Genomic DNA, 54,149 nt, shown 5'->3' with positions numbered 1-54,149 from the left:
GACAAGCCGGTGCGAGCAAGTGCATCATCTATGGCTGAAAGTACGGGGTCCATGAACCCTATTAGCCCAAAATGGCTAGTCCAACAATATTAGCCATTTTGGGCTTGCCTATTATAGCCCACAATGGCTAATATGAGCCATGGATACGAAACACCCCCTAGTCGCGCTTTCTGAAGCGCTCGCGGCCCACGAAGGGGTCTCACATTTCGCCATTTCGATGCGCGCGACTGGATCAATGCGAGCAAAGGGCAAGGGAGATTTCTTCAAGCGATTGATGAATCCTCGCTTTGATTGCACCACCAGAACGTCTGACATGATGACAGCTTGGTTCGACGCCAACTGGCCGCGCGACCTTGAGTGGCCGCGCGACGTTCCCCGCCCCCCCCCGTAAATCAAAAAAGGAGGCCGCATGATGGCCCGCTTGCTTCGCGCTATGGCGCGTCTGGATGCGCATTGGACAGGTGACCTGATCGGTGCCGCCTGTCTTTTTGCTCTGCTGTTTATGGGGCTCTTTATCGGCCACGGGCTGGGTCTGAAATGAGCGCCCCGAACGCATGGATTGACCTGATCGGCCAGCTGCGGCTGGCACAGGTGGCAAGGCGCGCGATGCGCGATATTTCGGTGGGTCAGCCGATCCGCGATGCCGCCACGGTGGAATACAGCCGGGCGATGGATGCGATCTTTGGTCGCCTAGATCAGATGATGGAGCTGGGCCTGACGGGCCGAATTTCTGAGCTTCTGGCAAAGCGGGGGCGGGTGTGATGGGTGAGCTGCTTCTGTCTGTCCCCCGGCCGAAAGGCCCCCGCATTGAACGCTGCGGCGGCAAGGATTTTCACGCCATAGGCATCGTAGAAACTTCGCCGTTGTTTAAGTCTCGCCCCGAGGGGGAGATTTGGCTTCGGAAACATTTGTCCGGAGTGCCAGAGGCAAAGCGCCCGCAGTCTCGCTGGTGTATGTGCTGTCACAAAGAGTTCCAAAGCGAAGGCTTCCATCATCGCATGTGCGGCGGTTGCCGCTACAGCTCTGGGGGCACCGATACCGGCGCTTACCGGCTCATTCGCCCCAGCAAGCGGGGCTGATATGCACGCCGCCGCGCTTAATTCACCCCGCCTACAGCGCGCTTTGAAAGTGCTGTCCAACGGGCGTCCTCATACGACGCGCGACCTAGTTCGCAAGGCGCGGGTGATGGCGGTAAATGCTGTCATCTCGGAGCTGCGGCACCACGGCGCGGAGATCATCTGCACTCAGCAGTTCGTCGACGGCAATCGACGGTTTTTTTACACCATGACAAAGGCTCCGATCCAGAAATGAAGACTCCTATTGAGCGTGATGCCACGCAAGTTCCAGTCGCAGATATCATCGTCAGAAGCCGCCTGCGTCCGGTGTCGGAAGCTGCCGTCGAGAGCCTGATCGCTTCGATCGGCGAGCTGGGTGTGATGAAAGACGCGGTCCATCTGCGCAAGCGGAAGGAAGGGCTATTCTTGATGGCTGGGGCGCACCGTTTGGAGGCGGCTATTCGGCTCGGCTGGGACACGATCCCGGCCAAAATCTGGACAGATGTGACTGACGACTGGGCCTTGTTGATGGAAGTCGATGACAACATCGCCGGGGCGGAATTGAACCCGCTAGATACCGCCGTCTTCCTAGCGACGCGGAAGAAAATATACGAGCGGTTGCATCCAGAAGCCAAAGCCAAGTCAGGAGCGGCTCTTGCTGCCGCCCGCTGGAATGCGGCGGACATTATGTCCGTCGCATCGTTCGCAAGGGCCACCGCCGAGAAATTCGGGATCGACGAACGCCATGTGCGGCGGCTGGTTTCGCTTGGTGGCAGTCTTGAGCCGCAAGAGGCAGTGGACCTGCGCACGGCACCGCGTCAGGTGACCCTTAAAGACCTCGGCGACATAGCGAAAATGCCTCGGCTCGGCAAAGAGCGCATGGCGGTTATCGCCGCGCTTAATCAAGGCAAAGCGAAGAACGCGGCGGAGGCTTTTCGGGCGGTCAAGGCGGCAAACAGCGGCGTTCCACTGACCGTTATAGACCCCATTGAAGTGGCGTTTAAGGCGCTCTCTGCCCTATGGTCGCGCGCACCAAAAGCCGCGAAACGGCGCTTTGTGAGCGAGCATTTCGAAGAACTAGGCTTGCTGGGCGCAGAGGAAGAAGCGGCGCGATTTGAGATGGACCGCCCCCAACTGTTGGCAGAGATCGCCGCGACCTCGGGGGCAGCTGAGGAATGAGCAGCCCAATCACGCCCTCGCAGGAATGGTGGACAGCTGAGGAGATCGCTGTCGCGGCGCTTCCCGATCTGCCCGCCTCAAAGCGGGGTGTGAACATGCATGCCGAACGGCTTTGCTGGCGCGAAAATGGCCCCAACTCGGCCCGCCGCCGCGAGGGCAAAGGCGGCGGCTGGGAGTATAACTGGCAGCTGTTTCCCGACCGCGCCAAACGCAAGATGCTGCAAGCGGCTGCCGTGAAATCCGCTGCCCCTCAAGCCCCCGCTCGACAGTCCCGCGATGAGGCTTGGGAATGGTTTGAAGCATTGCCGCAGAGCGTCAAAGATAAGGCGCTGGCACGGCTGAAGATCATTCAGCAGGTCGAAGCGCTGGAAGCGCTGCAAGGGCGCGGTCGCCATATGGCCGCAGTCGATATCGCAAAAATTTCCGGCACCGGCACCCGCACGATCTGGACATGGTTTCAGATGATCGAAGGCGTGCGGTCAGATGACCGCTTGGCCTACCTCGCCCCACGTAATCGTGCGGCGGCGACTCGGGCGCGCGCCAAAGATTTCAGCCCCGAGTTTTTTGAGGTGCTGAAGGGCGACTTCCTGCGGCTGGGGCCTGTTCCCTTCGCTGACAGCTACCGCCGTTCAATACGCATCGCCGAGAAAAAGGGCTGGGATACGCTGCCAGAGCGCACAATGCGCCGCGTGATGGATCGCCGGGTATCGAAGGTAACACAGGTGCTGGCCCGTGAGGGCGTTGAGGCTTTGCAGCGCCTGTACCCGCCCCAGATGCGGGACAAGACGGCGCTCGCCCCGATGGAGGCGGTCAACGCCGACTTTCATAAGTTCGACGTGTTCGCCAGCTGGCCCGCGCCGAAGGGTGAAAAGCCGATCATCGGTCGCCCTCAAATGGTAGCCTTTCAGGACATCTACTCTGGGCGCATTTTGTCTTGGCGCATCGACGTCAACCCCAACTCCACGGCCGTGCAGCTCTGCGCCGGTGACATGATCGAAACTTGGGGCATCCCCGAGCACATCTTGTTGGATAACGGGCGCGAATTCGCCGCCAAATCGATCACGGGCGGGGCTGCAACGCGGTATCGCTTCAAGGTCAAAGAGGACGATATTCCGGGTCTCTTTACCTCGCTCGGAACCAAAATCCACTTTGCGACACCCTACCACGGGCAGGCCAAGCCCATTGAGCGGGCCTTCCGGGACATGTGCCGCAGCATCGCGCTCGATCCGCGTTTCGCGGGTGCCTACACGGGTAACAGCCCCCTTGCCAAACCCGAAGATTACGGCAGTCGCGCAATTCCGTTGGAGGAATTCGAGCGGGTGCTTGCCGAAGGGATTGAAGAGCATAACACCCGAGTCGGGCGCAGGTCTGAAGTGGCATGGGGGCGCAGTTTCGCCCAAGTGTTTGACGAAGCTTACGCAACAGCGCCGATCCGCAAAGCCACAGAAGCGCAGCGTCGGCTTTGGCTGCTGGGCGCGGAAGGAATTCGTGCCGATAAGAGCACGGGTGCGATCTGGTTCCAGCGCAATGAGTTCTACGCCGACTGGCTGCATGAATATGCGGGCGACCGGCTGATCATCCGCTTTGACCTCGCCGCCTTCCATGACGGCCTGCACGTCTATTCCGCCGACAACGCCTATCTCGGCTTTGCGCCCTGTCGTCAGGCTGTTGGCTTCTTCGACATGGACGAGGGTAAGTCGATCACCCGGATGCGCAAGGCTTGGATGAACGCCGAAAAAGCAGCTCTCGCGGCGCATCGCACCCTGACCGCTGCCGAAGTCGGACGAATGCTGGACGATACGGCGACCGCCCCGCTGGGCCCGGTCGGAAGCAAGGTCGTCAAAGGTGCATTTGGCAAAGGCAATGGCTTGCCGCAGCGGCCCCGCTCGGCCCCCGCGAACTCTGACGCCGAAGTGCATCAGGCGCAGGCTGTCATCATCGCAGATTTGGCCGCACGGCGGGCACAAGCAGCCCCGGCAGAAGAGGAAACGGCGCGCCAGCGCTTCAAGCGGATGCTTGAGCTGGAGCGCCGGATTGAGGCGGGAGAGCCCGTCACCAAAGAACAGCGATCAGCGCTGCAAGGCTACCAGACCAGCCCCGAATACATCGCCGAACGGTCGATGTGGAGCCAGTTTGGCGAAGCTTATTCCGGATGAGGAAAGCCGCCGAGGGCGTGGGGCCCTACGGCGGCGATAACAGGACGAGGACAGGATGACACAGGCGAACCAACCTATCAAGAACGTAGCCCCGCTGGCCAATGTGGCCCGCTTGCTGACGCTCGCAACCCGTCTGGAAAACCGGGCATACGGCCTTCCGGGCATTGGCTGTTTTTTCAGCCCGGCAGGATATGGCAAAACCACCTCCGGCATCTTCGCCACCAACGCGATCAACGCCTGTCACATCACGGCATTGCCGGTCGGGGGCATTCGCAGCCTGTTTGGCATGATCGTCGCCGAGCTGGGCGGACGCCCGACCGGAGGGGTGGCGGACCTGTTCCTTCAGGCGGTGCAGCTGCAACAGAAGACCAACCGCATTCTGATCATCGACGAGGCGGATCAGCTGCTGCCGAAGGGCTCGAAAGACCCGCAAGGCAAGGTCATCGACCTGCTGCGCCACTTGCACGACACAACAGAGGTGCCGCTGATCCTGATGGGCGAGGAATTGCTACCGCAGAAGCTAAAGCAATGGGAGCGCGTCCACGGGCGTATTCTTAGCTGGGTGGCAGCCGAGCCTGCGACGATGGAAGATATAAATTTTCTCGCGCCGATTTATGCGCCGGGCATCGCCATCGACAGCGATTTGCGCGCCGCAGTGCTGCACGCCTCGTCAGGGTCGCTGCGGATTATCTCGACCAATCTGGCCAATATGTATGAGTTCGCAGCCTCGAAAGGGCTGAAGAATCTGGGCCAAGGCGAGTGGGCAAACCGAGCCTTTCACACGGGTGAAGCTCCGATAGCGCGACCGCAACTGGGCATCATTGCCGGTCGCAGCCGGAGGTCTGCGGCATGAGCGGACCTACCTATACTTCAGCTGATGCGCTGGCGAAGGCAGAGGCGGCTTGGACCGTGGCCTTGCGGCTGCAACAGTTCGTCTTTGCCAATATCAGCTTTGAGGTTTCGACAACAATTCCGCACGCCATGCACATCGTCAAAGGCTGGGAAGCCGAAGGCAAGGTGCGCCGCATATCACCGCCAAAAGGTCGCCGCGCTTCGAAGCTGAATTTTGAAGTCATTCCGGAAGGCGAGATCAGGATCGCTCCGGTGGTTGGCGATGCTTATGAGCAGATGTGGACCATCATGCGGAAAAGCCGGGGTTTTTCACCGCCTGACCTGTTGTCGATGTGTTCGGTGCCGCTGACACTTGAGGAGGCTGGCTCCTACTGCCGGTTGCTGCTCACGGCGGATTATCTGCGTGTCGTGCAAAAGGCGATCCCGCCCACCAAGCCAGCAATTTACCGGCTGATCAACGCGACCGGGATCAAAGCGCCGCGCGGGCGCAGGCTCCAGTGCATCGTTGATCCAAACCTAGGCACGGCGACTCCGCTGGCGGAGGTCGGGCAATGAAGGTGCAAAAGCCAACGTCGCTTGAGGTTGCCCGCGCTGCATGGGGTGCGGAACTGCCCGATTGGGTTGAAACGCTGGCCATCGTCTGCGGAAGAACAACGCAGGGCAGGGTCGCCATGCAACTGGATCGCTCGGGTGCCTGTATCAGCCAAGTGTTGAACATGACCTATAAGGCCGACACTGCGCGGCTGGAAGAGCGGGTGCGCGGCGTCTTTATGGACCGGGTAATGGATTGCCCCGGCTTGGGCGAGATCGGCGCGCAGACCTGCCAAGACTGGCGCGACAAGGCCCCACATTTTGTCATGGGCAACCCACTGCGCCAGCGCATGCGCCGGGCCTGCAATGCCTGCCCGCGTTATCTTGCAGAGGTGGAAAAGACATGACCGATGCAGCGCTCCTGCCCATGAATGATCTGCTAAAACGCTGCTCCCGCGCATTGGGCAAGATCGACCTGCACGGTCGGCGCGGCGTCACGCTGGTGTCCATGGATGAGATCGAAGCGATGGCCGTGGTGCTCGCCACCTTTGGCCTCGTCCCTACCATGCCGGGGGAACAGCCTCCCGAAGTCCTCCTGATCAGCCCTTTAAAGGACCATTAAATGACCGCTTTCACGCCCGCTGAAATCCCCTCCGGCCGCACTTATCTAGGTGATGTCGAATATATGCCTGACGCCAAAGGCGCGATGGTTCCAGTCAGCCTGATCAAGCCGCAGCACCTTCTGGAAGACGGTTTGGTGCGCAAAGTGATGGGCCATGCCATCGCGCTTTCCGAGCAGGTCAGCCGTTTCAAAGAGCATACCTTTGACGATCTCGGCAGTTTTGAAGCGCTGTTGGCACAGGAATATGAAAGCACCGTGGGCGGCGCGAAGGGCAATAAAACCCTGACCACGCATGACGGGCTGTTCAAGGTATCGGTGCAAGTTGCCGATAACATCGTCTTCGGCCCCGAGCTGCAGATCGCCAAGGGTCTGGTCGATGAATGCCTGAACGAATGGGCGCAAGGGGCGCGCGACGAAATCCGCGCCATCGTCACCCGCGCCTTCAACACCGACAAGGCGGGCCAGATCAATCGCTCGGAAATCTTCATGCTGCTGCGGTTGGAAATTACCGATCCGCGCTGGATGCGAGGGATGAAGGCGATCCGCGATGCCATGCGCGTCGAGGGGTCCAAAACCTATGTTCGCTGCCACCGCCGCACGTCGATTGACGGTGCGTGGCAGGCGGTCACTATCGATCTGGCGAAGGCGTAGAGCGATGAGCCGCGAAGCCTGCCAGTTTTCCGTACCCGTGTATGCGGCTGATCGCGGGTCGATTGGCCAGCACTTGGCCGAAGCCAAAGGCAAGATGGACGACATGACGCGCTTCACCGTCAGCATCACCCACGAAGAGGTGCATCTGCGAGTCGAGGGGCGCGAGGGTGCTTGTTTCGTCGTCGATATCAATGTGCTCATCCGCCAGTTCGGCGAGGCGGTCGAGCAGGTGCTAGGTAAAAAGAAGGGGACCAGATGACCGCCAACACCGTCCTGAAAACCATCCATGTTGCCTGCCGTGATCTTGGCATGGATAACGACACCCGCCGCGATCTGCAGCTGCTGGTGACGGGCAAAGAGAGCCTCGCCACCATGACGCCTGCCGAGCAACAGGCGGTGCTCGACGCGCTGAAGGCGCGCGGGTTCAAGCCCTCGGCCGGGAAGGCCAGCCGCACCTATCGTCGTCCAGCCACGCGCGGTGACATCAAGTTTTGCCATGTGCTTTGGGGCAAGCTCGCGCGGGCGGGTGCGGTAGATCTGCCGGGGGCAGCGGGTCTCAATGCCTTCATCCGCGCCCGGTTTGAGAAGGCTTGGGGTGCGGTGCCCTTCGACATCGATGGCTTACGCGACTGGAAGCAGATCGCCACGGTGATTGAGGCGCTGAAGGCGATGTGCGGGCGGGCGGGGATAAAGCTGTGATAGCAGATCGCGCTTATTCACTCACGCGGCGGCAGCCCATTCAGAACATTCCACGCTCCGCGCAGCTGGCTGCGAATTGGCAAGTTTTCGCCAAGGTCAATTTGTGCCTCAATTTTTTTGCACAGCGTTTGATAGCTAACAACTTTGCCGGTCAAGAGAAGGTCCATCACAACGTCTGCAACGGCCGCGCGCCACATGTCCCGGCCCTCGTTTTCCAAGTCGGATTCTTGCTTCTTCAGCAGTTGAGCGACGTTCTTGTGCATCGGATTCGTCCATTGGGGATGGCAATAGCCCAAGCTGGTAGGAGCCTAAGGCGTTGGCACAGCCATCGATACAGCTGGATTTGCATGAACTGTCCAATAATTTGCTTGGTCTTAGAATTTGGGCGGTTTTTGGGCGACAGAGGCAGGCTGTGAACCCGATGGCGGACATGTTTGGGCATATTGGTCCGGTTGCGGTACCGCGTCCCGTTTCAGCTGACCTGATCAGTCCATTCCGCGATCTGCGCCCGGCCGGTGGCTTTGATCTGATCATGGCGGATTTCCCGTGGCAGTACGAAATGCGCTCCGATCTCGGCTACGAGAAATCGCCTCAAGCCTATTATAAGACCATGTCGATCGATGAAGGCAAGGCAATGCCAGTCGAGTTGCTCGCGGCGCGCGACTGCTTGCTGTGGTTCTGGGCAGTCGGGCCGATGCTACCGCAGGCGTTGGAGTTGATCGACGCGTGGGGCTTCACCTTCAAGACCAGCGGTCATTGGGTCAAGCAAACGAAAAACGCCCGCCAGACCTTTGGCACCGGTTACATTCTGCGCAATGCAGGCGAGCCGTTCCTCATCGCCACACGCGGGGCCCCGAAGACAACGCGGTCTGTGCGCAACACGATCTTCGGGCTTGCCCGTCAGCATAGCCGCAAGCCCGAGGAGTGTTTCCGCGAGGCCGAAAAGCTGATGCCGAATGCGCAACGCTGCGAACTCTTCAGCCGTCAGCAGCGCGCCGGTTGGACGTGTTGGGGCAATGAAGCAGAAAAGTTCGGTGGCGATCCGTGAACATCCCGCGCCCGCCTGCCCATCTCGAGGCTTATGTTACAGCCCTTGGAGCCGAACTCGCTGTTCGGTTCTTTTTGGCATTTGGCGGGGCAGAGTTTTACGTGGCCAAGAACCCAAAAGGTAAGGCACTTGCAATCGAAACGATTGGCATGGACGGCTTGCGCGCCTTGGCGGATGTGAAAGATCGGCTGCCGGCGCGGGTGCCGACCGCCAAGCCGTGGATCGCGCAATACCTCTTCACCGTTGAGGGCTTGTCCAAAGCGGATATTTGCCGCAGGCTGCACGCGTCAATGCCGACCGTCACCCGCTGGATTGATAACGGACCGCAGCGCGGCTGGGTCGACCCACGTCAGCACTCCCTGCTCTGATCTCCCTACACACCGTTGTAGGTGAATTTGACCCCCCTTTGCATCGCATACTGACCGGGAACGCGCGAGCTTGGCTCGCCTCATTTCCCGAGGACAGTCATGCAAACCAGCGCCCAAGGTATCGCCGCCCTAGAGCTTGAAGAGGGCGTCGTGCTGCGCGCTTATCGCGATAGCGTAGGGGTTTGGACCATCGGCGCTGGTCTGACGGCAGCCTCAGGTGTCGTGAAGCCCAAGGCTGGCATGATCATCACCAAAGAACAGGCGACTGCGCTTTTGCAAGAGGCGCTGCGGTCCAGCTACGAGCCAGCCGTCCAGATCGCCATGACAGACGTCGTTGGATCGAAAGTCACCCGTCCCAATAAGTACGAATTCGATGCGGGCGTCTCGTTTCACTGGAACCTTGGCAAAATCAAAACAGCCACTTGGGTCAAGCTATGGAAGACTAACGCCGCGCGCGCTCAAATTCGCGCAAGCCTGATGCAGTGGAACAAGGCGGGCGGCAAGGTTCTGCCGGGCCTGACGGATCGACGTTCGCGCGAAGCAGATATGCTGCTCGATGGCAAATACCGCGCGGCTGCCCTGCCGACGCCCGTAGCCGGATTCGCACGCTGGGGTCTCCTGCTATCTGGGGCCGAAACTGCCGCCGCCCGCGCTGGGTTCAAGGTCTTAGGGTATGATCCGGGCGCGAACATCAACGCGATTACCGAAGCCGCCGCGCGCAAGTTCCAAGGCGATCACGGTCTGACCGTCGACGGCATCCTCGGCCGTGCGACCCTGAGTACGCTGCAGCGTCGCCTTGATGCGCGCGCCAAGACCGTCGCGCCCGCACTTGCCGCCGCAGCCACCCTGCCAGCCGCTGCAACCGGCCTCGCCGATCAGATCACCAGCCTGCCGTACTCTGGCGACGCCAGCATGGTGGGCCTCGCGCTTTGGGGCGCGTCGCTCGCGTGGCGGTACCGCGATGTCATCGCCGCCCAAATCAATCCCAGCTTGCCGCGTGTTGCGGCCATCCTTCGGAGCTTCTGATCTATGACGCCACTTATCGCTCTTGCCCTCAAATCCGGCCTGCCTTTCATCGAAAAGCTGCTGTCCGGAAAGATTGGCGATCAAAACGGTCAGCTGACATCGGCAGTTGTGCAGGCCATCGCCGACAGGATTGGGGTGCCGCCCGCAGAATTGCCTAAGGCAATGGAGGAAATGCCCGGACGGGTTATTGAGGCCATGCGTGCTGTCGAAACCGCTGCCCCCGAGATGATCGCGGCCTATGATCGCGACCTTCAGCTGCAACTGGCGACGCTTGCCGCCGAGCAGGATGAACCGACTTGGATGCGGGCTTGGCGACCGGCTGGCATGTATTTGCTCGGCTTCCTTTGGCTGTGGAATACGGTCCTGTTGCACATCGCCAACGCGATCTGGAAGACCGCTCTGCCGCCGATGCCGTTCTCCGATCTTATCCAGTTAAGTGGCCTTTACATGGCCCTTTATATGGGCGGTCACACCGTCAAAGACGTCGTTAAAACGTGGGTGGCCAAGTGACGCCTGACGACACCTCCGTACAGGTCCTGATCCTTTGGGCGCTGGCCCTCTCGACTTTTGTCAACCTTGCGACGGTCGTTTGGAACATTTTCAGCGGCCCATCGAAGAAAAACGGCGTGCGCCTCGACTCGTTGACGGTCGAAGTAACCGCCATCGGACAGCGCGTCAGCATGATGGATCAGCAGCAACAGTCCGGGCCGTCAAAGAAGGACGTGCATGAGCTGGAGCTGACCATGATGCGGCTTTCGGGCGCTCTCGACGTGATGAACGTCAAACTGAGCTCCCACGGCGAAATCATGGAGCGGGTCGAAGCCACCGTCAGCCGCCACGAAGAGCACCTCCTGCGAAAGTCTTGATGCCATGAATTACGAAAACGACGTTGTGCGCCCTGACGCACGACTGATCATCCTGAAGGCGCTGTCAAAGCAGGTGGATGAACGCCTGCATTCGGGCTTTATTGCCAAAGAGTTATACCAGCTTGGCATTGACCGGCCCCGCGAATGGGTTCACGGCGAGCTTGATTGGCTCGAGCAAATGGGGGCCGTCACCCTGTTTCGGGCGGATTCCGTTGTCATCGCCACGCTGACCGAAAAAGGCGCGCGCCATATGCGCCGCGCCATCGTCATTGAGGGCATTGATCGCCCCAGTCGTTCGGGGGAATAACCAATGGCGATCGGGCGCGGGCGGCTATCGTCATTCCAAACCATGCCGACCGAAGCCGAAGGCATCGTGTCTTGGGCAGCGAAAGAGCTGACCACGCTCGAGCGCACCCAGACCGATATTTATGCCGAGTTCGTAAGCAAGTGCGAAGCGCTGATGGCTGAGCATCGGGGCGAGCTGGAATTCACCATTCCGGCCTTCAGCAGCTTCAACCGCTATTCGATCCGGTTGGCCCGACTGTCCAAGCGCCTGAGTGAAACCAGCGAGATCGTCGCCGTTCTGGCCGATAAGTTCGACGCGAAAGCCAGCGATGATCTGACCGTGCTGACCGGGGAGACCATCAAGGCGCTGGTGTTTCAGATGCTTGGCGATGCCGACAGCATGAAGGCCAGCGATGCCATGATGCTCGCGAGCGCCTTCAAGCAGGCGGCGCAGGCCCAGCACATCAGCAGCGATCGCCGTCGCAAGCTGGAAACCGAGTTCGCCAAGAAAGTGGAGACCGCCGTCGATACCGTCGCCAAGGCAGCCGGCATGACGAAGGAAACCGCTGAGAAGATCAAATCCGAGATTTTGGGAGTGCAGGCATGAGTAACGTCACCGAAGCCTACAGCGTTACCTCCGAAGAGCTCCGCCAGTTCATCGAGCGCGCCGAGCAGCTGGCCGCTGAAAAGAAAGACGTGGCTGAACAGGAAAAAGAGCTGTTCGCCGAAGCGAAGGGCCGGGGCTACGACACCAAGGTAATGCGCCGCGTCATCGCTCTGCGCAAACGCAAGCCCGACGAGATCGCCGAGGAAGAGTCGATCATCGAAATGTATAAAGCCGCGCTTGGGATGCAGTGAGCGCCGCCTGCTGAGCCAAATCTTCACTTAAGCCCCAAAGGGATACCATCAATGCAATTCTCACCCCGCGTCCGTAACGCTGCCCTTGACGCCATGGAAGCCTTAACCGGCGCTAGTCCCACCCTTGAACTTCGTACTGGGTCGATGCCCGCGAACACCGGAGTCGCAGACAGCGGCACGGTGCTAGCCACTATGGTTTTGCCTTCTGACTGGATGGCGAATGCCTCTGCCGGGGCGAAGGGCCTATCGGGCGTCTGGCAAGACCTCAGCGCCGACGCAACTGGGATTGCGGGGTATTATCGCATCAAGGGCGGCGGCGTCGTTGACTACCAAGGCACCGTTACCGGCACCGGTGGCGGTGGTGATATGACGCTGGACAACATCAACCTCGCGATCACGCAGGCGGTCAGCATCACCTCCTTCACGTTGAACATCGGCGGTGCTTAGTGAAAACGACTGTTTGCCCATGCTGCGGATCAGTGGTCTCGGCAAACATTTTGGCCGATGAGGTCGAGTTGGCTGATGTCATCGACCATACTGGATTTCAGCGTAAGCCGGCGTTTTTGTTTCTCATGCTGTTCAGGTCAGCGGGGCGAATAGTCACCAAGACCACGTTGCTGGATATGTTGGACTTTCAAATACCCAGCAGAGACGCCAGCGAAATGGCCCTACGAAACACAGCTAAGTATTTGAAATTACAATCACGCGGCTTCCCTTTCAGAGTGGTCGCATCTTATGGCCTCGGCTACCGGCTAGAATTGACCGATGCCAACTGGCACTGGCGCGACGCAAAGAGGAATTGACATGGCCGCTGCACTTTTCGCAAGCGTCAATGGCAACGGCTGGTCAGTCACCTATCCATCGCCGCCGACTTTTGCGCCTGCCACTTCGCCCGAGCTGTTCAGCGTCACCCGCTCCGGGTTTGATGACACGGGCGCGCCGATCAGCTTTTTGGATGATTTGCTCTGCATGTCGCGGATACGCCAACCGTATTCCAATCAGGCCAGTCTAACCGCCGATCAAGTCGCGCTTTCCGAACCAATCTACATTGGCGATCTCATAGCGGGCGGCGCGGTCAACAACTCCACGCGGCTTGCGCCCTTGGCAATTCCGAAGTGGCTCAATCGAGATCGGGAAGTATGCGCCGCCAATACATTCCGCGCCCGGCTGGCGGTCGGTCATGCTCACGCTCGCGCCGGACGGGCCGTCCGCGCAGTCAAATTCATTGCCACCGATGGCACGACGACGGTCACGCAAACAGTTACCGCCATGTCGGTTGCCTTTTATTCCGCATCAGGTTTTAGCGTCCCGCACTATGCCGCCGATCTGGACTTCACCGGGTTTATCGCAGGCGCGGCAGTCACAATTGACGCGATAATTTATCCTTGGGTCGGTACTGCCTTTCAAGCCTCGGTGGATGGCAGTGTTTATCCTTCGCCGAACTTTACGACGCTTCTGGTCCTGAACAACCGGACGGGCAGCTATGGTCAGCCCTTCGCCTATGTCGATGCAACTCTGGGCAATGACAGCACGGGCGTGGCCTCTGCAACGGCGGCAACCGCTGCGGCTTTGCCATTTCTAACCTGCGCTGCGGCGTGCCTTGCGCTGCGCACCTTTAGCAATACCAACTATGCCCGCAATTTCGTAAACAACTGCATCGTGCGCCTCGTCGAAGGCACGCATGTGATGAATACGGTTTTGCGGACAAACGGGCCAACAAACGCTTGGCCCTTGATCATTGAGGCCGCCGATCCGACTAAACAGCGCACCACGATCTTGCAGGACAAGGGCTCTACTCAGACAAGCAGCCTACCAAACCAATGTGTTTTCAGGAATATCACGCTCAAGCGCGGGGCGACGGGGGCCATAGGCTTTCTCGATAACGCCGCCGCCAACCTGACATTTTCGACGATGATGGCGTTTGAAAATGTCCACTTCGACGCAAGCGGTTTTGTAGCCTATGACAGCTGGATTTACCGCACTGGGCTTTGCTTTTTCATAAACTGCACGCAAACGGCTTCGGTCGGTCAGGCGCGTCCTACGGGTGTCACCAACAAGGCCGTTATCACGATTGGGTGCGACGGCAGCTTTACCGACGCCAGCACCACGTATTGCATCCTTGGGTCTAAGATTATCGGCGGAATATTCGACTTGGCTGGCACGACGGGCATCCCGGCGAGCTTGGGAACCATGGTCGGCTGGTCGATGATGATGGCGACGACGGACGGCGGAAGGTGCATATCCACAAGTGGCGTTATTGGGGCGCGCGGCTTTGCGATCCTTGGTGTGGTTTGCGAGCAGTCTGGCGGCGTCACCAGCGCAGTGGTTACGCTCAATGCCGACGGCAACGTCAACCCTGTCGAAAACCTGCTGATCATGTGTGACACGATGGTCGGTGCTAGAACCAATATGGCCTATCAGGACACCGGTTCTGTCACCGTTCAAAAGCATGTGGTGCATAAATTTTGCAGCCATGACGAATACAACATGAAGTCGGACACCTTTGGGACCAACGCCGCTCTGGTCGGCAATTGGTCGGTGATCTACAAGGCATTGGCGCGCGGCAACGCAGCCCGGCGCGGCGACACCAACACCGCCACGGCTCCGGGGGTCGGACAGTGGATTGGCGAGATTTCCGCTCTTGGCGATATTATGGGGACCAACGCAGCGCCGCTCAATCTGCCTTGGGTCAATGACAAATCATTCTTAGGCGCGGGCGGCGGTGGTGGCGATTACACGCCAACCGCAGGAACGCAGCTGCCATTGATCCCGGCAGGTCAAGCGCCTTGGAGCCATGATTTCATGGGGCGCGCGATCCCGAACGACGGCACGGGTCTGGCAGGCGCGTTGCAGATGGTTGCGGCGACGGGATCAATCGGCACTGGCGCGGGCACGGTATCGCTCGACGGCGCTGCGGCCGGGCGCGCGCCGGTGGCAGGCGGTGCCGTTGGAACTTTGCCACTGACTGGAGCCGGTACCGGCGCGGCCCCCGCAGTTGGGGTGGGCGCGGGCGCGATACCGCTGGCTGGAGCCGGAGCGGGCGCGACTCCTGCAGCCGCTGTCGCAGCCGGCACAATACCGTTGAGCGGAGTTGGTGTCGGTGTTGCTGGGTCGCCCACGGGTGCGGTCGGGGCCGGGACGCTCCCGCTGGACGGTGGAGCAGTTGGCACCGCAAAGGTTAAGGCGGTTGCGGCCGGCGCCCTTTCCCTCGGCGGGGATGTAGTTGGCTTGGCCAAAGTCGCGGGCGTTGCGGCAGGTGACGTTTCGCTTGGCGGGATCGCAGCCGGCACGCCACCGGGTCTTTCCCCCATAGCGGGCGGTGGGATCGGCAGTCTCGACGTTGCGGGTTCTGGGCAGGGCAAAGCCCCCGTAAAAGGGGGAGCAACCGGAAGCATCGGCCTCACCGGCACATCATCGCCCGCACCGCTGATCGATTGGGATCGATTGCTCGCCACCCACACCCCTACGCGGCTCTGCGCCGATGCCCAACCCGTGGCGTTCCTAGCCGACGCCCGACCGTCAAAACTTTTGGAGACAGCCGCATGAAAGCCGCAAGTGCCGTAGAGATTTATCGCAGTGTTGGCGACGGCGATCCGATCTTGGTGGACCTCAAGGTTCTGATCCAAGCGGGGGAGGTGAGCGTCATCGATACCGCGACGGCCGCGTTGCGCGTTAAGATCGCCGATACCGTTCTGATCATCAGCGGCACGGCGCTTGGATCGGGCACCGGCATCTGGGCTTTCTCGCCGGTTGGTCTGCCGGCAGCACCTGGCCGGTTGCAATTCTCGGTCGCCGTCACCGTCGATGGCTACACCTACACCCATGGGCGTGGCCTGCTTGATTTGGCGGATAAAGTTTGATGGGCAACACGCTGACCGCCACTGAATGGGAAGACCAGCGTCGCGAGGCGATGGCCGCGATGCCAGACGTTATCGCCGAGGTGGGTTTGCCCAAGGTGCTGCTGCCCTATCAGGCGCGCACCGTGAAGCTGCTCGACGGCACATGCCCGGTGCTGTTTGTTGAGAAGTCGCGCCGGATTGGCCTGACATGGGGGCTTGCCGCCTATGCCGTTATGCGCGCTGGTCGTCAGAAAGCGGCGGGCGGCATGGATGTGATGTACATCTCATACAGCCGCGAGATGACGCGCGAGTTCATTGACGCCTGCGCAATGTGGGCGCGGGCCTTCGAAGTGGCTGTCGGCGAAGTTGAAGAGACGCTGTTTGACCAGGACGATGCAGACAAGGCGATCAACGCCTTCCGGATCAAGTTCGCCTCTGGCTTCGAGATCATGGCGCTGTCCTCCGCCCCACGCGGCCTGCGCGGCAAGCAGGGCGTGATCATCGTCGACGAGGCTGCATTCGTGGACAGCCTGAAGGAGCTCTTGAAGGCGGCACTGGCGTTCCTGATGTGGGGCGGTCAGGTTATCGTTTGCTCGACGCATGACGGCGTCGACAACGAGTTCAACGCGCAAATCCAAGACATCCTCTCGCTGAAGTCGAAGTTCCAGCATATCCGCATCGACTTCGATCAGGCCCTGACCGAGGGGCTCTACCAGCGCATCTGCCTTGTCACCGGCAAAACGTGGACGCCTGCCGCCGAGGCGAAGTGGCGGCAAGATATCATAGACTTTTACGGCGACGGTGCGGACGAGGAATTGTTCTGCGTGCCGTCGCTTTCCTCCGGAGCATGGTTGCCCGCCCCACTGATTGAAGCGCGCATGACGGTCCAAACGCCGGTGCTGCGGTTGGAGTTGCCCGCCGATTATATGTTCCGCTCGCGGCTCGATCAGGCGTCGGCAATGGCCCCCTTCATTGAGGAGCTGCGCGCGCAGCTCGCCCAGCTGGACCTCGCACCGCAGTTTGCCTTCGGCTTTGACTTTGCCCGCGTGGCCGACCTTACAGCAGGTAGTTTAATGGCCATTGAACAGCGTCTTAAACGCCGCGAAGTTTTGGCGTTTGAGTTGCGCAATGTGCCGGGTGTCGAGCAGAAACTGATTGTGCGGACTATCTTTGAGCATGTGCGTTCTCGGCTGATTGGCGCTGCCTTCGACGCCACCGGCATGGGCTGGACCGTGGCCGAGGATTTGGGTCGCGAGTTTGGTTTGCGCGAAGACCCCGAAGGCTCGGGTATTGTCATCGCGGTGAAGTTTTCCGAGGAGTGGTATCGGCTGCACATGCCGCCGCTGAAGGTCGCGTTTGAAGATGACATGCTGGCACTGATTGCCGACGCCGAGCACTTGGCCGACATCCGCGCCATCAAAATCGTGCGCGGCATCGCCCGTGTGCCGGCATTGCGCGAAGGCAGCACGGGCAAAAAGCGCCACGGTGACCATGGGATTGCCATCGCTCTGGCGCATTGGGCGAGCCGCTTGCGTTTTGTCGAATACCATTATCAGGCCGTTTCGCGTCCCAACGCAGGCACGGGCCCGACCGATTATACCGACCTGCCGAACGAAGATGACAGCGGTGGCGGCTATCGCGCGCCGTTGGGCGCTGGCCTAAGAGGAAGCATTTGATGAAATCCCCCGTCCTGCTCGATGCCTATGGCAGGCCCTTCGCCCGCCAATCGCTGACCCAAGAAGTTGCGGGCCCCACGCTTGGCGGCGTGCGCAGCCCGATTTCTGGCTATCCGGGCGATGGGTTAAACCCACTGCGTTTGGCCAACATCTTGCGCGAAGCCGACGTTGGCGATCCGATCCGCTACCTTGAGTTGGCCGAAACCATTGAAGAGCGCGATCTGCACTATCAGGGCGTTTTGGGCACCCGCCGCCGCGCGGTCAGTCAAATTGAGGTCAAGGTGGATGCCGCGTCGGATTCGCCCGAGCATGAAAAACATGCCCAGCTGATCCGCGATTGGCTAAAGCGCGACGAGCTGCAAGACGAGCTGTTTGATATCCTGGACGCGGTGGCAAAAGGCTACAGCTTTACCGAAGTGACCTATGATCATTCGGAAGGGCAATACTCGCCCCGCTTAGTGCGCCGCGATCAGCGCTGGTTCCGCTTTCATCGCCGGGATCTGGCAACGCCGCTTTTGATCACAGAAAACGGCCAAGAGGAGCCGCTGACACCAGCCAAGTTCATCTTCTGCCGGATGCAGGCGAAATCGGGCTTGCCGATGCGCAGCGGCATTGCGCGCGGTGCGGCTTGGGCATGGATGTTCAAAGCCTTCAGCCAGCGCGACTGGGCGATCTTCAGCCAGACCTATGGCCAGCCGGTGCGGGTCGGCAAGTTCGGGCCCGGCGCTTCCGAGCAGGATAAGGCGACGCTGTTTCGCGCGGTGGCCAATATCGCGGGTGATTGCGCGGCGATTATTCCCGAAAGCATGTCGATCGACTTCATCGAAAGCGGCAACGTCGGGGCCGGTCACAGCATGTACAAAGAGCGCTGCGACTGGATCGACATGCAGATCTCGAAAGCGGTCCTCGGCCAGACGGCGACGACCGATGCTGTGACCGGTGGCCTTGGCTCCGGAGCCGAGCACGGCGATGTGCGCAAAGACATCAAGCGCGCCGATGCGCGGGCGCTCGCAGCCACCCTCAACCGCGATCTCGTGCCGATCTGGGTACAGATGGAATATGGCCCGCAAGCGGCATATCCGCGTTTGCGCATCGAGGAGCCGGAAGAGGAAGATCTGAAAGCTCTGTCTGATGCTTTGGGGCCGCTGATTGATCGCGGTCTTGAAGTCGAACAGGCGACGATCCTTTCCCGATTTGGCCTGCCTGAACCCAAAGCGGGGGCCAAATTGCTCCGTCCGGAGGGTGCGGGTGCGGTGCCCGCCGACCCTAACGATCCGAATTCAAAAATTAAACGGGTTCCAGACGTTATTAAACGGGTTGAGGGTCAAACAGCGCCAACGCCCGCCCTACAGACAGAAGGCCCCTTAGCGGGCAAAAAACAGGGGGTGTCGGCTGAGAGCCTGCTGACCGATCAGATGGCAATAGAAGCCGCGCCGGCGATGGATGCAATCGTTGCGCGGGTGGCGGACATGTTCGCCGTAGCCACCAGCTTTGAGGAACTCCGAGCGATGCTGGCCGAGGGCTTTGACAAACTGCCATCTGCCGCACTGGCGGCTGTTTTGGCGCAAGGGTTCATTGCAGCCAATCTGGCCGGAAGGGTCGATGTGACGGAGGCGAGCGATTGACCGTTCTCAGCGCGACTTTTGGATCGCCGTTCCGCGAGCAAGTTGCAGCGCTCCGGTTGCGGCTGGCCAATCCGGTTCCGACCCAAGCTTGGGACGATCTGCTCCATGACCAGCATGAACGGGCGTTTGTTATTGCGGGAGCGATGAAAGCTGATCTTCTGGCTGACCTCGCTGCGGCCGTCGATCGTGCTGTCGTCGAGCATCGGTCCTTTGACAAGTTCAAGGCGGAGTTTCTCGCCACGGCGGACGCCCACAATTGGCGCGGTTGGACTGGTGATACGACGGAGAAGGGCCGGGCTTGGCGGGCGCGTGTGATCTACCGCACCAATATGGCGACGTCTTATGCGTCCGGGCGTATGGCGCAACTCGTCGACGGCAAGTTCAAGTTCTGGGTTTACAGCCACGGCAACGCGATGGAGCCACGCCTGCAGCACTTGGCTTGGGATGGCGTCGCCCTGCCGCCCGATCATCCGTTCTGGCAAAGTCACGCCCCTCCGAACGGCTGGGGCTGCACCTGCAGCGTTTATGGCGCAAACACCGCAGCCGGCGTCCGCCGCATGGGGGGCGATCCGGACAAACTCTTGCCCGACGGGTGGCAGATGCCAGACCCAAAGACCGGCGCGCCGCGTGGCATCGACAAAGGCTGGGATTATGCTGTGGGTGCCAGTGTCTCGGATGACATCGCCCGTGCGCTTGGCAAAATACCGAACCATCCTGCAGCGATCGGCGCTGATCTCGCGGCCAGCCTGCTGTCTAAAACTGCAACCGAGCAGCTGGTTGCGCAGTTCGATGCGTTCGTTACCAAATCGCTAAGCTCGTATGTCGAGCAGAACTTTATGATCGTCGGAGCCCTGAAGCCGAATTGGGTGGCAGCGGCCAAGCTACAGAACATTCAGATCGCCTCGGCAGAAATCGCAGTGACCGATAAAAACATCCAGCACAGTTTCCGGGGCACGCTGGACGTCACGACGCCGAGCACGAAGGCAAAGCATCCGGGTCAGGCTCCAAAGGTCGCTCCGGTGGATTTGGCATGGTACCGTCAGCTTCCTGCGCATTTGCAGAGCCCGGACGCGGTGCTGATTGACACGTCGAAGGCGAAGCCGACGTTCATTCTGATTTTCGACATACCGCCAAACCACGCCAAGCTTGTGATCGAGATTGGCTCTGACCTCTCGAAAGCCGCGCGCATCCTCAACACCGTTCAGTCGGGCAGGATCGTGTCAGCGCGAGATCTGAAAATCCAGCTGGGCCAAGGCATGATCCAGATCGAAGGCCGCGCAATCGAATAAGATTTAAAGGCGGGGTTGGACTCGAACCAACATCAGCTGCTTTCACAGACCCCCTTGCCCATCGGGGTACACCGCCTCCAAAGGAATATAGCGATGATTACCGTCGAAATCAACGATGCCGAAGTTCAAGCAGCCCTTAACGGCGTGGCTGCGGCTTTATCCGATGGCACGGCTATGATGAACGAGATCGGCATGTTCCTAGTGAAGCAAACCAAAGACCGCTTTCCCGAGCAGGTAAGCCCGGACGGGGCAGCGTGGGCTCCGCGCTCGGCGGTGACCCTTGCGCGTTACAAAAAGCAGGGCAAACCATTTGGCGGCATTCTGCATCTCAGCGGTCAGATGGCGCGCAGCATTTTCCACGACTACGATCAGAATTCGGTGCGGATTGGCTCTCCGGAGCCCTACGCGGCCGTTCAACAGTTCGGCGCGGCACAAGGCGCATTCGGCGCGTTCATGGGCAAAGACAAAAAAGGCCGCGATCATTTCCACCATCTGCCGTGGGGCAATATCCCGGCCCGGCCGTTCCTTGGTTTGTCGGAGGATGACCGCGAGGGCATTCTGGCCATCATTAGCGAAACTTTGGCGGCCGCGCTGGAAAGTTGAAGCTAGCCGCGATTGCTTCCCGCGATGCACGACTTCCCTTCGGGACTTCGGCAGCTATCTCCTACCGTATTAGGACAGGAGTTATAATGACGTTCAAGGAATTTATGGCCTCCACTATCCAGCGCGCCAATTTCGAAGGGGATTTTATACGGCTCGCATTAGCTGACGCCAACTTCCCGGCCGGGGATAATTTTGCCGATTTCCGGCGTTATATGAGGAAGATGCACGGCAGTGATGATGTCGCGGATGGGGGGGCAGCTGTTTGGAAAGCTTACCGAGCCGCTGAGCGCAAGCGCACAAAACCAGCGGTTCTGACACCTAACTGAGCCTTGACGCGTGATCTCAAGCCATGCAGGCTTGTGCTCGCGTCCGCACATACATCCCTACACACCGTTGTAGGTTATTCGGTTTCGCCGCCATCGCCATAGTCGCGGTATGACAAAATCGCTCCCCCGCCCACTTGTCGCGCTTGCTGCGGCCATTGACCTCCCCGATAGCGCAGACGCGCCGGAGTGGGTTCATTTGCTGCCATCCGCAGACGGCGAAATCCAAACCTACGACCAGCGCGGTCCGTATAAGGTGACCGATCTGGCGGCGGTGATTGCAGGATCAATGCAATCCGAACGCGGCATGCCGATTGACGAAAATCACTCAACCGACCTTGGCATGGGGAGAGAAGCCCCGGCGCGTGGGTGGATCACTGAATTAGAAGCCCGCGCCGATGGTCTCTGGGGCAAAGTGCGCTGGACGAACGCGGGCAAGGAACTCATGTCCGACCGCGCCTATCGCGGCCTTTCGCCGGTATTCAATCACACCGCCGACAACGTCATCACGCGGGTGTTGCGCGCCTCGCTGACCAATAAGCCCAATCTGATGGGCCTCACCTCTCTCAACACGGAGAACTTCCCCATGAACTTGGCAGCTATTGCCAAGGCCGCAGGCCTTGGCGACGACGCGACCGAGGCGGCGATCGTCGTCGCTATCGGCAAGATGAAGGCCCCGGCCGACGCTCCGGCTCTGCAAACCGCCATGACCGAAATCGGCGTGGCGCTGGGTATCCAAGGCGGCGATCCCGTCGCAATCCTTGCGGCAGCGAAATCGGCCAAAACCACCGATGGCACCATCACGGCGCTTCAAGCCGAGCTGACAGTCGTCGGCGGCAAGCTGACCGCGCTGCAGACCGAGGGTGCTACCACCAAGGCTACCACGTTCGTCGACGGCGAAATCGCCAAGGGCCGGGTAGGCGTCAAGCCGCTGCGCGATCACTATATCGCCATGCACGCGCAAGACGCTGGCCGGGTCGAAAAAGAGATCAACGCTCTGCCGATCCTTGGGCTCACAGGGCAGCTTACTCAGGTACCGCCCGGCTCCACCACAGAAATCACCGCGTTGAACTCCGAGCAGCTGCAGGTCGCAGATCAGCTCGGCATTCCGCACGATAAATTCCTCGCCTCGCTGCAGGCCGACGCCAAGAAAGGTGCAAACTGATGGTTGCCTTGACCGATAACCGCTCCACCAAACAGCTGGCCGCAGGCGACCGCTCGGGCCTCTTGGGTGCGAACCAGACGATCTATGCGGGCTCGCTCCTGATGCGCAACGTCTCGGGCCACCTGATCAAAGGTGCGCTTGCAACCGGCTCCTTTGGCGCAGGCCGTGCGGAAGCGCCCGGTATCAGCACCACGGCTGGCCTGACGCCTCAGACCTTCCGTGAGGGGTCGTTCCAGTTCGCCAACTCGGCCTCGACCGATTTGATCGCCATCGCTGACATCGGCACCGTTTGTTACATCGTCGATGACCAGACGGTCGCCAAGACCAGCGCCAGCGCCACCCGCTCGCCCGCAGGCACAGTCGTTGACGTGGACGCCAATGGCGTCTGGGTCCGCTTCGACGAAGCCCTCACCCGCGCCCAGCTCTCGTAAGGATCACAGACATGCTGATTACCGCTGCAACCCTTCAGGCCCTGCGCGTCGGTTTCAATACCGAATATCAGGGCGCATTCGACGCCGTTCCCAAGCTCAAGGATCGCGTCGCCAAAACGGTCAAGTCGAGCACCGCTCTCAATACCTACGGCTGGCTCAAGGGCCTGACCGGTCTGCGGGAATGGCTTGGCCCTCGTCAAATCGACAACCTGACCGAGGCTTCTTACACGCTGCTGAACAAGCACTTCGAAAAGACCATCTCGGTTAACCGCAACATGATCGAAGACGACAATCTCGGCATGTATTCTGACGGCTTTACCATGATGGGCGACGGCGCTGCGCGTTTGCCGGAAGAATTGGTTTGGGGTCTTCTGAAGGCGGGTTTCACCACCAACTGCTGGGACGGCCAATACTTCTTTGACACCGACCACCCGGTCATGTTGGCGGACGGCTCTATGAGCACTTACGTCAATACCGATGGCGGCTCGGGCACCCCGTGGTTCCTGATGTGCACCAACCGACCGCTGAAGCCGATCATCTATCAAGAGCGCAAGGCTCCGTCGTTCACCGCCAGAGACAACGAGAAAGACGACAACGTCTTTGAGCGCAACGAGTTTGTCTACGGCGTCGATATGCGCTGCAACGTCGGATACGGCTTGCCGCAGCTGGCTTGGGGTTCGAAGCAGACGCTTTCCGGTGCCAACTATGCGGTGGCTCGTGCTGGCATCGCGGGCATGAAGGCGGACGGTGGCGCTCCGCTGGGTCTGACGCCCAACATTTTGGTCGTGCCTCCATCGCTCGAGAGCGCCGGTCGCCAGTTGCTGAATTCGGAATATGGCACTGCCGGTGTCACCAACGAATGGAAAGGCACGGCAGAACTGCTCGTCGTGCCGTGGCTCGCCTAAGCCAAAGCCAAGCCCGAGTCGGTTTTATCAGAGGGGGCGGTCAGGCCCGCCCCTTTTATCAAGCTGAAGCCCCTAGGAGCATCCCGTGACCAAAGCGAAACCTGCAACCCGTACGACCAAAACGCCGGTCTCACCCGAGGCGGTAACTGGTCCTGTGACCGATATCATCAGCGCGCCCATTGAGGGCGCAGCTGACACGACGTTGCCCGCGACGGGGGTCGGCGCACCGGCAGAGGCGGTGGATGAAGATACGTCCACCGCCGATGCTGGGCCTACCTTGATCGAAACGGACGCGGATTTTGCCACTGCAGTCACCGATCCAGCTGCCAATTTTGAGGCCAGCCTTCGAATGGAGCAAACGCTCGTCGTTAAAGGCCCATTGCAAGGGCGTTGGCGCGCCCGTCGGCATTTCACGATTGAGCCGACTTCAATCCGGCTTGACGAACTGACCGAAGCCGAGATCGAGGCGCTCTGCGGTGACCCGATGCTGACCGTTGGCATCGTCGCAGCGCCCTACTGAAATTCCGAGCGAAAGGATCAATCGCGAAGCTTAAGGGCTAACGGGGCCGCACCAGAAACCCCGCCTTCAGCCGATCCAAGTAGGCGCGCCCGCCGCGAAGCGGGATGCAACGGGGTCAAGGAGACCGTGACAGGCCGGAGAGTACGGTCGACGATTTAACCCCGAACCTCAAAGGATGTTCAATGCGCCGTATCGTCATTCTACCCATGTTTGCGTTTGCTGTGGTCTCTGCTTCGTTGGCACTGGCCATCACTTACATTTGCGATCTGGCTACCCGCTTCGGCACGCTCATGCGTGAGGTGACGGTCTGGGCCATCGAGTTCATCCCGCGCCTTGCCAAGCAGGCGCAACCCGCCCGCCGCATCGGAATGGCCGCGACAGCCCTGAACGGTCGCCAAGTCGGAGGTGTGCGCGTCCACGGCTTTCTCGGCCGCCCTGCCGTGCAGATGCTCGCCGGCTAATTTCCTATCGTTTGGCCGAGGCGGTCTTAGTTCGCCTCGCGCCACCCCTTTGCGGGGTAGGGCAGTGGTAGCCCGCTTGGTTCATACCCATGAGGTCGCAGGTTCGAAACCTGCCCCCGCAACCAGTTTTCACAAACCCGAGGAACGCCCGTGCCCTATGCCACCCAAGCCAAACTGACGGAACGATTCGGGGAGGCGATGCTCGTCAACCTGACCGATCGTGGTGCCGTCGCAACCGGCTTGGTCGATGCAGCGGTGATTGCGCGGGCGCTGACCGATACCGACGCGATGATCGATGGATACCTCGCTGCGCGGTACATCCTACCGCTTTCGGAAGTGCCGCCGAATGTGACCGATCTTGCGTTGCAGATCGCGATCTACAAGCTCCACATCAATACGCCCGACGACAAGATCAGCAAAGACTACGATATGGCGCTCAAGATGCTGCGCGATTTCGGCACCGGCGTCATTCGCATTCAGGCGGCCGGCATAGAGCCCGCGTCGAACAATGCCCAAGGCGTGCAAGTCACCGATCGTGAGCGCCCTTTCACCGCCGCCAATATGAAGGGCTACATCTGATGGATCTCGCCCCCATCATCCAGCGCCTGAAAGACCGGGTGCCTGATCTCGGCCAGCGCGTCGCCGGAGCGGCTGAATTCGCCGTGCTGACCTCTGGCGGTGCCGCGCCACAGGTCACGCCCGCCGTGCATGTTGTGCCGGCTGCGATCATCGGCGGCAAAGCCACGGCCGGGACGGGGATGTATATCCAGAGCATCGACGAGTTCTTTTCCTGCATCCTGACACTGCGCACCCAAGACCCCAGCGGCCAGCGTGCACTGCCACGACTTTCCCAGCTTATCGATGACGTAATTGCAGCCCTCGCTGGCTGGTCGCTCGGCGACAAGGTCGGCGTCATCGTGTTCCGTCGCAGCACCTTGGCCAAGGCCGAGGCCGGGGCCTTCAGCTACGAAATTTCCTTTTCCATCGCCGACCAACTGAGGATCGCACCATGACACCTAACGACCACCCGCTGCCGACCTCTGGTGGCAGCTTCATGCGCAACGAAGATGGCTCGCTGACCCGCGTCAATGAGGAAGGTCAGCCCATCGATGAGGCGGGCGACATCATCGCCAGCGCCCCAGCCGAGGCGGCTATCGCCAAGCCCGGCCGCGCCGCCCGCACTGTTGATCCTGCGCTAACCGAAAAGGACGTCTGATATGTTTATGCGACTCCAAGCGCTTCTGGTGAAGCCCGAGGTAACCTATGGCCTTGATCCGGTGCCGACGGGTGCGGCCAACGCGCTTCTGGCGCAAAACGTCAAGATCATGCCGATGAAGGGCACCGATGTAAAACGCGACTATGACCGGGCGTTCTTCAGCGCCGATGCGACGGTGCCGGTTGGCCTGCACATGTCGATCGCGTTTGAGGTTGAGCTCAAAGGCGGTGGTGTCGCGGGCACGCCCCCGGCATTCGGTCCTTTGCTGCGCGCCTGCAAATGGGCGCAGGTTATTGTCGCGGTCACCTCGGTGACCTACACCCCGCATTCGGGTACACAGGAAAGCTGCACGATCTATTGGTATCTGGACGGACAGCTTTACAAACTGATCGGTGCACGCGGCACCTTTAGCTATAAGCTGAATGCGCAAGGCATCCCTGTGCTGGCGTTTGAGATGACCGGCCTTTGGGCAGCACCTTCGGCGGTGGCGATCCCGGCCGTCACACTTGGCACCCAGCTGACCCAGATCCCGCAGGTCGCAACCTCCCTCAACACCCCGACCTTCACCTATGGCGGCACACCGCTGATCTTGCGCAGCTTCACCTTTGACGCCGGTGCCGAAGTTAAGCCGCGTTTCTTGGTCGGATCGGAGTCGGTCATCATCACCGATGCCAAGGAGTCGGTGAAGTTCATCATTGAGACTCCAGCTCTTGGCACCTTCAACCCGGTTGCTCTCGCGGCAGCTGCCACCACGGCGGCCGTCATTCTGGTTCACGGCACCGGGGCTGGCAAGATTTGCACGCTCAACATGCCGGCTGTTCAAATCCAGCGCCCCGAAGGGCTCGATGATCAGGACGGCATTGTCGAAAACAGCCTGTCGGGTGTGCCACTGCCCGTCGCCGTAACCGGCAACGACCAAGCGTCACTGGCATTTACCTAAAAGGATTTGAGCGATGAAGATTGTAAAAAACCGACCGTTTAAAGCCACTGTAAAGGTGGTTTATCCGGGCGATGATGCGACCGCCGACAGCAGCTTTATTGGCCACTTCCTGACGCTCAACCGCGAGGCACTCCAAGGCATCGTGCTCGGCACCACGGAAGCCGAAGATGAGTACATGGCGAAAATGTTTACGGGCTGGGAGGGGTTGGTCGACAGCGACGATGCCCCGTTCGATATCAACCCCGAAAATCGTGAGGCGCTGTTGGGCGACATGGCAGTGCGTCGGGCGGTTATGGCGACATACCGCGAAGAGATGGCGGGCCTGCGCCGGGGAAACTGATTTGGGCGGGTGCCGGTTGGGCGCGCGGTGACTTCGCCCAAGGGAAACGCGGTCCCACTGATGCCGACCGTCTCGCCGAATCCGCCCGCGCCTTTGGGCTGGTGATTGAAACCGACGATACCATCCACGGCGAGGGGCTTTGGGAGGATCATCTGCCCGCGTGGCAGGCGTGGTGCGCGATCTCCAGCCAGTGGCGCACCATCCCGCTTTCCGGCCCAGGTGGAGCCAAGGTTATCTGGTTGGGCCTCGACTATGGAGCCGCCCGCAACGGCCTCGATCTCGCCGGACTAACCGTAACGCCCGAGACTTGGGCAGATGTGCGCGCCATTGAGCGCGGTGCTATTGAGGAGCTAAACAGCCGTGGCTGAAATGCGCGTCAGTCTGCAGGTCGAGATGAACGCCGCCAAGGCGCGTGCGGAAGCTGCGGGCCTGCGCGGTGAAATCGACAAGCTGGGAGCCGGGTCTACGGAGGCGGGGCAAGCCACCGGCCGGGGCGCGGTTGGGGTAACTCAGCTGGGGACTGCATCGACGTCGACCGCCGCTGCCGTTACGACCCAGACCACCGCACTCCAGCAGCTGATCGCAGTTTCGACTGGCTTGACGTCATCGACGCAATCCAGCGTGGCGGCCGAGCTGGCGCATGGCCGCGCCCTTGATGAAACTCGCGCTCGGTTTGACCCGTTGTTTGCCGCCAGCCGTCGCTACGAGCAGGAACTTCATGCGATTGCAGAGGCAGAGCGCGACGGCGCGCTTTCAGCGGTCGGCGCAGGACAAGCTCGGGCGCGTGCGGCGCAAAGCATGGCGCCGACTTTAAACGCGGTCTCCGGCACGGCATCGCAATCTGTGGCCCAGCTCGGTTTCCAATTTAACGACATCGGCGTCATGCTCGCGGCCGGGCAAAACCCGTTGATGCTGGCGGTGCAGCAAGGCACCCAGATTACCCAAGTTTTTGATCAGATGAAGGCAAAGGGTGAACCGGTTGGTAAATCGCTCAAGACCGCGCTCATGGGCATGCTCTCACCGATGAATCTTGTGACGATGGGTGCCATCGCCATGGGTGCGGTGGTGGTATCTGCGCTTGTCGGCATGATTGGCGAAACCGTTACCGCCGACAAATCCATTGAAAACCTCACCAAATCGGCAAGCGAGTTTTCTCAGGAGGCGGGGCGCAGCGTTAGCGATGTTACAAAGGAGTTCGGCGGGCTGAACTCTGAAATCGTCGAGATGCAGAAAAACCTGACGGCGCTTGCCCAGATCAAGGCGCTGCAGGATCTCGCCACGACGTCGGGCGCGCTGAAGGCTGATATGGCCAGTGGCATTTTCTCGACGCAAAAGGAAAATGTTGGCGACCTGCTCGGATCGAAAAAGGAATTTACAGGTCAGCAGGGCGAACGGGTCTACAGCAATAGCGATCCCGCAATTGGGCGGTTTCAGCAAGGTTTGGCGGATTTAGGCACCGCCGAAGGCCCGCGAAACCAGCTGGCTGCAGTCCAAGCTCTCAAGGCGGAACTCGTTGCGGCCGCTGGCAGCATCGGTCAAATGACCGGAGCGCAGGTTTCGTACTATGGAAAATTGCTCGAGACCGAGGCCGCGATCAATCGCATTGCGGCAGCCAGTGCCGCGCAAAACCGCCAACGCATCGAACTAGAGCGCGGCGTTGGTATCGAAAACGACCGCATGGGCGGGCCGACTGCGCTTGACCGCGTAAGCCGCGATCCGGCAGCAGATGCCAAGGCGCGATTACAAGCAGCCACGGCACGGCAGTCGGCAGCGGAAACCATCGCTGCGGCCGAGCGGGAAAACGCGCTGGCGCAAGCCAAACTGACGTATGGCGCTCAAAGCGTTGAGGTGCGTCGAGTCGAAGCCCAGCTCATTCGAGCCGGTGTCGAAGCCGAGATCGAACGTTTGGGCATTCAGCGTCAAGGCGATCAGGCGATTGCCATGCGATCGGCCGCGAGTGAACAGATCGCCCTCATTGAACGCCAGCGCCAAGCCACGGCTAAGACGGCGGCAACGTCCCTGCTATCGGACCTGAAGCAAGAGGCCGAAATCGTCAAGCTGACCGCCAAGTATGGTGCGGACAGCCTTGAGGTGGCCTATTCCCGCGCCGGAGCCGAGCGCGAAGCCCAAGCAGCCCTGCTGGCCACCCAAGGCATAGCGGGCCAAGAAGCCGACGAGCTGATGCGCGCATGGGATGCAGCGCGGGGCATCGCATCGGTAAATATGGCGGCCGGGATTGTTGCTGCGGCAGGCCAAGCTCAGATGTTGGCCGCAAACCTCGGCATATCGCTGCAGCACGCCATAGGGTTGATGGGTCTGGCCTCAAAGCGGCCCGCAGCTGCTACGGGATCGTCGCGATACACGTTCGGCGGCGTAGGCACTGTTGATGTCAGCGGTACGGGAAATCTTGGCTTTGGCGATCTGTCCGACCTGCCGGGGAGGTATGAGCCTGTCGCGGTTACCGGGGGAAGCAAGGCAAAAGGCGGAGGCGGCAAGAAGGCCGAGACCGATAGCGTGCTTGAACTGATCCGCGCTGAAGAGCGCGAACTCGCTGTGTTGCGCGAAACTGATCCGGTCAAGCGAGAGCTGTTGGAAAAGTCCGAACAGATGAAGGGCGCGACCAAAGCGCAACGGTCGGAACTTGAGGGCCTGATCCGGACGCGTATGGCCGAAAAGACCGCGCTGGAGGCGGTGCAGCGCGCGCAAGACGAGTTGAAATCCACCATGAAATCCGCCTTCACTGGCTGGATTACAGGCGCAAATAGCTTCAAAGACGCTCTGGGTCAGGTCATCGGCAAAATGGCCGAAATGGCTGCAAGCTCGGCCTTTGACCAGATTTTTGGCGGCGGCTCCGGTGGTGGCGGTGGCGGCGGCCTGTTTGGCAACATCTTGAGCGCGATCACCGGTGGCGCTCCCAAGAAGGCTGACGGCGGGCGCATCGGCGGCGCGGGCGGGCCGCGCGAGGACAATCACCTGATCGCGGTCTCCACGGGCGAATACATCGTCAATGCCGCCGCGACCGCTAATGCGCTGCCACTTCTGGAAGCGCTCAACGCCGGCATGCCGCTGGACCGTTTGATTGATTTCATCGGCGGCAGCGCGCCTCGGGCCTTTGCCAATGGCGGCGGCGTGAATGTCGGATCGTCGGCTCCGAAGTCATGGTCGCAAATGCGCAACGCGTCCTCCGATGGCGGTGACCGTGGGGGCAATTCATCGGGCCCGCGCGTGCTCGAGCAGCACATCCACGTAAGCGGGGCGACCGGCAATGCCGAGATCCGTCAGATGGTGTCCGAAGGCGTTCAATACGGCATTGAACTGCATGACCGCGAGGTGCTGCCGAGCCGCGTCATGGACGTGATGGACAATCAGCGCGTGATGGGGCGGTAAAAATGGCAGTCAGTTTTCCTCTCGATACCGCGACCTTCATGGATCAGCTGCTGATTAAGAACATCAAGTTCGACATCCCCGAGAATGTTGAGATGAACATGACAGGCGGCGGCGAGTTGCTGCGTGCCGATCTTGCACCGATGCTTTGGACGGGTGATGTGCGCCTAGGCCAGATGCTGCTCACTGAGGCCGTAACGGCGCAGGGTTTGCTTGATCTGTTGCGTGGGCCGGCGCGTTCGTTTTACGCCTATGACCCCCGCCGCCCCGCGCCGCTGCTCGACCCGACCGGCAGTATTTTAGGCGGGTCGGCACCGACATTGCACACCATCGGGGCCAATCGCCGGGACGTTCGCCTTCAAGCCTTGCCGAACGGCTATCGGTTGAGCCGGGGGGATTATCTGGCGTTTGATTATAGCAGCTCTCCCGTACGCCGCGCCTTGCACCGGGTGTTCACCAGCCTCGTAACAACGGCCACCGGTGGCATCACGCCGACCTTCGAGATTACGCCACCTTTGCGTGAGGGTGCGGTCGTGGGTGCGGCCGTCATCTTAATCAAAGCCGCCTGCAAAGCAGTCATCGTGCCCAACTCGATCGACACTGGCAACAGCTCCAGATCGGTAACCGATGGCATGGCGTTCAAGTTTCAACAAAGCCTGAGGTAGCGATGCGGTCCTACACATCCCCCGAGCTCGCCTATCTGCAAGCGCGCGATTCGTGGAAAGCCCGAGGGCTGTTCTGGGTGCGTCCGCGTGATCGTGCGACGGGCTTGCGTGCCGGAATGGGGTTCTGGACCGGCGAAGAGGACGCAGTTTTCGTCATCGGTGGCGAAGAACGGCTCTATCGCGGTGGCGGCGCGCTCAAAAGCATCGATCCGATTGTCATGCAATCTGGATTGGTCGTTCGGATGCAGCGCGTTTCGCTGTCGCCGCTGTTTGACGAGGTGAACATGCTTTTACGGGGCATGGACGCTTGGCGGGCTCCCTCCGAGATCCACCGCGCGTTTTTTGACCCGATTACCAATGCGCTGATCGCCACACCGAAACGGCTGTGGAAAGGCGTGATCGACAAGGCTCCGATCCAGACGCCCGCGATCGGCGGCGAGAGCAAGGTCGATGTCATCCTCGCCAGCGCAGCCGAAAGCCTGACGCATGGCCTGACCTTAACCCGGAGCGATGCGGTGCAGTCCCTGCGCGGCGGGGATCGGTTCTACCGCTACAAAGACGTCAGCGGCGCAGTCTCGTGCTCTTGGGGCGAGAAAAGGGCAGGCGGTCCCAAAGCGCCACCCAAGCCGCCGATGAAACCACCAAGGGGCAGTGACCGATGAGATACCCTGACTGGAAACTGCGCCTGATTGATTATGTCGGGGTCTGTGCCAATCTGCCGTTTGAGTACGGGCAGCATGATTGTGCGCTCTTCGCGGCAGGTGCGGTTGATGCCATGACCGGCATCGATCTCGCAGCCGATTGGCGCGGGCAGTACTCCACTCTGAAAAGCGGATTGAGGGCGATCAAGCGCGCGGGCTACGCCGATCATCTGGCTTTTGCTTCCGCGCACTTTGAGGCCATTGCGATCGCCTTTGCCGCACCCGGCGACCTCGCAGTCATTGACGGGCCTGAAGGTGCAGTGCTCGGCGTCGTTCAAGGCGAAGGCATTTATGTGCTGGCGCTGTCGGGCTTGGGCACGCTGCCGCTGACCTACGCGCGCTCTGCGTTTAGGGTGACCTGATGCGATATTTCCTGACGCTGTTTTGGGCGCTCTTTGCCTACATCCTGACGGTTTCCGAAGCCTCGGCCGGGCCGGTATTCGTGGCGCTGATGGCAAGCGGCGCGAGCTTTGGCGCGGCATTTAGTGCCACCGCTCTTGGCACGTTCATGTCCACCATCGCGGGCCGGTTGCTAACCTCGATCGCACTCACGGCTCTGCAGCGCGCGACGATGGCGAAGCCCAAACCGGCCGGCATCACCACCTCGCAAACCGCGACCGGCGGCACCAATCCTGCTGGCTTTATTCTAGGCAAATACGCGACAGCGGGTGATGCGGTGTGTCCGCCGATGTCGCACGGCAAGGTCAGCAAAACACCAAACGCCTATCTGACTTATGTGATCGCTGTCGGCGATATTCCGGGCCAAACGCTTGATCGGGTGGGAATTGACGGCGCGTGGGTCGATATCAGCGCGACGACGCACCCCGACTATGGCAAAGAGCTGACGGGCGTCCATGCGAACCATGCTTGGGTGAAATATTACGACGGCACCCAGACCGTCGCTGACCCGATGCTGCTGGCCAAATATGGCAGCTACCCGGAGCGGCCGTGGCTGGCGGATATGGTCGGCACCGGGGTAGCATATGTGATCTTCACCTTCCGGTACGACCGAAAGGTTTACACGGAATTTCCCGATGTGTTGATCGAGAGCGGCGGCATCAAGCTCTATGATCCGCGCAAAGATACCACCATTGGCGGCTCCGGCGCGCACCGCTGGGGCCAGCCCGCCACCTATCAGTCAACCGTCAACCCGATCGTCATGGCCTATAACATCAACCGCGGTATCACCATCGCGGGCTTGGGCGTCTGGGGCGGCGCTATCGAACAGGTCGATTTGCCTAACGCATCGTGGTTCTCGGGCATGAACACCTGCGACATCACCGCAGGGAGCCCCGCTGCGGCGCAGTACCGCGCGGGCTACGAAGTGCGGGTGGATATGGAGCCCGCTGCTGTCGTTGAAGAGCTGTTTAAAGGCTGTGCTGGCGAGATCGCGGAAGTGGGCGGTGAGTTCAAGGTGCGCGTCGGCGGGCCGGGCCTGCCGGTGATGTTCGTGACCGATGACGATATCGTTGTCAGCAAGGCGCAAGACTTTGATCCGTTCCCGCAAGCCGACGGCCGTCGCAACGGCATCGATGCCAAATATCCCGATCCTGCCGTCATGTGGGCCCCAAAAAGCGCGCCCTCACGCTACAACACCACTTGGGAAGCCGAAGACGGTGAGCGTCGGGTTGTCGCACTCGATATGCCCGCTTGTCCTTTTCCAGACCAAGTTCAGCGGATCATGCTGGCCTATATTGCGGATGAGCGCCGTTTTCGCCGCCACAACATGACGCTCGCGCCGGACGCCGCGATCTTGGAGCCGCTGGACGTCATCAGCTGGACCAGCGCGCGCAACAGCTATACCGCCAAGCTCTTCGATCTGTCGCAGCTCACCGATGACCTCAATACCGCCTTGCAACGGGTTTCGGTGCGCGAGGTCGATGCAGCCGATTTTGTGTTCACCGGCGCTTTAATCTCGGCTCCGACTCCGTCGCCCAATCCCGTCATCCCGCCTGCGCAAACGCTCGCCTCGTGGGATGTTCAGCCCTTGCCGGTTACAGACGGTGCCGGGGTTCCCCGCAAGCCGGGCATCGTGATGACTTGGTCGGCCACCGATATGGATGCGGTCGAGGCGGTGCAATATCAAGTGCGCGTCAAAGACACCGGCGCTATCGTTAAGATCGGCACCGTGTCTGATGTCGACGGAGGCCGCATTCCGCTGACCGAAGGCATCGTACTGGGCGTAACCTATCAGGCGCAGGGCTTGCCCGTTGCCCCCGGCCGCTCCACCGCTTGGACCGCTTGGGTTGATGTAACGGCACCCTTAATCGGCATTGGACCTTCCGATTTATCCGCCGCGCTTGCTGCCCAAATCGCCGAGACCGTTGCAGTGGCAGCCGCTGCGCAAGCCAAGCTGGACCAGTTGACGGCAGGTCTTTTGACCGGTGTAAACGGCGCTCTGGCGGCAATCGAGGCCCGCACAAAGGGCACGCTTAAGGGCTGGTTGCTCGACCCGATATTTGCGCGCTGGTCTGCCGGCAACTTGGTGGCAGCTAACTGGATTTCGCGCGCCGGTCTTACCGTGTACGGCACACAGATTGCGGGCGAGTATGGCGCGGGCGTGTCGGTTGATGTGCCGACCGGGACGGGCGTTGTAAACTGGGTTGCGCGCAGTGACGCCGGGATGCAGTCGGCCAATCCGCAATCGCCCTACGTTGTTATGACGGCGGTGCTTGAGGTTATCGCGGCCGATTTGCCAAACAGCTATCTGCGCCCTGAATGGTCACCCGATGGCTCGACTTGGACGCGCGGCGAAATGGTGGGCATCGCGGCGGCGGCCGGTAGCTTCGCGCAGCTTGGGATCACCCAAAGCCCCGGCGTGAAGCAGGCAGTTGAGGTACTGGTGAAGCGTCCCGCTGGCACATTTACCTATGTTCGGCTGGTGGGCTACCCCAAGCAATCCAGCAGCACCATTGCGCACAAGTCGATCTGGCATTTGTTCCAAGTCCGCGAGGCCAGCCAAGCCGATATTGACGCGGGCAAGGTTTACGCGGTGGCGGGGCCCACGCCGGGTTCGTCGGTTGCCGTGCAAGGGATCGGCGCAGCATTGGCGGCGGTCAGCACCGGGCTTTCCGCGCAGGTTGGCGATATTGACGCCGAGATCACCGACATTAAGGCCGTCAGCGTTTCCGCTTTGACCGGGACCGCGCTTGGCACACTTCTAACGCAGCTCGGCGTGAGCGCCGGAGGGCTATCTTCGTTTGTCACGGTGCAGGGCGCGGCGGTTGCCGATCTTGAGGGCAATGCAGCAGCCTCTTACGTTCTGCGTGTCGGTGCTGGCGGCGCTTCGGCTGGCGTGGAACTGGTGGCGGCTGACGACCCGATAAGCGGCCCGGCAAGTATTCTGACTTTCTCGGCAAAGCATATCGAACTTTTAGCCTCGAGCCTGCGCATTTCTGACAGCGGAAACGCATATCCTGACTACAATATGCTGGACGAAAATTTCTATTCTTCGACAACAGGCGCGGTTATGGCCTTCATCGGGACCGGGCCTACGACGCAGAAAATCGGCCAATTCTACGGTGGCATTAGCGCCAATGCCGCGACGATGATTGTCTATTCAAATTGGTTTCCGGTGGAGCCTGCGACGGAATACCTCGTGTCCGCTGGGGCATGGCTGGCGGCTTCCCTCGCTGGCGCTGGCACTTGCACGGTCAACATTCAGACCGGGGAGCTTTCTGCTGACGGTTCGGTTGCCCAGCTCACGAATGATCAGGTGATGGCTAAGACCGACCTTAGCTATCAGAACCTAACCAACAGCATCAGCCTCACGACTGCCGGCACGGCCAAGATGGCTCGGTTTAGGATAATCCGATCAGCGGGCGGGGCGCAGGGCGCCCGCTTTGGTGGCTTCAAGATGCAGAAAAAAGCGCCGGGCATCTTAATCGGTAACGGCCAGATTTCCGGCCTTGTCCATATCGACACCGGGACGCTGCGCGCCGACGACATTCAGACCGGCCTTATGAACGCCCGCTTTCTGGAAGTCACAGAGCTGTTCACGATCACAGACAGCGGCGCGCTTTCGGTCGGCAAGGAAAGCGCATTCGACTTTGATCACGATGGGATTTTCTTCGGTAAAACCCTCGGGGATGGCGGCTTTGGCTTCGGCTTCCACGCTGGCAAAAAGATCGGCGGGCGAGATCAGTATATTCAAGTCACCGACCAGACTGGCCTTAAGGTGGTTAACGCCAAACACTTTGTTACGGGCGCGACCATTCCAGTCGTGGTTACTCGGACTTCCACCACGGCAAAAACCAACCTGCCCGCTGCCTCTTCGACGCTTTCTATCGACCTCATCGGCGGCGGGGCAGAGGGCTGCTGGGGGGCAACTGCCGGGTCGGCCTTTACCACTGGGGCGGGCAACGCCGGCGGGGTGACGACCGTAAAGGTCTATGACGGCGCAACTCTTAAGAAAACCTACACCTCTGCGGGCGGCGTAAACACGGGCAGCTCTAGCTATAAAGGGGAGGCAAGCGCCTTGGCGGCGGGCGGCGATGCCGCGATTGGTGGCGGCGCTGGTGGCGCTGGTTCCTTGGGTTCTGGCGGTGGCGGTGGCAGCGCCTCGTATCAAACGAATGGCGGCTCTGACAGCGGCGATAACGTCAGCACCAAGTATTACTTTGCCAAGGGCGGCAAGGCGGCAAAACTTGTCAGCATCGCCAATCTCGACATAAGCGGGTATGCCGCGCCCGCCATTGAAATCACCATCGGCAACGGTGGCGACGGCGCAGGAAATGGCGGCGCTGGCGGCAAGGGCCGGGTGGTTTATTCCTATAGCGCCGACAAGGATATTGCGGCGGACGTTGTGCCTATGACGCCGACCAATACCGGAACGATGTCGAAAGTCGGATTGGTCGTCACGTTCCCCAATTTGGGGGCGGGCTTTTGGGTTCTGCAAGAGGACGCTGGCACGGATAACCTCGATATTGGGCTGGTCGATATTGGCGGCGGCGTGTCGATTATGATCCGGTCGCAATGCGGCGTTGCCTCGTTCTTTGCGGCCAAGACTCCTGTTCGATTGAGCGGCGGCTTTAGTGCAAACCGCACGATCCGGTATGCCTTTCACTCAATGGGGAAATGGGGAGACTAGGATGCAGGTTTGCTACGATTTGGAAACAGGCGCGGTCAAATTCACGGTTGACGGTGATAAAATCCCACCCGCTTTGGCCGACGATAATTGGGTGGCAACCTCAGAGGTTAACCTTGGCGACCTTACCGCGTGGCGCGTGATGGACGGCGTGCTTGTGCTGTTTGATTTGGAGCCGATGCGGCTGGCATTTCGGGCGGCGGTGAACGTCAAGCGGTTGGAGGTTATCACCGCAGGCACAGACGTCACAGTCACGGGCCACGGCATGGTAGCTTTGCAGGGCAGGCCAGAGGATCAGACCAGCCTTCAGGGCCTCGCGTTCGGGGCCCAGCTGCGCCTTGGTATCGGCGACAGCGCAACGCTCATGGACTTCCTAGACCGCGAAAACGTGCTGCACCAGCTCGTGCCGATGCAGATGCTGGAGCTTTGGCAAATGGGTGCCGGGTTCATCTCGGCGATCTACGCGCGCTCCTGGGCGATCAAGGAAATGGACCCTTCGACAACCGACATCGATGATCCATCGCTATGGTCTGTCGGGCCGTGAAACGACCGGCCTTTTAAGGAGGTCGGAGGGTGCTTCAACACCCCCCAACACGGGGACAAACTTTACAGGCAGGCCCCCGCCGACCAAATCAAACTTATGGCCGCTCCACCCCTCGAGAGGCGCGGCAAAAGTGGGTCTAATTTTCGTGCCAGATCAAGAGATTCGTTGCTGCGCATGCGCGCGGTTGCTATTTAAAATGCAGGCAGGGGCGCTGGTTGGTGCCCTTTCCCTGAAATGCCCGCGTTGTCGGGCTTTCAACCACCTGAGGCCACCGAGCCCGAACCCAGAGCGCCCAGCTGCGCCAAACCTGCTCGGAGCCGAACCTTGAAGCCAGTTACCCTCTCGCCGATCACGCCCGCCCGCCCGGTTGCCCCGTGGCTGGGGGGCAAGCGCAACCTCGCCAAACGCATCTGCGCGCTGATCGATAATGACACCCAGCACCGCACCTATGCCGAGCCTTTTGTGGGCATGGGCGGCATCTTTCTGCGACGGACACGATGTCCGCAGGCAGAGTTCATTAACGATCGCGGCCGCGACGTCTACAACCTGTTTCGGGTGCTTCAGGAGCACTACGTCGCCTTCCTCGACATGCTGCGCTTCCAGATCACGACGCAGGCCAATTTCAACCGGCTGGTTGATGTGGACCCCGAAACCTTGACCGATCTGCAACGCGCAGCGCGCTTCCTTTATCTGCAAAAGCTGGCGTTTGGCGGCAAGGTTTCAGGCAAGAACTTCGGCCTCTCAACCGACCGGCCGGGGCGCTTCAACCTGACCACACTCGAGCCAGATCTCGAGGCCCTGCACAGCCGCCTTTCGGGCGTGACGGTGACCTGTCTGGACTTTGCCGACTTCATCCGGCGCGTCGATCGCACCGATGCGCTGTTTTATCTCGATCCGCCCTATTGGGGCTGCGAGGGCGATTACGGCAAGCATCTCTTCAGCCGTGAGCGATTCGAGGAACTGGCGACGGTGCTTGGCGGTTTAAAGGGGCGTTTCATCCTGTCGCTGAACGACGTCGAGGGCGTGCGGCAAACCTTCCAAGCCTTCCGTTTCCGCGAGGCGAAGACCACCTACACGATCGCAGCCAAGGGCGCGGCTCCGGAGCGGGCGGAAGTGCTGATTTCCAACTACGAGCTGCCGTAGATAGCAGATTGACACATGGCTCAGTTGCTCTGGTGGCATTGTAAGTGCAAGGGACGCTGCAAAGCGCCTCTTGCACTGCCAAAATACCATTTGGTTGCAAATTGTAGGTTGCCCGCATACAGAAACGCAGACAAGAATATGTTGGCGTTATTGCTTCGATTAGATTCTCGTGATTCAGGAGTAAATTTTTGACTTGGGCCCCGCTACATCTTTCTCATGCCGTTGAGCGCGTTAGGTTCGAAATTGTTTTCTCCGAACCGCTTCCAACGAAGCTTGTTGATGCGATTGGTTTGGCGCTGGACGCAAGACGGACAGAGCTGCGTTTTGAAAACCGGGAACCGATGCACGTGCAGAACTTCGTTGTTGGAGGAGATATTCACTCTCAACCTGTTCATTCGCAGGTCCAATCTGGTTGGCAGGCTATAAGGAAATCGTCGCCGACTGTTGCGATGGAAGCTGTCGTATTGAATAGTGGTCGGCTGGTGTATGAGTCGACGGACTACCGTGGTTGGGTGAAGGCTTTTTCAAGATTCAAAAATGTTTGCTCAAGCATGCTTGAAGACGCAGGCCGTGCAGTTAACGCCTCTGCAGTCGTGCATGACTACATGGACAGGTTCATCTTTGATGGGCCTGCCAACTTGTCGACGCCAACTGATCTGATAAGGCACGGTGTATTGGCACTTATGCCGCAGAGCGTCTTAAGCGGAAACGAAATGTGGCATACCCATCGAGGATGGTTTGAACATTTGCACGGAGAAAAATATCTCATAAATCAGAATTTGGACGCGCAGGACGGTACGACGCCGTACGGGAAAATTGCTCGAAGCATACAAATTTACACTAAGCTTGAGCTTAGGGCTGAGGCAAAGGGTCTTGATCTCACCTCACTTCCATCCAAATTTGATATCATGCATAACAGATGCAATCAGTTGGTCGGGCTAGTGATCACTGAAAAAGCTGCCGACAAGATCGGATTGCTGAAAGGGAGTGACGCAAATGTCTAGCAACCTCGCCTCAACGGCTCGTGAGTTCAATTTCTTTCTGCCTAGCGCTTTTGCCGTGATGTTTGCTACGGCAGCATTTGGCGCAAGCAACTACCCTGATCGAGCACCTCGAAAAAGCGACTTCACCGTTCTCAGTGTTAAGGAGCCGTCAACCAATTCTCGGCAGTTTCAGGTAAATCGGAACGCGGAGCTAAGTACTATATTGCCGAACACTGATTCAGATCAGGAGGTCTTGCCCGATGGCATCTTGAGTGATCTTGGTGTGAACTGGCTTGTCCGCGCGGATTTTCCAAACAACTGGATCGAGCTAGTTCAGGAACTTGAGAGCTTTTCGACCTTCTCTCCCGGTTGGCATGGTGACGGTTCAATGGCACTCACTCAGGACACCGAAAAAGACGCTCGCACGCTGTTGCATAAACTGGCGTGGGCAAACCCGGCTGGGTTTTTGCCTATGGTGGGTATGGACAGTGAGGGATCTATCGTACTGACCTGGGATAACCAGAAAATTGTCGGAAGTCTGTCGGTATTTGGGGACGGTACTTTTGCTTATTATATTGAGCGCGGCGGTGAGGTGCGCAAAGATGGTGCCACCGACCTGACATTACCTTTGCCAGAACAGTTCCTTTCGATATTGGCAGCATGATCTGCGGAGTTTTTTGTGGTCGATGATACGGATATTGTTTTGCGGATGGTTTGGCATCCGTGCCATTTCGACGGAGACAAACTGAAAACTTCTGCATTTGAACCGGGTGACTTGGTCCCTGATAATGATGACACTGGTCAGCCCCGCTACGTCAGCACAGACAGGCTAGCAGGCGTTCAGCAAGGATCTGTGGACTGGCGTATCAATCAGCAGCAGCGCGATGGCAGAGATGTAAGGCTAGAAAGATTGAAGCCCCGATTTGTTGAATTTCTCTGTGGCGATATTCGGTCGCTTGCGGACGAAGCCGGGCAGTATCTATTTTTCGTAAAGCATTTGCCCGTAGCTGCGGGCGAAGAGGGCAAAGATAGCCCGGAAAATCCTGCGCACTGCGGAATACTTAGTACCAGTGCAGCTCCGGATTCCAAAAAAGAAAAACGAGAAAAGGTTGAGGCGCTGCGTACAAAGCTGCTGCAAATCAAGCGCGGGACGCTGTCTTATGAATCTATGTTCTTATCGGCTTTGGCGAGCTAAACGGACACTAAGGCCCTTTTTTCCGAAAATCGCGTTGCTGCAGACTCTGCTGTCAAACTCTGCCAACTCGGCTGTCACGCCACAATGTTGTCCACAGAAGATTTCACCATAACCATATTTACAGGCTTCCCCCGTCGTCTCACTATATTTAGTAAGGTCGCAGTCGGGTTTACGCCGTTAGTGGCCGGGCGCCCAATCCTTAGGGGTTTTTGACCCTCTAGGGCTTTATAATGAGGCCGGTCGATGTCATTCTCCGAAGATTACCTGCTGAGTGACGATCTCCATCCGATCGACATCGTGGAAAATCTTGCCACTCGCCATGCTTGGGAGTTCGACCGTGTCACTGATGATCAAATCGCGATGGCGGTTGAGGGCCAATGGCGCACCTACGCCCTGACCCTCGCTTGGTCGTCGCAGGACGAAACCCTCCGTCTGATCTGCACATTCGAGATGGAGCCTCCAACCGACAAGATGGGTGCGCTGTATGATGTGCTGAACCGTTGCAATGACATGGTGTGGACCGGTGCATTTACGTATTGGTCCGAGCAAAAGTTGATGGTTTGGCGCTACGGACTTTGTCTCGCCGGTGGGCAGATGGTGGTGGCAGAGCAGATTGACCAGCTGATTTCCGCAGCCATCACCGCGTCAGAGCGGTTCTATCCAGCGTTCCAACTGGTGTCTTGGGCCGACAAATCCCCCGCCGATGCGATGAAAGTTGCGATTGCCGAGGCTTACGGCCGCGCCTGAACCGCGCCAGATTTCTCGCCAGCACGCGCGCTTTCCGATTCAATATATCAGCAAAGCCCACTAACCTCTTGGCAAAAGGGAGTGTGCGATGACGCTGGATGTGATTGCCCGCGATGGGCTTGTGCTGTTGGGTTGCGGCAAAATGGGCACCGCGCTGCTCACCGGTTGGTTGGCGGCAGGCGTGCCTGCGACGAGCGTTTGGGTGATTGAGCCGCATCCGACCGAGTGGCTGAAAACCACTGGCGTGCATCTGAACCAAGGCATGCCGAAAGCGCCCGCCGTGGCCTTGCTGGCTGTCAAACCGCAGATGATGGGCGCGGCTCTGCCCGCCCTGCAAGCCTTGGGCAATGGCAAAGCTCTGTTCGTTTCCATCGCGGCAGGTACCTCGATAGCAACGTTTGAGGCAGCGCTCGGGGATCGCACCCCCATTGTGCGCACCATGCCGAACACTCCTGCGATGGTCGGGCGCGGTATTACCGGCATCTGCGCCAACGCCCATGCGGGGGCCGAAGGGCTGGCCTTGGCGCATCAGTTGATGCTTGCGGTAGGGCAGGTTGTGGAGCTTGACGGCGAACATCAGATTGACGCTGTTACAGGCGTTTCCGGCTCCGGTCCTGCCTATGTATTCCATTTGATCGAGGCCATGGCCGCAGCGGGCGAGGCCGAAGGTCTGCCCGCTGAGATCGCGATGAAACTCGCGCGGGCGACCGTTTGTGGTGCGGGCGAACTCGCCCATCAATCCACTGAGCCAGCCAGCCAGTTGCGCATCAACGTAACCTCGCCCGGCGGCACCACGGCTGCAGCTTTGGCCGTGCTGATGAACGCTGAGACCGGCTTTCCGCCCCTGCTGAAACGCGCCGTTAAAGCCGCCGCCGACCGTGGCAGAGAGCTAGGCAAATGACCGAAACGGCCCAAATCACCTACACCCAATTTGAACAAGTCGATATCCGCGTTGGCCGCATCACCCGCGCCGAGCCGTTCCCCGAGGCGCGCAAGCCTGCGATCAAACTCTGGGTGGATTTTGGCGGCGATATTGGCGAAAAACGATCTTCTGCGCAGCTTACCAAGCACTACACACCGGAGGGCCTGGTCGGGCGGCAAGTGCTGGCCGTGGTCAACTTCCCGCCGCGCCAGATCGGAAAGGTAATGTCCGAAGTGCTGGTGCTTGGCGTGCCCGACGCCGACGGTGAAGTTGTGCTGATCGGCCCCGGCCACGACGTGCCATTGGGAGGTAAACTGTTCTGATGAACCTGCTGATCACCCGCCCGCTGCCCGACCCCGTAATGACCGCCGCCTGCGCCCGCTTTGACGTGACTGCTCGCGACAGCACCCTGCCACTCTCCGCCACGGAGCTGCGCGCTGCCCTTACCGACTACGACGTCGTGCTGCCGACGTTGGGCGATCTCTTCACCGCACAAGTGTTCGCCGATGTCCCCGCGCCGCGCGCCAAATTGCTCGCCAATTTCGGCGTCGGCTTCAACCATATTGACACCAAAGCCGCCGCCGCCCACGGCATCGCTGTCACCAACACTCCCGGCGCTGTCACCGATGCCACCGCCGATATTGCCCTGACTCTGCTGTTGATGACGGCCAGGCGCGCGGGCGAGGCGGAGCGGATGCTGCGTGCAGGTCAGTGGCAAGGCTGGCATCCAACGCAAATGCTCGGCGCGCAAGTTTCGGGTAAAACCGTCGGCATCATCGGCATGGGCCGCATCGGTCGCGCCATTGCGCAGCGTTGCCACTATGGCTTTGGCATGAACGTGATCTTTCATAGCCGCTCGCGCACTGACGCGGGGTTGCCCGCACAGCAACTCCCCATGGCGCAGGTGCTGCAAGCCGATTTCGTGGTGATTTCAGTACCAAGCGGCCCTGCAACCCATCATTTGATCAACGCCGAAGCCCTTGCGCAAATGTCCCCACATGGCATCTTGATCAACATCGCCCGCGGTGACATCGTCGATGAAGCAGCCCTCGCTACAGCACTGCAATCGCGCCAGATCGCGGGCGCTGGCCTTGATGTCTACGAGAATGAGCCGAGCATCACCCCAGCCCTGCTCAGTATGGAGAACGTCACCCTGCTGCCCCATCTTGGCACAGCCGTGCTGGAAACCCGCACCGCGATGGGCATGATGGCCGTCGCCAATTTGATAGCGCATCTTGATGGGCAACCCCTGCCCAACCCTGTTTAGCCCATGGTCATCCGCTCTGCTCAAACATCCCCGCCGAAGGCTTCTGAGAGTGCCGCAGCAGCCTGCTGCGAAAATCTTGCGACCAAGATGAATGCAAAGCACCAAAGCCGGGTGAGCGGGCTCGATGCCCGCGATAACGGCTCCAACTTGCAGGTCACGCCATGATCATCTCCCGCGGCCGACGCTTCATCTTCGTGCATATCCCGAAAACCGGCGGCACCGCGCTGACGCTTGCACTGGAAGATCGCGCGAAGAAGGATGATATCCTGATCGGCGATACGCCGAAGGCCCGCGCGCGCAAGGGCCGGTTGGTGGGGGTGAAATCGGCGGGTCGGCTGTGGAAACACTCCACGCTTTCCGACATTGCGGGCCTTGTCACCGATGATGAGATTGCCGATTTCTTCACTCTGACCCTTGTGCGCAACCCTTGGGATCGCGCCGTCAGCTATTACCACTGGCTGAGGAGTCAAAATTTTGCCCACCCCGCCGTGGGTCTGGCAAAGTCACATGATTTCAGTGGCTTCCTGAACCACGCCCAAACCCGCACTGCCTTCCGGCTCTGGCCCTACACCGCCTATATGCGCGACCGTTTGGGCTTTCAACGCGCCAGCCTGTACGCCCGGTTAGAGCAACTGGAAACCGATCTCGCACCGTTTGAGGCGCATCTCGGTTTCCGGCTGACGCCCTTACAACATGCCAACGCCTCCGACCGCGCCCGCGATTGGCGCGGATTCTATTCGGATGCCGACGCCGATCTGGTTGCCCAAATCAGCGCCGAGGATATCATCCGCTTCGGCTATCGCTTCGATCCAGACTAAGCCGCCTTTTGCGCCGCAAACCGCCCGTAAAAGCTTTCGCCTTTGGCTGCCATTTCACGCAGCAGGGCAGGGGCTTCAAACCGCGCGCCAAACCCTGCGACCAACTTTTCGCAAATCTCAACCGCGCGCGGCGCACCGATGATATCCAGCCACGAGAACGGCCCACCCGACCACGGCGCAAAGCCCCAGCCCAAGATCGCCCCGACGTCGCCTTCCCGAATATCGGTCAACACGCCGTCCTCCAACGCCCGCACCGCTTCCAGCACTTGTGCCATCAGTAAACGGTGCTGAACGGTGGTCAATTCCGGGTCGGATCCATGCGGATATTGCGCCGCGAGACCTTCCCACAGATCTTCGCGTTTGCCTGCGGAATCATAGGCATAGAACCCCGAATTGGATTTCCGACCCATCCGGCCCTGATCTGCCATCCAGAACAACACCACATCCACCGCGCCATCCGGGTAAGCTTCACCCATCGCGGCTTTGGTCGCCTTGGCAATTTTCACGCCCAGATCAATCGAGGTTTCATCGACCAGTTGCAGCGGCCCCAAAGGCATCCCCACCAGCTTCGCCGCATTCTCGATCAGCGCAGGCTCGACCCCTTCCGCCACCATGCGAATGCCCTCGTTGATGTAAGGAATGATGCAGCGATTGGCATAAAAGAACCGCGCATCGTTCACCACAATCGGCGTTTTGCGAATGGCGCGCACAAAATCCAGCGCCTTGGCCACAGCCACGTCTCCGGTTTGCTTGCCCCGAATAATCTCCACCAAGTTCATTTTATCGACGGGTGAGAAGAAATGGATGCCAATAAACTGCTCCGGCCGCGCGCTCGCCTTCGCCAGCATTGAGATCGGCAAGGTGGAGGTGTTGGAGGCATAAATGCACTCCGCCCCCACCGCTGCTTCAACCTTAGCCGTCACCTCTGCCTTCACTTTCGGGTCTTCAAACACCGCCTCGACCACCAGATCACAGCCAGCCAAAGCCGCATAATCCGTAGTCGCCAAAATCCGGTCCAACACTTCCGTCTTTTTCTCCGCCGTCACTTTGCGGCGCTGAATGCCCTTGTCGAGTAGGTCCGCGGAATGCGCCTTGCCGCGATCCGCGCTTTCTTGTGCGGCATCAATCAGCACCACCTCAATCCCCGTCAGCGCCGCGACATAGGCGATCCCAGCCCCCATCATCCCGGCACCAATCACGCCCAGCTTTTTCACCGACTGATCGGCGACCGAGGGCCGGTTCGCGCCCTTCTCCAACGCCTCTTTGTTGATGAATAAGCTGCGGATCATCGCCGACGACGACGGGTTTAAAAGCACCGAGGTGAACCACCGCGCCTCGATCCGCAAAGCCACATCGAACGGCACCAAAGCGCCCTCATAAACCGCCGACAGCAAAGCCTTGGCCGCCGGATAAACCCCCATCGTCTTGCCCAAAACCATCGCGCTTGCGCCAACGAACGTCATAAACCCCGCCGGGTTATACGGCGCACCACCGGGCATTTTGTAGCCCTTGTCGTCCCAAGGCTTGACCAGATCGGCGTCTTTCGCGGCCAGCACCCATTCCTTCGCCCGCGCCAAGAGCTGATCAGGAGCCACCACCTCATCAATCAACCCAGCCGCCTTCGCAGACTTTGGGTCGGACAGTTTGCCCTCTAACAGGAACGGAGCCGCCATCATCGCGCCCATCTTGCGCACCAGTCGCGTGGTCCCGCCAGCGCCCGGAAAAATCCCCACCATAATCTCTGGCAACCCGATTTTCGCCTTCGGATTATCCGCCGCGATGATGCGATGACACGACAGAGGCAGTTCCAACCCGATGCCCAAAGCGGTGCCCGGCAGCGCCGCCACAATCGGTTTGCCGCCCTTCTTGGTCTTCGGGTCCATCCCTGCCAATTCGATTTTCCGCAGCACCTTGTGCATCGTCATCACGCCATCGAAAATCGTCTGCGCCCCACCCGCACGCATTTCGGCGATGACGTTCAGATCCATCCCGCCGGCAAAATCCTTCTTTCCGCTCGTGATGATGATCCCCTTCACCGCAGCGTCGGCCAACGCCTGATCCACCAGATCGCTCAACAGCCCAAACGCCGCCGTCGACATCACATTCATTGACTTCGCCGCCACATCCCAAGTGATTGTCGCCACGCCGTCGCCATCTGTGGTCATTGTGAAATCGGTCATGCGCGCGCTCCTGCATTGCGGGGACGGCCAGCCGCGTCGGTGTAATGCCGCGCCGCGCCGTCTTTATGGGTGATCAGATCGTGATCGGGATAATGAATGGTGTCGCGCGGCAATCGCGTGCCGAGCACGAGATAAACCGCGTCAGCCTCGCTGCGATTTTCCAACTGGTGGCCAATCGCAACGCCCGCAGGCCAGCAAATCATCTGGCCGGGAGTGAGCTCGGTTTCGGTATCTTCAATCAGCGTCGGCTGACCTGACAGCACGAAAATCAACTCATCTTCCGCCTCATGCCAGTGCCGAAAGCTGGATTTCGCGCCAGAAGGCAACCTCTCCAGATGCGCGCCGATCTGCGAAAGCCCGCCGACATCGCCTAAAATCGAGTGCCAGTAATCGCCCAAGCCGCCGCCCAGCACCGGATGGACATAAGCTTGCGCGTGTTGCCAAACTCGGCTCTCAGCAGGCAGCAGATTGGGCCGCGCCGAGCCGTCAAACGGCTGCCCCCATACAGGCGGCAATCCCAGCAATTCTGCTGGCAAATCCCCGCCGCGCAGCCTCACACCGTCGGCATCTTCGACCCGCCATTCAGTCGCAGTGTTGATCTGCTTTCGCCCTGAGTCTGGGTAGGTACAAACGTCGCCCTGCACCCGTGAACCCGCGATCAGATAGCGCAGCGGTGCATCGGAACGATTGCCCACCCGATGCCCATTCGACGCACCATGCCGCCAACAGATTGCATCGCCAGCCTGCAAATTATGCATCCCTGCATCATCATGCAAGCTGCCAAGCCCTTCCAGCACATACAGAAACTCATCCTCAGCCGAGTGCCAGTGCCGATCCGAAGACCATGCCCCCGGAGCCAAAGTTTCAACATAAGCGCCGAACTGGCCAATCCCACCCGCCTTTGACAGATGCAGCGTGCTTACGCCGTCGCGCTCGGTCAAATCGGCTAAAGCTGCATCGACAATCACCGCGCGCCCTCCCATTTGCTACCATCTTTGTAGGTATAATTGGCCTGCCCAGCCTCAACCGTCAGCACCAAATCTACTTCGGAATAGGTCACCACCTCGCGCTTGGCCTTGCTGCCCACTACCAAAAACCGTGCCTCCGCATCCGAGCGGTTGATGAACTGATGCCCGTCCGGCACATTCGCCGGAAACGCCGCGCAATCGCCCGCAACCATCAGGGTTTCGCCTGCATCCTGCATCAGCACACACTCGCCCTGCGTCACCATAACGAACTCGTCTTCAGCCAAATGCCAATGCCGCAATGACGACAGCGTTCCCGGCGGCAAGATCACCAGATTAACCCCAAATTGGGTCAGCCCGCCCGCCTCGCCCAACCGAAGACTGCTGCGCCCCGCCACCATTTCGGCGTAAGGCGGCGGATAAATCGAGCCGGTTTTCACCGGAACCTTGCTCATATCCAGCTTTGGCATCACGCTTCCTCCTCGTCACAGCCGCTCAATAATAGTGGCCGCTCCCATGCCCGAGGCGATGCAGAGTGTGGCCAACCCCACCGATTTTCCGCTGCGTTCCAGCTCGTCGAGCAGCGTGCCGATGATAATAGCCCCCGTCGCGCCCAGCGGATGCCCCAAAGCAATCGCGCCGCCATTGACGTTGATCAAACTTGGATCAACCCCGAACGCCTGCTGAAACCGCAGAACCACGCTTGCGAAAGCCTCGTTGACCTCAAACAGATCAATATCGCCAATCGACATCCCGGCATCGCGCAGGATTTTCTCGGTCACTGGCACCGGGCCGGTCAGCATGATCGTCGGATCCGTCCCGATTTTCGCCGTAGCACGGATACGCGCCCGAGGTTTCAAGCCATGCGCCTGTCCAAACTCTGCATTGCCGATCAGCAAAGCCGCCGCGCCATCAACGATGCCGCTCGAGTTGCCCGCATGATGAACGTGATTGATCCGCTCCAGATGCGGATATTTCATCAGCGCGATCTTATCAAAACCGGGCATCGTCTCGCCCATATCCTTGAACGCCGGTTTCAGCGCCCCGAGAGTGGCCATATCAGTGCCGGGCCGCATGTATTCGTCGCGATCCAGAATGGTCAAGCCGTTCTGATCCTTGATAGAAATCACCGATCCCGCAAAGCGCCCATCCGCCCAAGCCGCCGCTGCTCGTGCCTGCGATTCCACGGCCAGAGCATCCGCCATCTCACGCGTAAAGCCATATTCGGTGGCGATAATATCCGCCGAAATCCCTTGCGGCACGAAATAGGTTTTCATCGCCAAACCCGGATCAACCGCAATCGCAGCGCCGTCCGAGCCCATTGCAACCCGGCCCATCATCTCCACGCCGCCTGCGATATAGGCTTGCCCCGCACCGCCCTTGATCTGGTTGGCGGCAAGGTTCACCGCCTCCATCCCAGAGGCACAAAACCGATTGATCGCCAAACCGGGGATCGACTGATCCAAGCCCGAAGCAAGCACCGCCGAGCGTGCCAAACAGCCGCCCTGCTCGCCAACTTGGGTGACATTGCCCCAGATCACATCCTCAACCGCGTGGCCGTCCAGCCCGTTACGCTCGCGGATTGCATCCAGAATCTTCGCCGAAAGCGTCACCGCCGTCAGCTCGTGCAGAGCCCCGTCCGGGCGACCCTTGCCACGCGGGCTGCGCACGGCGTCATAGATTAAAGCGTCGGTCATAGTGCCTCCTTAAGCCCGGTCAGACGGTTTGCCGGGCATCAGATCATAGGGATGTTTCCAGCCCGGCACCGCCGCAATGCGGTCCAGCCAAGCGTCAATATTCGGCCAATCCTTGCGGTCAAACCCAAACGGCTCGGGGTAATAAAGATAGCCGCACAGCGACAGATCAGCGATGGTCATCGCTTCACCCGCCGCCCATTTGCGCCCCTCAAGATGGCCGTTCAAAATGGTGTAGGCCGATTTCAATCGCGCTTGCAGGAACGGGATCACCCCCTCGGGGCGCTTGTCGTCGCTGACAAAGTTGGTCAAGAACCGCACGATACCGATCTGCGTTGAGAACTTGTGATTGTCCCAAAACATCCAGCGCAACACCTCGCGCCGCTCTGCCGCCGACTTGCCGCCCAGCTTGCCGGATTTGGAGCTGATAAAATCGAGGATCACTCCCGATTGCGTCAGCGTGGTGTCGCCATCAACGAACACTGGTGCTTCGCCCATCTCATTGATGGCGCGGAACTCAGGCGTGCGGGTTTCGCCGTTAAAGAAATCAACAAACACCGGCTCCCATTCGATATCGGCAAAGGTCAGCGCCAGCGCGACCTTATACGCATTACCAGATTCGCCAAAGCAGTAGAGTTTTGCGGTCATCACGTTCCCTTTCCGGGGAAGGGCGGAGCGAGGGTTTCACACCCCCACACCCCCGTGGAATATTTAAGCCAGTCTGGAAGTTAGGCGAGTATGAACCTTCAGGTCTTGCGCGCGTCTACCTCAGAGTTAAACAGCCGCAGCCGATGTGTCAGATTGTCGTGGTTGATCACTGATGAGTAATTCTCAAACAGAAACGACAGCGCCTCGCCCTCATCCAAGCCCGCCTCTTTGGCGAACGTCTTCAGGCGGCGATAACCGTCTTCGGTCATCGCAACCGGAAAGCGGCGGGTAAGGCGGAAACGTTTCGGCATGGGATGGACTCCTTTGACCTATGCGTCAGCTTAGAACGCCTCAGCCGCCAACGCCATCACCGGATCAGCGCCAGATTCAATGCGGGCCAAATGCATCGCCGTGGCGGGCAGCTGCCGCAGCATATAATAGCGCCCGGTCGCGAGTTTCGCATTGAGGAAATCGGCATCGCCACCGGTATCCAAGCCCGCGAAAGCCGCTTTCGCTATCTTCGCCCACATCAGCCCCAGACATGTATGCCCGAGCATGGTCATGAAATCATAAGACCCCGCCAGCGCCGCATTCGGGTTCTTCATGCCAGCGTTCATAAAGAACATCGCCGCCGCCTGCACATCCTTTGACGCCGCTTTGAGCGGGTCAAGATAGGGCGTCATCCGCGCATCCGTTTCATTCGCCTTGATGAAATCCTTCACCAGCGCGAAAAACGCCATCACATGCTTGCCGCCATCGGTGGCGAGCTTGCGCCCCACCAAATCCAACGCCTGCACACCATTCGCGCCCTCATAAATCTGCGCAATCCGGGCGTCGCGGACAAACTGCGACATGCCAGAATCCTCAATATAGCCATGCCCGCCCCAAACTTGTTGAGCCTGCACCGCCATCTCAAACCCTTTGTCGGTCTGGAAGCCTTTCAGCACCGGGATCAGCAGGGAAACCAACCCCTCTGCCGCCGCATCACCGCTGCGTACCGATTGGTCGATCATTGAGGCCGCCCAGAACGTAAACGCCCGCGCGCCTTCGACAAAGCTTTTCTGATCCATCAAGCTGCGGCGAATATCAGGATGCACGATCAGCGGATCAGCCGGGCCGCTCGGGTTCTTTGCCCCGGTCACATCGCGCCCCTGCAAGCGATCCTTCGCATAGGCCAGCGCATTTTGATACGCAGCCTCGGCCACCGCATAGCCTTGCAAGCCCACGCCCAACCGCGCCTCGTTCATCATGGTGAACATCGCGCGCATCCCTTTGTGCAGATCGCCGAGCAGGTAGCCCACAGCACCGTCGTAGTTCATCACGCAAGTTGCGTTGCCGTGAATCCCCATCTTTTCTTCGAGTTTCCCCACCGATACGCCATTGCGCGCACCCAAAGTGCCGTCCGCATTGACCAAAAACTTCGGCACGATAAACAGCGAAATCCCCTTGGTGCCCTCACCCCCACCAGGAGCCTTCGCCAGCACCAGATGGATGATATTTTCGGCCAGATCGTGCTCGCCCGCCGAGATGAAAATTTTCGTGCCCGAAATCTTATAGCTGCCATCCGCCTGCGGTTCAGCCTTGGTGCGCATCATGCCCAGATCGGTGCCGCAATGCGGCTCGGTCAGGTTCATCGTGCCAGTCCAGTCGCACGAAATGATCTTCGGCAAATACGTCGCTTTCTGCTCTGCCGTGCCGTGCTTATGGATCGCCGAGTAAGCCCCGTGGGTCAGCCCTTGATACATGTTGAACGCCATATTGGCCGAGACAAACATCTCACCCACCGCCGTCGCCACGACATAGGACAGACCTTGGCCGCCATACTCCGGGTCGCAATCGAGCGCCGTCCAACCGCCTTGCTTCACCGTATCAAACGCCGCCTTGAAGCCCGCAGGTGTGCGCACCACGCCGTTTTCCAACACGCAGCCGATCCGGTCGCCCACTGCATTTAGCGGAGCCAGCAGGTCAGTGGCAATCTTGCCAGCTTCCTCTAGCACCGCAGCGGTAAAGCCCGCGTCCATATCGCTGTAGCCGGGAATATCCGAACCGCTGATCGCCAGCACATCATGCAAAAGAAACTGCATATCTTTGACGGGGGCTACGTAGACGGTCATCGGGGGTCACTCCTCAATCGGCTTCATGCGTGGTGCAAAGCAGGCTTTATTCGGCAGCATCGCGAAACGCGCTCAAAGCCGCAGCAGCGCCCTGTAATTCGGTTTCCAATTCGGCAATGGCAACGCTCAGCTCATCTCGCTGGGCCTTCATCTGCTCCAAACGATTCTGCCCCAGATCAAAAGTTCGGGCCAGTTGCGCTTGGTTGCTGCCATTTCTGTTATACATATCAAGCAACTGGCGAATGTCTTCCAAACTGAAACCAAAGCGTTTGCCGCGTAAGATCAACTGCAAGCGGGCGCGGTCTTGCTTGGTGTAAAGCCGTCTGCTGCCCGCCCGGATCGGCGACAACAACTCTTTGGTTTCATAAAATCGCAAAGTGCGGGCGGTCACTTGATAGGTGTCACACATTTCACGGATGGTCAGGGTTTCAACTGTGGTCATGTCATTCTCGCGGCAAAGGATGCCGATTACATAAGGTGATAATGACCGTATAGTAGTGAAGTTGACGTTAACGTCATGTAACGTAACGTCAACAAACCGCATGACGTGGTGTCAACTTTGCGCAGCAGTCACTGCGCGAAGTCGCTCAATCTCTGCCGCCGCAGTCTCGCGCAGCGCCCGCAGATCAGTGATCGAGCTTTGCAGGTCGGCCTGCTGCCGTGTGAGATCCGCCAGTTGACGATCCGCCATATCCAGCCATTGCTCCAACTGAGTTTGGGTGCCCTTCTGGCGATAGATCAGCAGCCATTGCCGGATTTCCTCAAGACTAAAGCCAAACCGCCGCCCGCGCAAAATCAGCGTCAGCCGCGCCACCTCACGCGCGCCGTAAAACCGCGCGCGGCCTTGCTTTTCCGGGGCCAGAAGTTCGATATACTCATAGTAGCGCAGCGTGCGCGGCGTCACATCGAACTTTGCGCACATATCCTTAAAAGTCAGACGAACTTCGGTCATGGACGGCCCCCTAAACGTCAGACTAGGCGCTGGTGGCTTTTGGTGCAAGAAGCGCCCGCATCGTAGTGATCGACGCAACCCCTTGCGCTTGGCCGCAGAGCCGAGATTATAGCCGCATGACAGATATCCTGACCATCGCCCGCCAATTCATCCAAGCCCTGCCGTTCTCGCGCGCGCTGGCGATGGATCTGACCGAACTTGGCGCGGGCAGCGCCACCATCACGATGCCATGGGACGCGCGCTTTGTCGGTGATCCAGCGACGGGCGTGTTGCATGGCGGTGCGATTTCGGCGCTGATGGATACCGCATCGGGCGCGAGTGTGATGAGCCATCCTTCCGCGCCAACCTCGACCGCTACGCTCGATCTGCGCATCGACTATATGCGGCCCGCAACCCCCGGCCAGACCATCACCGCGCGGGCGGAGTGTCATCATGTCACCAGGTCGGTGGCCTTCGTGCGCGTGGTGGCTTGCGACGATGACACAAGCCGTCCCGTCGCTATGGGGACCGGTGCTTTCACCTTGGACCGACCGAAAGGCGATCTGCCATGAAACGCCCGGAGCCAGTGCAGGTAATCAAATCCCGCCGCGACAGTGCCTTAGCGGCGCTGGT

At 59.7% G+C, this 54,149-nt stretch carries 67 protein-coding genes, 2 tRNA genes and 1 pseudogene (1 of these 70 running past the window's edge); 58 read left to right on the top strand and 12 right to left on the bottom strand.

Going from position 1 to position 54,149, the window contains the following annotated elements; translation table 11 throughout:
- Window positions 1-53: pseudogene (locus JWS10_RS04750) on the bottom strand (hypothetical protein); its annotated part reaches 380 nt to the left of the window's first position; the annotation flags it as partial.
- 359 nt (window positions 54-412) lie between these two features.
- Here JWS10_RS04750 and JWS10_RS04745 point away from each other — a divergent pair.
- The 12 genes from JWS10_RS04745 to JWS10_RS04690 all read left to right on the top strand — a co-directional run bounded on the left by JWS10_RS04745 (window position 413) and on the right by JWS10_RS04690 (window position 7,745).
- A complete protein-coding gene (locus JWS10_RS04745) occupies window positions 413-541 on the top strand; it encodes a hypothetical protein (protein ID WP_299505235.1) in 129 nt (42 codons plus the stop codon).
- Window positions 538-762, top strand: a complete 225-nt coding sequence (locus tag JWS10_RS04740; protein WP_299505234.1) for a hypothetical protein — start codon at window positions 538-540, stop codon at window positions 760-762. Before JWS10_RS04745 ends, JWS10_RS04740 begins: the two co-directional genes overlap by 4 nt.
- A 318-nt stretch (window positions 763-1,080) precedes the next feature.
- The gene (locus tag JWS10_RS04735; RefSeq protein ID WP_299505233.1) at window positions 1,081-1,311 is read left to right on the top strand and encodes a helix-turn-helix domain-containing protein; all 231 of its coding nucleotides are present in this window, start codon (window positions 1,081-1,083) and stop codon (window positions 1,309-1,311) included.
- Complete coding sequence (locus JWS10_RS04730; RefSeq protein WP_299505232.1) at window positions 1,308-2,234, top strand: ParB N-terminal domain-containing protein; 927 nt, start codon at window positions 1,308-1,310, stop codon at window positions 2,232-2,234. Before JWS10_RS04735 ends, JWS10_RS04730 begins: the two co-directional genes overlap by 4 nt.
- The gene (locus JWS10_RS04725) at window positions 2,231-4,390 is read left to right on the top strand and encodes a transposase domain-containing protein (RefSeq protein WP_299505229.1); all 2,160 of its coding nucleotides are present in this window, start codon (window positions 2,231-2,233) and stop codon (window positions 4,388-4,390) included. The genes JWS10_RS04730 and JWS10_RS04725 overlap by 4 nt, the downstream gene beginning before the upstream one ends.
- Window positions 4,391-4,445: 55 nt before the next feature.
- Window positions 4,446-5,243 carry an ATP-binding protein gene (locus JWS10_RS04720; protein ID WP_299505228.1) on the top strand — a complete coding sequence of 266 codons (798 nt, stop codon included), beginning with the start codon at window positions 4,446-4,448 and terminating at the stop codon, window positions 5,241-5,243.
- Complete coding sequence (locus JWS10_RS04715) at window positions 5,240-5,797, top strand: hypothetical protein (protein ID WP_299505227.1); 558 nt, start codon at window positions 5,240-5,242, stop codon at window positions 5,795-5,797. The genes JWS10_RS04720 and JWS10_RS04715 overlap by 4 nt, the downstream gene beginning before the upstream one ends.
- Window positions 5,794-6,180 (top strand): hypothetical protein, encoded by a 387-nt coding sequence (locus tag JWS10_RS04710; RefSeq protein WP_299505226.1) that lies wholly within the window; start codon window positions 5,794-5,796, stop codon window positions 6,178-6,180. The genes JWS10_RS04715 and JWS10_RS04710 overlap by 4 nt, the downstream gene beginning before the upstream one ends.
- Window positions 6,177-6,395: a hypothetical protein gene (locus JWS10_RS04705; RefSeq protein ID WP_299505225.1), complete on the top strand. Its 219-nt coding sequence runs from the start codon at window positions 6,177-6,179 to the stop codon at window positions 6,393-6,395. Before JWS10_RS04710 ends, JWS10_RS04705 begins: the two co-directional genes overlap by 4 nt.
- Window positions 6,396-7,046, top strand: coding sequence for a DUF3164 family protein (locus tag JWS10_RS04700; protein ID WP_299505224.1), 651 nt, complete (start codon window positions 6,396-6,398; stop codon window positions 7,044-7,046).
- Between the two features lie 4 nt (window positions 7,047-7,050).
- On the top strand, window positions 7,051-7,305 hold the full coding sequence (locus JWS10_RS04695) for a hypothetical protein (protein ID WP_299505223.1): 255 nt from the start codon (window positions 7,051-7,053) through the stop codon (window positions 7,303-7,305).
- Window positions 7,302-7,745 carry a regulatory protein GemA gene (locus JWS10_RS04690; RefSeq protein WP_299505222.1) on the top strand — a complete coding sequence of 148 codons (444 nt, stop codon included), beginning with the start codon at window positions 7,302-7,304 and terminating at the stop codon, window positions 7,743-7,745. The genes JWS10_RS04695 and JWS10_RS04690 overlap by 4 nt, the downstream gene beginning before the upstream one ends.
- Before the next feature lie 17 nt (window positions 7,746-7,762).
- Here the strand turns inward: JWS10_RS04690 and JWS10_RS04685 are convergent, their stop codons facing one another.
- Window positions 7,763-8,041 (bottom strand): hypothetical protein, encoded by a 279-nt coding sequence (locus JWS10_RS04685; protein WP_299505220.1) that lies wholly within the window; start codon window positions 8,039-8,041, stop codon window positions 7,763-7,765.
- Between the two features lie 125 nt (window positions 8,042-8,166).
- Here JWS10_RS04685 and JWS10_RS04680 point away from each other — a divergent pair, with 125 nt between their 5' ends.
- The 15 genes from JWS10_RS04680 to JWS10_RS04610 all read left to right on the top strand — a co-directional run bounded on the left by JWS10_RS04680 (window position 8,167) and on the right by JWS10_RS04610 (window position 20,625).
- A complete protein-coding gene (locus JWS10_RS04680) occupies window positions 8,167-8,793 on the top strand; it encodes an MT-A70 family methyltransferase (RefSeq protein WP_299505217.1) in 627 nt (208 codons plus the stop codon).
- On the top strand, window positions 8,790-9,161 hold the full coding sequence (locus JWS10_RS04675; protein WP_299505215.1) for a helix-turn-helix domain-containing protein: 372 nt from the start codon (window positions 8,790-8,792) through the stop codon (window positions 9,159-9,161). Before JWS10_RS04680 ends, JWS10_RS04675 begins: the two co-directional genes overlap by 4 nt.
- Window positions 9,162-9,260: 99 nt before the next feature.
- Entirely contained in the window at window positions 9,261-10,187 is a 927-nt protein-coding gene (locus JWS10_RS04670) for a peptidoglycan-binding protein (RefSeq protein ID WP_299505213.1), read from the top strand.
- Window positions 10,188-10,190: 3 nt separating this feature from the next.
- A complete protein-coding gene (locus tag JWS10_RS04665; protein WP_299505212.1) occupies window positions 10,191-10,697 on the top strand; it encodes a hypothetical protein in 507 nt (168 codons plus the stop codon).
- Window positions 10,694-11,053: a DUF2730 family protein gene (locus tag JWS10_RS04660; protein WP_299505211.1), complete on the top strand. Its 360-nt coding sequence runs from the start codon at window positions 10,694-10,696 to the stop codon at window positions 11,051-11,053. Before JWS10_RS04665 ends, JWS10_RS04660 begins: the two co-directional genes overlap by 4 nt.
- Window positions 11,054-11,057: 4 nt before the next feature.
- Complete coding sequence (locus tag JWS10_RS04655) at window positions 11,058-11,360, top strand: hypothetical protein (protein ID WP_299505210.1); 303 nt, start codon at window positions 11,058-11,060, stop codon at window positions 11,358-11,360.
- Between the two features lie 3 nt (window positions 11,361-11,363).
- The gene (locus JWS10_RS04650) at window positions 11,364-11,945 is read left to right on the top strand and encodes a phage protein Gp27 family protein (protein ID WP_299505209.1); all 582 of its coding nucleotides are present in this window, start codon (window positions 11,364-11,366) and stop codon (window positions 11,943-11,945) included.
- Window positions 11,942-12,196 (top strand): DUF2312 domain-containing protein, encoded by a 255-nt coding sequence (locus JWS10_RS04645; RefSeq protein WP_299505208.1) that lies wholly within the window; start codon window positions 11,942-11,944, stop codon window positions 12,194-12,196. The genes JWS10_RS04650 and JWS10_RS04645 overlap by 4 nt, the downstream gene beginning before the upstream one ends.
- 51 nt (window positions 12,197-12,247) lie before the next feature.
- Complete coding sequence (locus tag JWS10_RS04640) at window positions 12,248-12,643, top strand: hypothetical protein (RefSeq protein ID WP_299505206.1); 396 nt, start codon at window positions 12,248-12,250, stop codon at window positions 12,641-12,643.
- A gap of 50 nt (window positions 12,644-12,693) precedes the next feature.
- On the top strand, window positions 12,694-12,999 hold the full coding sequence (locus tag JWS10_RS04635) for a helix-turn-helix domain-containing protein (RefSeq protein WP_299505205.1): 306 nt from the start codon (window positions 12,694-12,696) through the stop codon (window positions 12,997-12,999).
- Window position 13,000: 1 nt separating this feature from the next.
- Window positions 13,001-15,742 carry a hypothetical protein gene (locus tag JWS10_RS04630; protein WP_299505204.1) on the top strand — a complete coding sequence of 914 codons (2,742 nt, stop codon included), beginning with the start codon at window positions 13,001-13,003 and terminating at the stop codon, window positions 15,740-15,742.
- Complete coding sequence (locus tag JWS10_RS04625) at window positions 15,739-16,056, top strand: hypothetical protein (RefSeq protein WP_299505203.1); 318 nt, start codon at window positions 15,739-15,741, stop codon at window positions 16,054-16,056. The genes JWS10_RS04630 and JWS10_RS04625 overlap by 4 nt, the downstream gene beginning before the upstream one ends.
- A complete protein-coding gene (locus JWS10_RS04620; protein ID WP_299505201.1) occupies window positions 16,056-17,711 on the top strand; it encodes a hypothetical protein in 1,656 nt (551 codons plus the stop codon). Before JWS10_RS04625 ends, JWS10_RS04620 begins: the two co-directional genes overlap by 1 nt.
- A complete protein-coding gene (locus tag JWS10_RS04615; protein WP_299505200.1) occupies window positions 17,711-19,336 on the top strand; it encodes a DUF935 domain-containing protein in 1,626 nt (541 codons plus the stop codon). Before JWS10_RS04620 ends, JWS10_RS04615 begins: the two co-directional genes overlap by 1 nt.
- Entirely contained in the window at window positions 19,333-20,625 is a 1,293-nt protein-coding gene (locus JWS10_RS04610) for a phage minor head protein (protein WP_299505199.1), read from the top strand. Before JWS10_RS04615 ends, JWS10_RS04610 begins: the two co-directional genes overlap by 4 nt.
- A 6-nt stretch (window positions 20,626-20,631) precedes the next feature.
- Here the strand turns inward: JWS10_RS04610 and JWS10_RS04605 are convergent.
- Window positions 20,632-20,702, bottom strand: a tRNA-OTHER gene (locus JWS10_RS04605).
- Between the two features lie 16 nt (window positions 20,703-20,718).
- On the opposite strand from JWS10_RS04605, the gene JWS10_RS04600 reads away from it, so the two are divergent.
- The 30 genes from JWS10_RS04600 (at window position 20,719) to JWS10_RS04460 (ending at window position 44,984) form a co-directional block, all read left to right on the top strand.
- On the top strand, window positions 20,719-21,228 hold the full coding sequence (locus JWS10_RS04600; protein ID WP_299505198.1) for a phage virion morphogenesis protein: 510 nt from the start codon (window positions 20,719-20,721) through the stop codon (window positions 21,226-21,228).
- Between the two features lie 86 nt (window positions 21,229-21,314).
- Entirely contained in the window at window positions 21,315-21,554 is a 240-nt protein-coding gene (locus JWS10_RS04595; RefSeq protein ID WP_299505196.1) for a hypothetical protein, read from the top strand.
- 109 nt (window positions 21,555-21,663) lie between these two features.
- Window positions 21,664-22,716, top strand: coding sequence for a phage protease (locus tag JWS10_RS04590; protein ID WP_299505194.1), 1,053 nt, complete (start codon window positions 21,664-21,666; stop codon window positions 22,714-22,716).
- The gene (locus tag JWS10_RS04585) at window positions 22,716-23,147 is read left to right on the top strand and encodes a hypothetical protein (RefSeq protein WP_299505193.1); all 432 of its coding nucleotides are present in this window, start codon (window positions 22,716-22,718) and stop codon (window positions 23,145-23,147) included. The genes JWS10_RS04590 and JWS10_RS04585 overlap by 1 nt, the downstream gene beginning before the upstream one ends.
- Before the next feature lie 11 nt (window positions 23,148-23,158).
- The gene (locus JWS10_RS04580) at window positions 23,159-24,052 is read left to right on the top strand and encodes a Mu-like prophage major head subunit gpT family protein (RefSeq protein ID WP_299505192.1); all 894 of its coding nucleotides are present in this window, start codon (window positions 23,159-23,161) and stop codon (window positions 24,050-24,052) included.
- 85 nt (window positions 24,053-24,137) lie between these two features.
- On the top strand, window positions 24,138-24,572 hold the full coding sequence (locus JWS10_RS04575; protein ID WP_299505191.1) for a hypothetical protein: 435 nt from the start codon (window positions 24,138-24,140) through the stop codon (window positions 24,570-24,572).
- A 182-nt stretch (window positions 24,573-24,754) separates the two neighbouring features.
- On the top strand, window positions 24,755-25,033 hold the full coding sequence (locus JWS10_RS04570) for a hypothetical protein (RefSeq protein ID WP_299505190.1): 279 nt from the start codon (window positions 24,755-24,757) through the stop codon (window positions 25,031-25,033).
- 50 nt (window positions 25,034-25,083) lie between these two features.
- Window positions 25,084-25,158, top strand: a tRNA-Met gene (locus JWS10_RS04565).
- A 25-nt stretch (window positions 25,159-25,183) separates the two neighbouring features.
- Window positions 25,184-25,612, top strand: a complete 429-nt coding sequence (locus JWS10_RS04560; protein WP_299505189.1) for a DUF1320 domain-containing protein — start codon at window positions 25,184-25,186, stop codon at window positions 25,610-25,612.
- Window positions 25,612-26,046 (top strand): hypothetical protein, encoded by a 435-nt coding sequence (locus tag JWS10_RS04555; protein ID WP_299505188.1) that lies wholly within the window; start codon window positions 25,612-25,614, stop codon window positions 26,044-26,046. Before JWS10_RS04560 ends, JWS10_RS04555 begins: the two co-directional genes overlap by 1 nt.
- A complete protein-coding gene (locus tag JWS10_RS04550; RefSeq protein ID WP_299505187.1) occupies window positions 26,043-26,249 on the top strand; it encodes a hypothetical protein in 207 nt (68 codons plus the stop codon). The genes JWS10_RS04555 and JWS10_RS04550 overlap by 4 nt, the downstream gene beginning before the upstream one ends.
- Before the next feature lies 1 nt (window position 26,250).
- On the top strand, window positions 26,251-27,189 hold the full coding sequence (locus JWS10_RS04545; RefSeq protein ID WP_299505186.1) for a phage tail tube protein: 939 nt from the start codon (window positions 26,251-26,253) through the stop codon (window positions 27,187-27,189).
- A 13-nt stretch (window positions 27,190-27,202) separates the two neighbouring features.
- Entirely contained in the window at window positions 27,203-27,529 is a 327-nt protein-coding gene (locus tag JWS10_RS04540) for a hypothetical protein (RefSeq protein WP_299505184.1), read from the top strand.
- Window positions 27,530-27,630: 101 nt separating this feature from the next.
- Window positions 27,631-27,897 (top strand): DUF1799 domain-containing protein, encoded by a 267-nt coding sequence (locus tag JWS10_RS04535; RefSeq protein ID WP_299505183.1) that lies wholly within the window; start codon window positions 27,631-27,633, stop codon window positions 27,895-27,897.
- Window position 27,898: 1 nt separating this feature from the next.
- The gene (locus JWS10_RS04530) at window positions 27,899-30,916 is read left to right on the top strand and encodes a phage tail length tape measure family protein (RefSeq protein ID WP_299505236.1); all 3,018 of its coding nucleotides are present in this window, start codon (window positions 27,899-27,901) and stop codon (window positions 30,914-30,916) included.
- A gap of 2 nt (window positions 30,917-30,918) precedes the next feature.
- Entirely contained in the window at window positions 30,919-31,578 is a 660-nt protein-coding gene (locus tag JWS10_RS04525) for a hypothetical protein (protein WP_299505181.1), read from the top strand.
- Window positions 31,579-31,580: 2 nt separating this feature from the next.
- On the top strand, window positions 31,581-32,240 hold the full coding sequence (locus tag JWS10_RS04520) for a hypothetical protein (RefSeq protein ID WP_299505180.1): 660 nt from the start codon (window positions 31,581-31,583) through the stop codon (window positions 32,238-32,240).
- Complete coding sequence (locus JWS10_RS04515; protein ID WP_299505178.1) at window positions 32,237-32,641, top strand: hypothetical protein; 405 nt, start codon at window positions 32,237-32,239, stop codon at window positions 32,639-32,641. The genes JWS10_RS04520 and JWS10_RS04515 overlap by 4 nt, the downstream gene beginning before the upstream one ends.
- A complete protein-coding gene (locus JWS10_RS04510) occupies window positions 32,641-37,368 on the top strand; it encodes a phage tail protein (protein ID WP_299505176.1) in 4,728 nt (1,575 codons plus the stop codon). The genes JWS10_RS04515 and JWS10_RS04510 overlap by 1 nt, the downstream gene beginning before the upstream one ends.
- 1 nt (window position 37,369) lies before the next feature.
- Window positions 37,370-37,909, top strand: coding sequence for a hypothetical protein (locus tag JWS10_RS04505; RefSeq protein ID WP_299505174.1), 540 nt, complete (start codon window positions 37,370-37,372; stop codon window positions 37,907-37,909).
- Window positions 37,878-38,237, top strand: a complete 360-nt coding sequence (locus JWS10_RS21225; protein ID WP_366943513.1) for a Com family DNA-binding transcriptional regulator — start codon at window positions 37,878-37,880, stop codon at window positions 38,235-38,237. Before JWS10_RS04505 ends, JWS10_RS21225 begins: the two co-directional genes overlap by 32 nt.
- On the top strand, window positions 38,234-39,052 hold the full coding sequence (locus JWS10_RS04500; RefSeq protein ID WP_299505173.1) for a DNA adenine methylase: 819 nt from the start codon (window positions 38,234-38,236) through the stop codon (window positions 39,050-39,052). Before JWS10_RS21225 ends, JWS10_RS04500 begins: the two co-directional genes overlap by 4 nt.
- Window positions 39,053-39,240: 188 nt before the next feature.
- Entirely contained in the window at window positions 39,241-40,056 is an 816-nt protein-coding gene (locus JWS10_RS04495; protein WP_299505171.1) for a TIGR04255 family protein, read from the top strand.
- On the top strand, window positions 40,049-40,699 hold the full coding sequence (locus tag JWS10_RS04490; RefSeq protein WP_299505170.1) for a hypothetical protein: 651 nt from the start codon (window positions 40,049-40,051) through the stop codon (window positions 40,697-40,699). Before JWS10_RS04495 ends, JWS10_RS04490 begins: the two co-directional genes overlap by 8 nt.
- A gap of 15 nt (window positions 40,700-40,714) precedes the next feature.
- Window positions 40,715-41,230, top strand: coding sequence for a hypothetical protein (locus tag JWS10_RS04485; RefSeq protein ID WP_299505169.1), 516 nt, complete (start codon window positions 40,715-40,717; stop codon window positions 41,228-41,230).
- 243 nt (window positions 41,231-41,473) lie between these two features.
- Window positions 41,474-41,977, top strand: a complete 504-nt coding sequence (locus tag JWS10_RS04480) for a YbjN domain-containing protein (RefSeq protein WP_299482909.1) — start codon at window positions 41,474-41,476, stop codon at window positions 41,975-41,977.
- A gap of 88 nt (window positions 41,978-42,065) precedes the next feature.
- Window positions 42,066-42,878, top strand: coding sequence for a pyrroline-5-carboxylate reductase (gene proC, locus JWS10_RS04475; protein WP_299505168.1), 813 nt, complete (start codon window positions 42,066-42,068; stop codon window positions 42,876-42,878).
- Window positions 42,875-43,222: a tRNA-binding protein gene (locus tag JWS10_RS04470; protein ID WP_299505167.1), complete on the top strand. Its 348-nt coding sequence runs from the start codon at window positions 42,875-42,877 to the stop codon at window positions 43,220-43,222. The genes proC and JWS10_RS04470 overlap by 4 nt, the downstream gene beginning before the upstream one ends.
- The gene (locus JWS10_RS04465; protein WP_299505166.1) at window positions 43,222-44,166 is read left to right on the top strand and encodes a D-glycerate dehydrogenase; all 945 of its coding nucleotides are present in this window, start codon (window positions 43,222-43,224) and stop codon (window positions 44,164-44,166) included. Before JWS10_RS04470 ends, JWS10_RS04465 begins: the two co-directional genes overlap by 1 nt.
- Before the next feature lie 161 nt (window positions 44,167-44,327).
- Complete coding sequence (locus JWS10_RS04460; RefSeq protein ID WP_299505165.1) at window positions 44,328-44,984, top strand: sulfotransferase family 2 domain-containing protein; 657 nt, start codon at window positions 44,328-44,330, stop codon at window positions 44,982-44,984.
- Here the strand turns inward: JWS10_RS04460 and JWS10_RS04455 are convergent.
- The 9 genes from JWS10_RS04455 to JWS10_RS04415 all read right to left on the bottom strand — a co-directional run bounded on the left by JWS10_RS04455 (window position 44,981) and on the right by JWS10_RS04415 (window position 53,537).
- Window positions 44,981-47,164: a 3-hydroxyacyl-CoA dehydrogenase NAD-binding domain-containing protein gene (locus JWS10_RS04455; RefSeq protein ID WP_299505164.1), complete on the bottom strand. Its 2,184-nt coding sequence runs from the start codon at window positions 47,162-47,164 to the stop codon at window positions 44,981-44,983. The genes JWS10_RS04460 and JWS10_RS04455 overlap by 4 nt on opposite strands.
- A complete protein-coding gene (locus tag JWS10_RS04450) occupies window positions 47,161-48,147 on the bottom strand; it encodes a cupin domain-containing protein (protein ID WP_299505163.1) in 987 nt (328 codons plus the stop codon). The genes JWS10_RS04455 and JWS10_RS04450 overlap by 4 nt, the downstream gene beginning before the upstream one ends.
- Window positions 48,129-48,599, bottom strand: coding sequence for a cupin domain-containing protein (locus JWS10_RS04445; protein ID WP_299505162.1), 471 nt, complete (start codon window positions 48,597-48,599; stop codon window positions 48,129-48,131). Before JWS10_RS04445 ends, JWS10_RS04450 begins: the two co-directional genes overlap by 19 nt.
- Before the next feature lie 15 nt (window positions 48,600-48,614).
- Window positions 48,615-49,826: an acetyl-CoA C-acetyltransferase gene (locus JWS10_RS04440; RefSeq protein WP_299505160.1), complete on the bottom strand. Its 1,212-nt coding sequence runs from the start codon at window positions 49,824-49,826 to the stop codon at window positions 48,615-48,617.
- Window positions 49,827-49,835: 9 nt separating this feature from the next.
- A complete protein-coding gene (locus JWS10_RS04435; protein WP_299505159.1) occupies window positions 49,836-50,471 on the bottom strand; it encodes a glutathione S-transferase family protein in 636 nt (211 codons plus the stop codon).
- Window positions 50,472-50,569: 98 nt separating this feature from the next.
- A complete protein-coding gene (locus JWS10_RS04430; RefSeq protein WP_299482885.1) occupies window positions 50,570-50,782 on the bottom strand; it encodes a hypothetical protein in 213 nt (70 codons plus the stop codon).
- Between the two features lie 30 nt (window positions 50,783-50,812).
- A complete protein-coding gene (locus JWS10_RS04425; RefSeq protein WP_299505158.1) occupies window positions 50,813-52,585 on the bottom strand; it encodes an acyl-CoA dehydrogenase C-terminal domain-containing protein in 1,773 nt (590 codons plus the stop codon).
- 46 nt (window positions 52,586-52,631) lie between these two features.
- Window positions 52,632-53,027, bottom strand: coding sequence for a MerR family DNA-binding transcriptional regulator (locus tag JWS10_RS04420; protein ID WP_299482879.1), 396 nt, complete (start codon window positions 53,025-53,027; stop codon window positions 52,632-52,634).
- A 111-nt stretch (window positions 53,028-53,138) separates the two neighbouring features.
- On the bottom strand, window positions 53,139-53,537 hold the full coding sequence (locus JWS10_RS04415) for a MerR family DNA-binding transcriptional regulator (protein ID WP_299505157.1): 399 nt from the start codon (window positions 53,535-53,537) through the stop codon (window positions 53,139-53,141).
- A gap of 116 nt (window positions 53,538-53,653) precedes the next feature.
- On the opposite strand from JWS10_RS04415, the gene JWS10_RS04410 reads away from it, so the two are divergent.
- Window positions 53,654-54,088 (top strand): PaaI family thioesterase, encoded by a 435-nt coding sequence (locus JWS10_RS04410; protein WP_299482873.1) that lies wholly within the window; start codon window positions 53,654-53,656, stop codon window positions 54,086-54,088.
- The last annotated feature ends 61 nt before the right edge of the window (window positions 54,089-54,149 follow it).

Source organism: Cypionkella sp. (assembly GCF_028290025.1).
In the GTDB taxonomy this organism is placed as follows: domain Bacteria; phylum Pseudomonadota; class Alphaproteobacteria; order Rhodobacterales; family Rhodobacteraceae; genus Cypionkella.
Note: the sequence above shows the minus strand (reverse complement) of the source record. Positions and strands in the feature narration are given on the sequence as shown.

What these genes read in the sequence shown, in the direction of transcription:
- JWS10_RS04745 (WP_299505235.1), top strand. Translation starts at nt 413, where the DNA reads ATGGCCCGCTTGCTTCGCGCTATGGCGCGTCTGGATGCGCATTGGACA.
- JWS10_RS04740 (WP_299505234.1), top strand. Translation starts at nt 538, where the DNA reads ATGAGCGCCCCGAACGCATGGATTGACCTGATCGGCCAGCTGCGGCTG.
- JWS10_RS04735 (WP_299505233.1), top strand. Translation starts at nt 1,081, where the DNA reads ATGCACGCCGCCGCGCTTAATTCACCCCGCCTACAGCGCGCTTTGAAA.
- JWS10_RS04730 (WP_299505232.1), top strand. Translation starts at nt 1,308, where the DNA reads ATGAAGACTCCTATTGAGCGTGATGCCACGCAAGTTCCAGTCGCAGAT.
- JWS10_RS04725 (WP_299505229.1), top strand. Translation starts at nt 2,231, where the DNA reads ATGAGCAGCCCAATCACGCCCTCGCAGGAATGGTGGACAGCTGAGGAG.
- JWS10_RS04720 (WP_299505228.1), top strand. Translation starts at nt 4,446, where the DNA reads ATGACACAGGCGAACCAACCTATCAAGAACGTAGCCCCGCTGGCCAAT.
- JWS10_RS04715 (WP_299505227.1), top strand. Translation starts at nt 5,240, where the DNA reads ATGAGCGGACCTACCTATACTTCAGCTGATGCGCTGGCGAAGGCAGAG.
- JWS10_RS04710 (WP_299505226.1), top strand. Translation starts at nt 5,794, where the DNA reads ATGAAGGTGCAAAAGCCAACGTCGCTTGAGGTTGCCCGCGCTGCATGG.
- JWS10_RS04705 (WP_299505225.1), top strand. Translation starts at nt 6,177, where the DNA reads ATGACCGATGCAGCGCTCCTGCCCATGAATGATCTGCTAAAACGCTGC.
- JWS10_RS04700 (WP_299505224.1), top strand. Translation starts at nt 6,396, where the DNA reads ATGACCGCTTTCACGCCCGCTGAAATCCCCTCCGGCCGCACTTATCTA.
- JWS10_RS04695 (WP_299505223.1), top strand. Translation starts at nt 7,051, where the DNA reads ATGAGCCGCGAAGCCTGCCAGTTTTCCGTACCCGTGTATGCGGCTGAT.
- JWS10_RS04690 (WP_299505222.1), top strand. Translation starts at nt 7,302, where the DNA reads ATGACCGCCAACACCGTCCTGAAAACCATCCATGTTGCCTGCCGTGAT.
- JWS10_RS04680 (WP_299505217.1), top strand. Translation starts at nt 8,167, where the DNA reads ATGGCGGACATGTTTGGGCATATTGGTCCGGTTGCGGTACCGCGTCCC.
- JWS10_RS04670 (WP_299505213.1), top strand. Translation starts at nt 9,261, where the DNA reads ATGCAAACCAGCGCCCAAGGTATCGCCGCCCTAGAGCTTGAAGAGGGC.
- JWS10_RS04665 (WP_299505212.1), top strand. Translation starts at nt 10,191, where the DNA reads ATGACGCCACTTATCGCTCTTGCCCTCAAATCCGGCCTGCCTTTCATC.
- JWS10_RS04655 (WP_299505210.1), top strand. Translation starts at nt 11,058, where the DNA reads ATGAATTACGAAAACGACGTTGTGCGCCCTGACGCACGACTGATCATC.
- JWS10_RS04650 (WP_299505209.1), top strand. Translation starts at nt 11,364, where the DNA reads ATGGCGATCGGGCGCGGGCGGCTATCGTCATTCCAAACCATGCCGACC.
- JWS10_RS04645 (WP_299505208.1), top strand. Translation starts at nt 11,942, where the DNA reads ATGAGTAACGTCACCGAAGCCTACAGCGTTACCTCCGAAGAGCTCCGC.
- JWS10_RS04640 (WP_299505206.1), top strand. Translation starts at nt 12,248, where the DNA reads ATGCAATTCTCACCCCGCGTCCGTAACGCTGCCCTTGACGCCATGGAA.
- JWS10_RS04630 (WP_299505204.1), top strand. Translation starts at nt 13,001, where the DNA reads ATGGCCGCTGCACTTTTCGCAAGCGTCAATGGCAACGGCTGGTCAGTC.
- JWS10_RS04625 (WP_299505203.1), top strand. Translation starts at nt 15,739, where the DNA reads ATGAAAGCCGCAAGTGCCGTAGAGATTTATCGCAGTGTTGGCGACGGC.
- JWS10_RS04620 (WP_299505201.1), top strand. Translation starts at nt 16,056, where the DNA reads ATGGGCAACACGCTGACCGCCACTGAATGGGAAGACCAGCGTCGCGAG.
- JWS10_RS04615 (WP_299505200.1), top strand. Translation starts at nt 17,711, where the DNA reads ATGAAATCCCCCGTCCTGCTCGATGCCTATGGCAGGCCCTTCGCCCGC.
- JWS10_RS04600 (WP_299505198.1), top strand. Translation starts at nt 20,719, where the DNA reads ATGATTACCGTCGAAATCAACGATGCCGAAGTTCAAGCAGCCCTTAAC.
- JWS10_RS04595 (WP_299505196.1), top strand. Translation starts at nt 21,315, where the DNA reads ATGACGTTCAAGGAATTTATGGCCTCCACTATCCAGCGCGCCAATTTC.
- JWS10_RS04590 (WP_299505194.1), top strand. Translation starts at nt 21,664, where the DNA reads ATGACAAAATCGCTCCCCCGCCCACTTGTCGCGCTTGCTGCGGCCATT.
- JWS10_RS04585 (WP_299505193.1), top strand. Translation starts at nt 22,716, where the DNA reads ATGGTTGCCTTGACCGATAACCGCTCCACCAAACAGCTGGCCGCAGGC.
- JWS10_RS04580 (WP_299505192.1), top strand. Translation starts at nt 23,159, where the DNA reads ATGCTGATTACCGCTGCAACCCTTCAGGCCCTGCGCGTCGGTTTCAAT.
- JWS10_RS04570 (WP_299505190.1), top strand. Translation starts at nt 24,755, where the DNA reads ATGCGCCGTATCGTCATTCTACCCATGTTTGCGTTTGCTGTGGTCTCT.
- JWS10_RS04555 (WP_299505188.1), top strand. Translation starts at nt 25,612, where the DNA reads ATGGATCTCGCCCCCATCATCCAGCGCCTGAAAGACCGGGTGCCTGAT.
- JWS10_RS04550 (WP_299505187.1), top strand. Translation starts at nt 26,043, where the DNA reads ATGACACCTAACGACCACCCGCTGCCGACCTCTGGTGGCAGCTTCATG.
- JWS10_RS04545 (WP_299505186.1), top strand. Translation starts at nt 26,251, where the DNA reads ATGTTTATGCGACTCCAAGCGCTTCTGGTGAAGCCCGAGGTAACCTAT.
- JWS10_RS04540 (WP_299505184.1), top strand. Translation starts at nt 27,203, where the DNA reads ATGAAGATTGTAAAAAACCGACCGTTTAAAGCCACTGTAAAGGTGGTT.
- JWS10_RS04530 (WP_299505236.1), top strand. Translation starts at nt 27,899, where the DNA reads ATGCGCGTCAGTCTGCAGGTCGAGATGAACGCCGCCAAGGCGCGTGCG.
- JWS10_RS04525 (WP_299505181.1), top strand. Translation starts at nt 30,919, where the DNA reads ATGGCAGTCAGTTTTCCTCTCGATACCGCGACCTTCATGGATCAGCTG.
- JWS10_RS04520 (WP_299505180.1), top strand. Translation starts at nt 31,581, where the DNA reads ATGCGGTCCTACACATCCCCCGAGCTCGCCTATCTGCAAGCGCGCGAT.
- JWS10_RS04515 (WP_299505178.1), top strand. Translation starts at nt 32,237, where the DNA reads ATGAGATACCCTGACTGGAAACTGCGCCTGATTGATTATGTCGGGGTC.
- JWS10_RS04510 (WP_299505176.1), top strand. Translation starts at nt 32,641, where the DNA reads ATGCGATATTTCCTGACGCTGTTTTGGGCGCTCTTTGCCTACATCCTG.
- JWS10_RS04505 (WP_299505174.1), top strand. Translation starts at nt 37,370, where the DNA reads ATGCAGGTTTGCTACGATTTGGAAACAGGCGCGGTCAAATTCACGGTT.
- JWS10_RS21225 (WP_366943513.1), top strand. Translation starts at nt 37,878, where the DNA reads ATGATCCATCGCTATGGTCTGTCGGGCCGTGAAACGACCGGCCTTTTA.
- JWS10_RS04490 (WP_299505170.1), top strand. Translation starts at nt 40,049, where the DNA reads ATGTCTAGCAACCTCGCCTCAACGGCTCGTGAGTTCAATTTCTTTCTG.
- JWS10_RS04480 (WP_299482909.1), top strand. Translation starts at nt 41,474, where the DNA reads ATGTCATTCTCCGAAGATTACCTGCTGAGTGACGATCTCCATCCGATC.
- proC (WP_299505168.1), top strand. Translation starts at nt 42,066, where the DNA reads ATGACGCTGGATGTGATTGCCCGCGATGGGCTTGTGCTGTTGGGTTGC.
- JWS10_RS04470 (WP_299505167.1), top strand. Translation starts at nt 42,875, where the DNA reads ATGACCGAAACGGCCCAAATCACCTACACCCAATTTGAACAAGTCGAT.
- JWS10_RS04465 (WP_299505166.1), top strand. Translation starts at nt 43,222, where the DNA reads ATGAACCTGCTGATCACCCGCCCGCTGCCCGACCCCGTAATGACCGCC.
- JWS10_RS04460 (WP_299505165.1), top strand. Translation starts at nt 44,328, where the DNA reads ATGATCATCTCCCGCGGCCGACGCTTCATCTTCGTGCATATCCCGAAA.
- JWS10_RS04455 (WP_299505164.1), bottom strand. Translation starts at nt 47,164, where the DNA reads ATGACCGATTTCACAATGACCACAGATGGCGACGGCGTGGCGACAATC.
- JWS10_RS04450 (WP_299505163.1), bottom strand. Translation starts at nt 48,147, where the DNA reads ATGGGAGGGCGCGCGGTGATTGTCGATGCAGCTTTAGCCGATTTGACC.
- JWS10_RS04445 (WP_299505162.1), bottom strand. Translation starts at nt 48,599, where the DNA reads ATGCCAAAGCTGGATATGAGCAAGGTTCCGGTGAAAACCGGCTCGATT.
- JWS10_RS04440 (WP_299505160.1), bottom strand. Translation starts at nt 49,826, where the DNA reads ATGACCGACGCTTTAATCTATGACGCCGTGCGCAGCCCGCGTGGCAAG.
- JWS10_RS04435 (WP_299505159.1), bottom strand. Translation starts at nt 50,471, where the DNA reads ATGACCGCAAAACTCTACTGCTTTGGCGAATCTGGTAATGCGTATAAG.
- JWS10_RS04430 (WP_299482885.1), bottom strand. Translation starts at nt 50,782, where the DNA reads ATGCCGAAACGTTTCCGCCTTACCCGCCGCTTTCCGGTTGCGATGACC.
- JWS10_RS04425 (WP_299505158.1), bottom strand. Translation starts at nt 52,585, where the DNA reads ATGACCGTCTACGTAGCCCCCGTCAAAGATATGCAGTTTCTTTTGCAT.
- JWS10_RS04420 (WP_299482879.1), bottom strand. Translation starts at nt 53,027, where the DNA reads ATGACCACAGTTGAAACCCTGACCATCCGTGAAATGTGTGACACCTAT.
- JWS10_RS04415 (WP_299505157.1), bottom strand. Translation starts at nt 53,537, where the DNA reads ATGACCGAAGTTCGTCTGACTTTTAAGGATATGTGCGCAAAGTTCGAT.
- JWS10_RS04410 (WP_299482873.1), top strand. Translation starts at nt 53,654, where the DNA reads ATGACAGATATCCTGACCATCGCCCGCCAATTCATCCAAGCCCTGCCG.